The 57,671-nt window shown below is 43.3% G+C and carries 46 protein-coding genes and 1 pseudogene (1 of these 47 running past the window's edge); 13 read left to right on the top strand and 34 right to left on the bottom strand.

Annotation, left to right across the window (positions count from 1 at the left end; translation table 11 throughout):
* The 6 genes from RM544_RS13900 to purH form a co-directional block, all read right to left on the bottom strand.
* Positions 1-2,054: the 5' portion of an Ig-like domain-containing protein gene (locus RM544_RS13900; RefSeq protein ID WP_311362409.1), read on the bottom strand. Its footprint begins 6,076 nt before the window's first position; only the first 2,054 of its 8,130 coding nucleotides appear in the window; it begins with the start codon at positions 2,052-2,054; its stop codon lies beyond the left edge, outside the window.
* Between the two features lie 480 nt (positions 2,055-2,534).
* Positions 2,535-3,833: a two-component system sensor histidine kinase EnvZ gene (gene envZ / locus RM544_RS13895; RefSeq protein WP_311362408.1), complete on the bottom strand. Its 1,299-nt coding sequence runs from the start codon at positions 3,831-3,833 to the stop codon at positions 2,535-2,537.
* 5 nt (positions 3,834-3,838) lie between these two features.
* Entirely contained in the window at positions 3,839-4,564 is a 726-nt protein-coding gene (gene ompR, locus RM544_RS13890) for an osmolarity response regulator transcription factor OmpR (RefSeq protein WP_311362407.1), read from the bottom strand.
* A gap of 558 nt (positions 4,565-5,122) precedes the next feature.
* Positions 5,123-6,031, bottom strand: a complete 909-nt coding sequence (locus tag RM544_RS13885; RefSeq protein ID WP_311362406.1) for a phosphoribulokinase — start codon at positions 6,029-6,031, stop codon at positions 5,123-5,125.
* Positions 6,032-6,096: 65 nt separating this feature from the next.
* A complete protein-coding gene (purD, locus tag RM544_RS13880) occupies positions 6,097-7,389 on the bottom strand; it encodes a phosphoribosylamine--glycine ligase (RefSeq protein WP_311362405.1) in 1,293 nt (430 codons plus the stop codon).
* 88 nt (positions 7,390-7,477) lie between these two features.
* Entirely contained in the window at positions 7,478-9,082 is a 1,605-nt protein-coding gene (gene purH / locus RM544_RS13875; protein WP_311362404.1) for a bifunctional phosphoribosylaminoimidazolecarboxamide formyltransferase/IMP cyclohydrolase, read from the bottom strand.
* 328 nt (positions 9,083-9,410) lie between these two features.
* Between purH and RM544_RS13870 the strand changes: the two genes are divergently transcribed.
* Positions 9,411-10,052: a DUF2799 domain-containing protein gene (locus tag RM544_RS13870; protein ID WP_311362403.1), complete on the top strand. Its 642-nt coding sequence runs from the start codon at positions 9,411-9,413 to the stop codon at positions 10,050-10,052.
* Between the two features lie 110 nt (positions 10,053-10,162).
* Here RM544_RS13870 and fis read toward each other — a convergent pair whose 3' ends face one another.
* The 9 genes from fis to RM544_RS13825 all read right to left on the bottom strand — a co-directional run bounded on the left by fis (position 10,163) and on the right by RM544_RS13825 (position 18,001).
* Complete coding sequence (gene fis / locus RM544_RS13865; RefSeq protein WP_014110420.1) at positions 10,163-10,456, bottom strand: DNA-binding transcriptional regulator Fis; 294 nt, start codon at positions 10,454-10,456, stop codon at positions 10,163-10,165.
* A gap of 33 nt (positions 10,457-10,489) precedes the next feature.
* The gene (gene dusB / locus RM544_RS13860) at positions 10,490-11,485 is read right to left on the bottom strand and encodes a tRNA dihydrouridine synthase DusB (RefSeq protein WP_311362402.1); all 996 of its coding nucleotides are present in this window, start codon (positions 11,483-11,485) and stop codon (positions 10,490-10,492) included.
* A gap of 272 nt (positions 11,486-11,757) precedes the next feature.
* On the bottom strand, positions 11,758-12,639 hold the full coding sequence (gene prmA / locus RM544_RS13855; RefSeq protein WP_311362401.1) for a 50S ribosomal protein L11 methyltransferase: 882 nt from the start codon (positions 12,637-12,639) through the stop codon (positions 11,758-11,760).
* Between the two features lie 13 nt (positions 12,640-12,652).
* Positions 12,653-14,152 (bottom strand): S10 family peptidase, encoded by a 1,500-nt coding sequence (locus RM544_RS13850; RefSeq protein WP_311362400.1) that lies wholly within the window; start codon positions 14,150-14,152, stop codon positions 12,653-12,655.
* 137 nt (positions 14,153-14,289) lie between these two features.
* Positions 14,290-14,466: a DUF6435 family protein gene (locus tag RM544_RS13845; protein ID WP_311362399.1), complete on the bottom strand. Its 177-nt coding sequence runs from the start codon at positions 14,464-14,466 to the stop codon at positions 14,290-14,292.
* A 183-nt stretch (positions 14,467-14,649) separates the two neighbouring features.
* Positions 14,650-15,996: an acetyl-CoA carboxylase biotin carboxylase subunit gene (gene accC / locus RM544_RS13840; protein ID WP_311362398.1), complete on the bottom strand. Its 1,347-nt coding sequence runs from the start codon at positions 15,994-15,996 to the stop codon at positions 14,650-14,652.
* Between the two features lie 10 nt (positions 15,997-16,006).
* A complete protein-coding gene (accB, locus tag RM544_RS13835) occupies positions 16,007-16,462 on the bottom strand; it encodes an acetyl-CoA carboxylase biotin carboxyl carrier protein (protein ID WP_311362397.1) in 456 nt (151 codons plus the stop codon).
* 33 nt (positions 16,463-16,495) lie between these two features.
* Entirely contained in the window at positions 16,496-16,948 is a 453-nt protein-coding gene (aroQ, locus tag RM544_RS13830; protein ID WP_311362396.1) for a type II 3-dehydroquinate dehydratase, read from the bottom strand.
* Positions 16,949-17,158: 210 nt separating this feature from the next.
* Positions 17,159-18,001, bottom strand: coding sequence for a PAS domain-containing protein (locus tag RM544_RS13825; protein WP_311362395.1), 843 nt, complete (start codon positions 17,999-18,001; stop codon positions 17,159-17,161).
* Between the two features lie 361 nt (positions 18,002-18,362).
* Here RM544_RS13825 and RM544_RS13820 point away from each other — a divergent pair, with 361 nt between their 5' ends.
* Positions 18,363-19,949: a GGDEF domain-containing response regulator gene (locus tag RM544_RS13820; protein WP_311362394.1), complete on the top strand. Its 1,587-nt coding sequence runs from the start codon at positions 18,363-18,365 to the stop codon at positions 19,947-19,949.
* Here the strand turns inward: RM544_RS13820 and RM544_RS13815 are convergent.
* The 11 genes from RM544_RS13815 to RM544_RS13765 all read right to left on the bottom strand — a co-directional run bounded on the left by RM544_RS13815 (position 19,944) and on the right by RM544_RS13765 (position 34,116).
* Positions 19,944-20,996 (bottom strand): protein-glutamate methylesterase/protein-glutamine glutaminase, encoded by a 1,053-nt coding sequence (locus tag RM544_RS13815; protein WP_311362393.1) that lies wholly within the window; start codon positions 20,994-20,996, stop codon positions 19,944-19,946. The two genes, RM544_RS13820 and RM544_RS13815, sit on opposite strands and share 6 nt — an antisense overlap.
* Before the next feature lie 8 nt (positions 20,997-21,004).
* Entirely contained in the window at positions 21,005-21,616 is a 612-nt protein-coding gene (cheD, locus tag RM544_RS13810; protein ID WP_311362392.1) for a chemoreceptor glutamine deamidase CheD, read from the bottom strand.
* Between the two features lie 3 nt (positions 21,617-21,619).
* A complete protein-coding gene (locus RM544_RS13805; RefSeq protein ID WP_311362391.1) occupies positions 21,620-22,438 on the bottom strand; it encodes a CheR family methyltransferase in 819 nt (272 codons plus the stop codon).
* Positions 22,439-22,447: 9 nt separating this feature from the next.
* Positions 22,448-24,613, bottom strand: a complete 2,166-nt coding sequence (locus RM544_RS13800) for a methyl-accepting chemotaxis protein (protein ID WP_432264490.1) — start codon at positions 24,611-24,613, stop codon at positions 22,448-22,450.
* 997 nt (positions 24,614-25,610) lie between these two features.
* Entirely contained in the window at positions 25,611-26,087 is a 477-nt protein-coding gene (locus RM544_RS13795; RefSeq protein WP_311362642.1) for a chemotaxis protein CheW, read from the bottom strand.
* Positions 26,088-26,109: 22 nt separating this feature from the next.
* Positions 26,110-28,101, bottom strand: coding sequence for a chemotaxis protein CheA (locus tag RM544_RS13790; protein WP_311362390.1), 1,992 nt, complete (start codon positions 28,099-28,101; stop codon positions 26,110-26,112).
* 30 nt (positions 28,102-28,131) lie between these two features.
* Positions 28,132-28,497, bottom strand: coding sequence for a response regulator (locus RM544_RS13785; protein ID WP_311362389.1), 366 nt, complete (start codon positions 28,495-28,497; stop codon positions 28,132-28,134).
* A 3-nt stretch (positions 28,498-28,500) separates the two neighbouring features.
* Complete coding sequence (locus tag RM544_RS13780; RefSeq protein WP_311362388.1) at positions 28,501-30,165, bottom strand: fused response regulator/phosphatase; 1,665 nt, start codon at positions 30,163-30,165, stop codon at positions 28,501-28,503.
* A gap of 11 nt (positions 30,166-30,176) precedes the next feature.
* Positions 30,177-30,458, bottom strand: a complete 282-nt coding sequence (locus RM544_RS13775) for an STAS domain-containing protein (protein WP_311362387.1) — start codon at positions 30,456-30,458, stop codon at positions 30,177-30,179.
* Positions 30,459-30,470: 12 nt separating this feature from the next.
* Complete coding sequence (locus tag RM544_RS13770) at positions 30,471-31,658, bottom strand: methyl-accepting chemotaxis protein (protein ID WP_311362386.1); 1,188 nt, start codon at positions 31,656-31,658, stop codon at positions 30,471-30,473.
* 178 nt (positions 31,659-31,836) lie between these two features.
* Positions 31,837-34,116, bottom strand: coding sequence for a protein-disulfide reductase DsbD (locus RM544_RS13765; RefSeq protein WP_311362385.1), 2,280 nt, complete (start codon positions 34,114-34,116; stop codon positions 31,837-31,839).
* Positions 34,117-34,480: 364 nt separating this feature from the next.
* Here RM544_RS13765 and RM544_RS13760 point away from each other — a divergent pair, with 364 nt between their 5' ends.
* The 4 genes from RM544_RS13760 to RM544_RS13745 all read left to right on the top strand — a co-directional run bounded on the left by RM544_RS13760 (position 34,481) and on the right by RM544_RS13745 (position 37,970).
* Entirely contained in the window at positions 34,481-35,017 is a 537-nt protein-coding gene (locus tag RM544_RS13760) for an FxsA family protein (RefSeq protein WP_311362384.1), read from the top strand.
* Positions 35,018-35,182: 165 nt separating this feature from the next.
* A complete protein-coding gene (locus tag RM544_RS13755) occupies positions 35,183-35,473 on the top strand; it encodes a co-chaperone GroES (protein ID WP_311362641.1) in 291 nt (96 codons plus the stop codon).
* An 86-nt stretch (positions 35,474-35,559) separates the two neighbouring features.
* On the top strand, positions 35,560-37,206 hold the full coding sequence (gene groL, locus RM544_RS13750) for a chaperonin GroEL (protein WP_311362383.1): 1,647 nt from the start codon (positions 35,560-35,562) through the stop codon (positions 37,204-37,206).
* Positions 37,207-37,355: 149 nt separating this feature from the next.
* The gene (locus RM544_RS13745; RefSeq protein ID WP_311362382.1) at positions 37,356-37,970 is read left to right on the top strand and encodes a class I SAM-dependent methyltransferase; all 615 of its coding nucleotides are present in this window, start codon (positions 37,356-37,358) and stop codon (positions 37,968-37,970) included.
* A 75-nt stretch (positions 37,971-38,045) separates the two neighbouring features.
* On the opposite strand, the gene RM544_RS13740 is transcribed toward RM544_RS13745, so the two are convergent.
* Positions 38,046-38,639 (bottom strand): acyloxyacyl hydrolase, encoded by a 594-nt coding sequence (locus RM544_RS13740; protein WP_311362381.1) that lies wholly within the window; start codon positions 38,637-38,639, stop codon positions 38,046-38,048.
* 489 nt (positions 38,640-39,128) lie between these two features.
* Between RM544_RS13740 and RM544_RS13735 the strand changes: the two genes are divergently transcribed.
* Complete coding sequence (locus RM544_RS13735; protein WP_311362380.1) at positions 39,129-39,272, top strand: entericidin A/B family lipoprotein; 144 nt, start codon at positions 39,129-39,131, stop codon at positions 39,270-39,272.
* A gap of 96 nt (positions 39,273-39,368) precedes the next feature.
* On the opposite strand, the gene RM544_RS13730 is transcribed toward RM544_RS13735, so the two are convergent.
* On the bottom strand, positions 39,369-40,553 hold the full coding sequence (locus tag RM544_RS13730) for an endonuclease/exonuclease/phosphatase family protein (protein ID WP_311362379.1): 1,185 nt from the start codon (positions 40,551-40,553) through the stop codon (positions 39,369-39,371).
* 296 nt (positions 40,554-40,849) lie between these two features.
* On the opposite strand from RM544_RS13730, the pseudogene RM544_RS13725 reads away from it, so the two are divergent.
* The 5 genes and pseudogenes from RM544_RS13725 to RM544_RS13705 all read left to right on the top strand — a co-directional run.
* Positions 40,850-41,275, top strand: a pseudogene (locus RM544_RS13725) (2OG-Fe(II) oxygenase); the annotation flags it as partial.
* A gap of 118 nt (positions 41,276-41,393) precedes the next feature.
* Positions 41,394-41,798 (top strand): hypothetical protein, encoded by a 405-nt coding sequence (locus RM544_RS13720; protein WP_311362378.1) that lies wholly within the window; start codon positions 41,394-41,396, stop codon positions 41,796-41,798.
* Positions 41,799-41,811: 13 nt separating this feature from the next.
* Entirely contained in the window at positions 41,812-42,282 is a 471-nt protein-coding gene (locus RM544_RS13715; protein WP_311362377.1) for a hypothetical protein, read from the top strand.
* Positions 42,283-42,352: 70 nt separating this feature from the next.
* Complete coding sequence (locus RM544_RS13710; protein WP_311362376.1) at positions 42,353-44,500, top strand: TonB-dependent siderophore receptor; 2,148 nt, start codon at positions 42,353-42,355, stop codon at positions 44,498-44,500.
* 35 nt (positions 44,501-44,535) lie between these two features.
* Positions 44,536-45,660: a PepSY-associated TM helix domain-containing protein gene (locus RM544_RS13705; RefSeq protein ID WP_311362375.1), complete on the top strand. Its 1,125-nt coding sequence runs from the start codon at positions 44,536-44,538 to the stop codon at positions 45,658-45,660.
* A gap of 21 nt (positions 45,661-45,681) precedes the next feature.
* Here RM544_RS13705 and RM544_RS13700 read toward each other — a convergent pair whose 3' ends face one another.
* From RM544_RS13700 to RM544_RS13675, 6 genes are all read right to left on the bottom strand, one after another.
* On the bottom strand, positions 45,682-48,273 hold the full coding sequence (locus tag RM544_RS13700; protein ID WP_311362374.1) for a glycoside hydrolase family 3 protein: 2,592 nt from the start codon (positions 48,271-48,273) through the stop codon (positions 45,682-45,684).
* Between the two features lie 15 nt (positions 48,274-48,288).
* Positions 48,289-49,551, bottom strand: coding sequence for a sugar MFS transporter (locus tag RM544_RS13695; protein ID WP_311362373.1), 1,263 nt, complete (start codon positions 49,549-49,551; stop codon positions 48,289-48,291).
* A 105-nt stretch (positions 49,552-49,656) separates the two neighbouring features.
* Entirely contained in the window at positions 49,657-52,650 is a 2,994-nt protein-coding gene (locus RM544_RS13690) for a TonB-dependent receptor (protein WP_311362372.1), read from the bottom strand.
* Between the two features lie 13 nt (positions 52,651-52,663).
* Positions 52,664-55,546, bottom strand: coding sequence for a glycoside hydrolase family 16 protein (locus RM544_RS13685; RefSeq protein ID WP_311362371.1), 2,883 nt, complete (start codon positions 55,544-55,546; stop codon positions 52,664-52,666).
* Positions 55,547-56,155: 609 nt separating this feature from the next.
* Positions 56,156-56,857: an anti-sigma factor family protein gene (locus RM544_RS13680; protein WP_311362370.1), complete on the bottom strand. Its 702-nt coding sequence runs from the start codon at positions 56,855-56,857 to the stop codon at positions 56,156-56,158.
* The gene (locus tag RM544_RS13675; protein ID WP_311362369.1) at positions 56,857-57,345 is read right to left on the bottom strand and encodes an RNA polymerase sigma factor; all 489 of its coding nucleotides are present in this window, start codon (positions 57,343-57,345) and stop codon (positions 56,857-56,859) included. Before RM544_RS13675 ends, RM544_RS13680 begins: the two co-directional genes overlap by 1 nt.
* A gap of 107 nt (positions 57,346-57,452) precedes the next feature.
* Here RM544_RS13675 and RM544_RS13670 point away from each other — a divergent pair.
* On the top strand, positions 57,453-57,671 hold a 219-nt coding region (locus RM544_RS13670; RefSeq protein ID WP_311362368.1), incomplete at its 3' end, for a hypothetical protein.

The following is a 57,671-nucleotide window of genomic DNA, read 5'->3' as shown; positions in this document are numbered from 1 at the left end:
ACAGAGGCGGCAATATCAATAGTGACTGCACCATCAGCGGTTGGCGTGATCAAGGCGGTATAGGTATTAGCATCCACTTGCACAAAGTTAGTTGCCGTGGCATTGCCCAGTGCAATGTCACTTAAGGCGAAACCAGTCACATCTTCGCTAAACTGGAATGTCGTTGTAAATGCAGCATTTGTGTTTGCAGGTGCGTTTTGAATGACGACACTTGGGTCGGTACCATCAAAATTCACGGTCGCTTGAGCTGCCAATGTATTATTGTTGCCTGTTGCATCTTGGGCAACAGAGGCGGCGACATCGATGGTGACTGCACCGTCTGTGGCTGGCGTGATCAAGGCGGTATAGGTATTAGCATCCACTTGCACAAAGTTAGTTGCCGTGGCATTGCCCAGCGCGATATCACTTAGAGTGAAGCCGGTGACATCCTCGCTAAACTGGAATGTTGTTGTAAACGCAGCATTTGTGTTTGCAGATGCGTTTTGAATGACGACACTTGGCATTATTGTGTCAAAGTTCGATATAACTTGTATTGCGGCAGTATTGTTATTATTTGCGCCATCTACAGCAACGGAAGTGTTCACGTTTAACGCGACATTCCCGTTCGCAATCGGGCTGATTAGTGCAGTATATGTGTTGCCATCAATAGCTATAAAATTACTGATGTTTGCATTGAAAACATCGATGTCAGCCTGTGTAAATCCTGTCACATTCTCGCTAAACTCAAAGGTAGCTGTAAAAGCACTGTTGCTATTCGCAGGTACATTTTGAATCGCAACACTTGGTTGCAAATTATCAAAATTGCTTGCTACTTGTGTTGCTGCCGTATTGTTATTTCCTACTTGATCAATAGCTATACTTGCGGCAACGTCGATAGTTACCGAACCTTGGGTTGCTGGTGTGATAAGCGCGGTATAGGTGTTTGCATCCACCTGGACTAAGTTTGATGCTGCGCCGTTACCTACTGTAATATCATCTGTAGTAAACCCCGTTACGTCCTCACTGAACTGGAGCGTGACAGTATACGCTGAGTTAGTCGAGCTTGGCGCGTTCTGAATTACCAAACTGGGAGACATCGTATCGATATTCAGTTCTGCACTTGTTCCATCAGCAACTGATGTGTTGTCAGCCTGATCAGTTGAGGTTACGTTTACGTCATTTGCGCCATTCGTGTTTGGATTAAATGTTCCCGAAGTAGGTGTAATACTGGTGTCAATACTCCAGGTTCCGTCGGCTGCGGCTATCGTAGTAAATGTCGCGCCGCCGACAACTACTGTTACTGTACTGAGTGGTTCAGCATTACCGGTAATTGTGGGTGTGGGGTCATTTGTTGATATTGTATTGACAGAAGGTGCACTTGGCGCAGTCATATCTACTTGTGTCGTATCATCTGAATTAAATGAAGTATCAATATCTCCATCGAAGTTAAAGTTTCTGCCACCTCCAGTAACAGTATATGTTACGTCAATAGAGGTAACGGGTTTAAAATCGATTAATATTGAATTTCGCGTATCTGTGCCAAAGCTTCCAGTGGACGTGAAGGTTATATTAGTACCGTCATCATTATCAACGATAGTCGAGGCGCCGGTTCCACCGCCTGTGCCACCTTCTACCGTATACTGCGCAATGTCTGCTTTATCAAATATAGCGGTTTCACCACTATCGGAGTCAATGTCCTGAAAGACGCCAAATGGAACGATCGTTATTGCTGTCCCCAAACCTGTCGTCAAATTAAAAGTGTCTGCAACATAGAACTCATAGCTGACGGATGCTTGATGAGCGCCAGTAGTACTGCCATTATTTAAACGAACACGAGCGTTATCACCAGCAGTACTAACAGCAACAGCGCCACCAGCATCAACAGAATTAACACGTATGACCACATCTATGCTCTGCCCGTTCAAACTACCAACATCTTCCCAGAGGGTAAGACTACCATTTGCGGTCCTGTTCGCGTCTACGAACTCGAGCGCCGTTCCTGCATTCGCATAACCGGATAAAAGTAGTAAGTTTGCTAATAAGCCACATTGTGCGAATTTGTTAAGTTTGAACATGATGTAATCAACTGTATTGGAATAATTGCAAAAATGATTCCATGTCCTTTTCATCGTGCCTGTTTGTAATTAACTACAAAGTTATAAATTTTAATACCGTATAATGAATTTATCTATTTGCATCATTGACTTAAGAGGTAACAGCCTGTTTTAAAGAATGTTTTTCCTGCTTTTAATTCTAGACCTAAGTTTAAAGCGTAGCGGCTCGCATCTGAACAAAATTTGTACTAAAGAGATCTAAAAGCTAAACTTGGTTTGTAATTTTAGTCAAATTACACTGTCCATCCTAGTAATCCTAGAATGTTTGAAAATGTACCCAAAAAATCGTTTGAAGCAAGACTAATCCCTAAAACCCTAATATGGGGTAACCTCGAGCAAACAATATTTGGCAACTACAACTCGGCTTGTTGCTGAATCTAACCCAAAAGAGAAATGCATCGGAACGGAGTTGACAAGTATGGCTAGAGTTGTAATTCGTGTTCATAAGGAGCTATAGGGGAGGCTAAAACCAGCTTTTAAGCCGCCCGACGAATGGTTGCTGAACAGCATTCGCCCACCATGACTTTCAACAATACGTTTGCTGATTGCTAAACCCAGTCCTGAGCCTACCGTACCGCGAGCTTTATCACCTTGAGTAAAAGGGGCAAACAAGAAGGGGATTTCATGCTCAGGAATGCCCTTGCCGTAATCCTTAATGCTACATATCAGCGATTTTGTTTGATGATCAACTTGAGTGCTGATGCTGATATTTTCACTACCGTAGCGGAAGGCATTTTCTATCAAGTTTTCTAGCACCCGCTTAATACCCACGACACGAAGTTTCGCGTTGGGAAGTTGTTCCAGATTAAGCTCAATATAGTGATCAGGCTCCATTATACGGCCGTTAACAAGCTCTTGAATAAGTTTGTTCAAATCGACGTTTTCAGTCGCTTCTTGCTGGTCTTGGCGAGCGTAATCAATGAATTGGTCGATAATCGCGTTCATGTCTTCAATGTCGTGCTCAATACCATCTTTTACCCAATCTTGGTCGTCAGGCAACATTTCACTGGCTAAACGGATCCGAGTAAGTGGCGTGCGAAGGTCATGCGATATGCCCGCAGTCATTAAAGCGCGGTCGCTTTCAAGCTGATGGATCCCCTGCGACATTTTGTTAAAAGCATTTGTCACCGAGACCATTTCCGTACTACCTTCTAATGGCAGGGGCTCTGGGAATTGCCCTTTACCTACTTGGCGCGCGGCTTTTTGAAGCGCTTGCAGTGGTCTATTCAAACGTCGAACAAATAACCAACCACCTGCAACACTGAGAATACTAATGACAATTAAATAAATCGTGAGTGGTGATAAATCAGAGTCTTCTATGCCTTGCATCGGGATCGAAATCCAAATGCTTGGGTCTTGAGGTGGTCTGATCCAAATAAGATAGTTTTCACCACCCGTAATTCGCACATCGGTGTCGCCCCCCAAACGCTCAGAAATAGCCTTAGACATAAAATGGTAATACGTTGCATCACGCAAACCAGCATGCATTGCTGACTCCGTAGTGTGGAATCGTGTACCGGTTTTCGCCATATAGGCATTGTGCAATTCACTTTCTGGATTCTGAATGTTCTGTAGAAAAATCTGATCAATTTGCGTGGCGACCAAGGTGTTTATTTGTTGGTAGTTTGGTCGGATGAAGTAAGTCACCACTGAATAGTAAGTGACTATCTGATTAATCAGCAAAAGGCCTGCAATGAGCAGGACCGTTTGACCAAAAGTATTCTTAGGGAGAAAGCTCACTTTATTTAGTTATCTAGTTCGCCATCGGGTACGAACACATAGCCTAAGCCCCATACGGTTTGAATGTAACGTGGATTCGCTGGATCTTCTTCCAACATGCGTCGAAGTCGAGATACTTGAACATCAATACTTCGTTCAAGTGCACTGTAATCTCGACCACGCGCGAGGTTCATTAATTTGTCGCGCGATAAGGGTTCTCTTGCATGAGTCACGAGTGACTTAAGCACCGCAAACTCACCGCTAGTGAGCGTAAGCGGTTTGCCATCATCTGACATTTCACGAGTGGCTAAATTGAGTTTATAAGTACCGAAACTAACGATTTGTTCTGACTGAGAGGGCGCACCTGGCGCTTCGTTTGTTTTGCGTCGCAGAACTGCCTTGGCCCGCGCCAAAAGCTCTCTCGGATTGAATGGTTTAGGGAGATAATCATCCGCACCCATTTCTAATCCGATGATACGATCAACCTCGTCGCCTTTAGCGGTTAGCATAATGATAGGGATTTGATTTTCCTGCTGGCGTAGGCGCCGACATATGGACAAGCCGTCCTCATCAGGCAACATCAAATCTAGCACCATTAAGTGAAAGTTTTCACGTTCCAGCAACCTATCCATTTGCTCTGAATTTGCAGCTGTGCGTACTTGATAACCTTGCTCTACAAGATAGCGCTCGAGTAACGAGCGAAGTCGCATGTCGTCATCAACAACTAAGATTTTTGAGGTTTCCTGACCCATTTGCTTTCCTAAGCTACATTTTGACTAAGACTATCATAAGTGAAAGATGTACCGTCGAAAAGTAGTGAATAAAATAGGATTGTTACAAAGAGTGTCATTTTGGCTCCCACCTGCGTGGGAGTGACGGTTATGTTTGGGGTGTGATTCATCGTCACTACGTGGGGTGTGATCCACCGTCACTACTTGGGGTGTGATCCACCGTCACTACTTGGGGTGTGATCCACCGTCATTGCCGCGCAGGCGGTAATCTTTTTGGCTCCCACCTGCGTGGGAGTGACGGTTATATTTTGCGTGGGAGTGACGGTTATGTTTTGCGTGGGAGTGACGGTTATGTTTGGGGTGGGAGTGACGGTTATATTTTGGGTGGGAGTGACAGTTATATTTTAGGCAAAAAAAAACCGCCGATAAACGGCGGTACAGCTAACTCACGCAATCAACAAATTAGCTGTTTTTCTTCACTACGCGTACAAGATAGCATTCTGATATTTTTATACAATACAAAATGTCGCTCTGCGTTCAAAAAATAAGCTAAGTCATTGTCAAAACGAATGTTTAATTTTAGTCTTTTTTCTCAGCCAGCCAATCCATTTGATAACCCGCTCTGCGTTTTTTATCTAAAAGTTCTTCAATGAGTGGAGTGAGTATCAATTCCATGGCTAAACCCATTTTTCCGCCGGGTACAACGATGGTGTTAACGCGAGACATGAAAGCACCATCTATCATCTTCAATAGATAGGGATAATCGACATTTTTCATTTCGCGACGGAAGCGAACAACCACAAAACTTTCGTCTTGAGTGGGTATCTCTCTGGCACTGAATGGATTAGAGGTATCGACAGTTGGTACTCGTTGGAAATTTACGTGTGTACGTGAGAATTGTGGTGTGATGTAGTGAAAATAATCGTCAAGACTTCGAACAATACTGCTCATGACGGCATCACGAGAATGACCTCTGTCAGTAGTATCGCGAACAATCTTCTGAATCCACTCTAAGTTTACAATCGGCACCATACCAACCAAGAGATCGACATGTGAAGCAACGTCGACTTCATCAGTTTCGACGCCACCATGTAAGCCCTCGTAGAACAATAAATCGGTACTTTCTGGTAAGTCTTGCCATGGCGTAAACGTGCCGGGCATTTGGTTGAAAGGAACGGCTTCATCAAAAGTATGAAGATACTGACGAAACTGCCCTTTGCCTGAATCACCATATTCAACAAATAGTTTAGATAGCAGTTCAAAATCGTTTGCATGAGGACCAAAGTAGCTAATGTGGCGACCTTGTTCTTGCGCTTTGCGTATTTCTACCTCCATTTCAGGCCGGGTAAAACGGTGGAAGCTGTCGCCGCCTACAGAGGCCGCATTTATTTCTAAGTTCCGAAATATATGCCTAATTGCATTAGTCGTGGTCGTCGTGCCGGCGCCAGAAGAACCGGTGATTGCTATAATAGGGTGTTTTACAGACATAAGCTTCTAGGGTAATTGAATTACCCTAGTTATAAGCAACCCAGCGTGGTGGGTCAAGGTGTTTTTCAGTTTGCTTCTTGCTCGCGAGCAATCGCACGGTAGGCAATATCCGTTCTTATCATCACTCCCTGCCAATCAATTGCGTCTACTAAAGCATAGGCATTTTGTTGAGCTTCTGTCACCGTTTCGCCTAAGCCAGTAGCGCATAACACCCGTCCACCGTTGGTGAGGACTTTGTCGCCGTCTAAGACTGTGCCTGCATGAAATACTTTGCCCGGCAACTTGGCGGCTTCAGCCAAGCCAAAAATTTCATCGCCTTTCGCGTAACTACCGGGATAACCGCCGGCAGCCAACACAACGCCTACGGCAGCGCGAGTATCGAATTCAATATTTGCGGTATCAAGTTGCTGGTTTTGCGCTAACATACACAAACCAACAAGATCTGATTTCAGACGCATCATAATCGGCTGAGTTTCAGGATCACCAAAGCGACAGTTGTATTCGATAACTTTTGGTGTGCCTTGTTCATTAATCATTAATCCAGCGTATAAGAAGCCTGTATATGGATGCCCTTCGTCAGCCATACCTTGCACTGTGGGTTTAATCACTTCTTGCATAATACGCTCGTAGACTGCTGGGGTAACAACGGGAGCGGGAGAATATGCTCCCATGCCGCCAGTATTCGGACCTTGGTCCTTATCAAATGCACGTTTGTGATCTTGACTGGTAGCAAATGGCAGAATATTTTTACCATCGACCATGACGATAAAGCTAGCTTCTTCGCCTTCCAAAAACTCCTCAATAACCACTCTGCTACCTGCATCACCGAAGGCATTTCCGGCGAGCATATCTTTGATTGCATCTTCAGCTTCAGCTAGTGTCATGGCAACAATAACGCCTTTGCCCGCAGCCAAGCCGTCGGCTTTTACTACGATAGGTGCACCTTTCTCACGTACGTAAGCGATAGCGGGGTCTATTTCAGTAAAATTGGCGTAGTCTGCGGTTGGTATTTCGTGACGTGCTAAGAAGTCTTTTGTGAATGCTTTAGAACCTTCAAGTTGTGCGGCCCCTTTGCTTGGACCAAAGATAACAAGGTTGTTCGCTTGGAATAGGTCAACAATGCCATCTACCAGTGGTGCTTCAGGTCCAACAATGGTTAATCCGATTCGTTCAGATTTAGCAAACTCGAGCAGGGCTTGGGAATCTTCAGCTGCAATATCGACATTCTTCAATTTTGGCTCTAGGGCTGTTCCTGCGTTCCCAGGTGCAACAAATACCTCTGTCACCAATTTTGAATCTGCTGCTTTAAAGGCTAAAGCATGCTCTCTACCGCCACCACCAATTACCAATACTTTCATTTACGTTCTCTATTTTTTCGTTGTAATGTCAAACAGCTAAAGCATATGTGCCGCGCTGAATAACGACACACATGAACTCTAACACTTCTTAATGTTTGAAATGCCTCATTCCGGTGAATACCATCGCAATGCCATGCTCATTCGCCGCTGCAATCACTTCGTTATCGCGCATTGAACCACCAGGTTGAATAACTGCTTTAATACCAGCAGCAGCTGCGGCATCTATACCATCTCTAAATGGGAAGAAAGCATCTGAGGCCATGACGCAGCCCTCAACTTCTAAGCCTTCGTCAGCAGCTTTGATACCCGCCACTTTTGCTGAGTAAACGCGACTCATTTGTCCAGCGCCCACTCCTATTGTCATGCCATCGCGGCAATACACTATGGCGTTTGATTTCACATACTTTGCCACTTTCCATGTGAACAACAAGTCTTCTAATTGTTGTTCTGTTGGCTGTACCTCTGAGACCACGGTTAGGTCTTCTTTTTCAACCATACCAAAATCACGCTCTTGTACTAATAAGCCGCCATTGACGCGTTTAAAGTCGTAACCTTCGGTCAATTGACCCTGCCACTCGCCACATGCTAACAAACGCACATTTTGTTTGGCCGAAACAACTTCTTGAGCCTCTTTACTGACACTTGGCGCAATGATGACTTCGACAAATTGACGATCGATAATCGCTTGTGCTGTCGCGGCATCGAGTTCACGGTTGAACGCGATAATGCCTCCAAATGCAGAAGTGGGGTCAGTTTTGTAGGCCTTTTCATAGGCATTTAAAATGTTGTCGGCAATAGCAACACCACAAGGGTTGGCATGTTTGACAATAACACATGCGGCTTGCTCAAATTCCTTCACACACTCAAGCGCTGAGTCAGTATCGGCAATGTTATTGAATGAAAGTTCTTTGCCTTGCAACTGTTCTGCTGTAGCAACGGAGGCTTCTTGAATTGAGTTTTCAACATAAAAAGCGGCTTCTTGGTGACTGTTTTCACCATAGCGCAAATCTTGCTTCTTTGTCATTTGAACATTGAAAGTACGTGGGAATTCACTGTGAGTGTGTTCACAATCTTCGGCACAGTTTTGACTGACAGTTTCAATTTTGGCACCAAAATAATTGGCGATCATGCCATCGTACTCTGCGGTATGCTCAAAGGCTTTAATCGCTAAATCGAAGCGAGTCGCAAAGGTAACGCTACCGCCGTTGTCATGCATTTCTTGCATAACCTTTGAGTAATCGTCAGCGTTAACAATAATGGTAACGTCATTATGATTTTTGGCAGCTGCTCTCACCATTGTTGGCCCGCCAATATCAATGTTTTCAACGGCGTCTTCTAAACTACAATCTGGGTTTGCAACAGTCGCAGCAAATGGATATAGGTTAACGACAACGAGGTCGATGGGGGCAATAGCTTGTTCTGCCATGACCGCTTGGTCAAGATCGCGACGACCTAAAATACCACCGTGAATTTTAGGGTGTAGCGTTTTCACTCTACCATCCATGATTTCTGCTTGGCCCGTGTGTTCAGATACATCCTTGACGGCTATCCCATTTTCACGAAGCAGTTTTGCAGTGCCGCCAGTCGATAATAATTCTATGCCTTGATTGGATAGGGCGGTGGCAAATTCTACGATTCCAGTTTTGTCTGACACACTCAATAGTGCTCTTTGAATGGGTTTAGCTTTTTGCATTTCGTTCTCTACAGTTGTTCGTGTTGCTTGAGCTTTTTGAGCGAAAACGCTGCACTGTTGCAAACACGGGCTTTTAAATCGAAGGGACTTTGGATGGGCGCGGATAATAGCAACTTTTGGTCATTTTAGCACCTAAAAAGTGAACTTTATTCAGTGAAGGTTAAGCTAGGTTTGCATAAGTTAGCGCATGGAAGTAGGAAGTTGTAATCTCTAACTAGGCTATTTTGCGCTTTGCTGTTATAAAGGCTTACGATAAGGGACAAGAGGTATTTAGCTCGCCCAATTAACTGACGAACGATATGGATCGAACCACATGATAGGAATAGACATGAAACCCTCACACATATTCTCTCTACTTGCATTAACGGTGCTAATGCTATTGTTATCTGCTTGTGCAAACATGAGTCAAGCTGATTGTGAAACGGCTGACTGGGAAGCAATAGGTTATGAAGATGGTGTTTCTGGCTACCGCGATTCACAAATTGCTCAACATCGTCAGGAATGTTCAAAGCATGGTATTACGCCTGATTTACAAAAGTACTTGGCAGGTCACAATGAAGGTACTAAAAAATATTGTACTAAAACAAACGGTTTTTTCTTGGGCACCAAAGGAAATACCTACAATCGAAATTGCCCAGATTCGCTGGCAAGCGGATTTCTCGAAGGTATGGCTGATGGCAAAATTTTGTATACCTCCCAGCGAGCGATGAACAGTGCGGAAGATGCGCTAGATAGCTTGTATATGCGGATTGAAAACTTTGAAGAAGTTATCGCGGATAAAAATGATTTGATGATAGCTGATGGCTTGGTGCGCGCTGAACGCCTAGAGTTACGCCAACAAATTGATGAATTAGAATATCGAATGGTTGAACTGATTGACTTAATTCCTACCTACGAAGAAAATTTTGAAGCTGCCGTAAACACGTACGAAAATGTAAAATTGCGATTTGAAGGTTACTTCCGAAAATAAGCCCTCTGACCGTTTAGAGTAGCAATAAAAAAGGCGAACCTAGGTTCGCCTTTTCTTATTGGTTGTAATGGATCTTGATGAACCACTACTGCAACACTAAGTAATGAATCTTAGTTCATACCATATTGCTTAAGCTTCTTACGTAAAGTACCACGGTTGATACCCATTAAGTTAGCCGCACGAGTCTGGTTGCCACGAGTATATGTCATGACTTCTTCCAATAAAGGCGCTTCAATTTCAGCAAGAACCAAGTCGTATAAATTATCGATGTCTTGGTTATCTAGTTCCTTTAGATATTTGTTTACCGCTTGCTTCACAGATGCTCTTAATGGCTTCTGAGTTTGCGCTTGTGTTGGTGTAGTTACCGTAGTCGTAAAAGGTGACGTTAGATTTTGATCGAACATAATACTCTTATTGCTCTTATAAAAAGATTAAAACTAAGCTGCTGGCGACACTAAATTAGTATTGTCAGACAACGATGAAAAAAACGATTCTAAAGCTTCAATTTGGCTTTCGCCGCAGTCGATAGCGTTAAAAATTCGGCGGAATGTTCGGTCAACATCATACTTTTCCACATACCAAGCGACATGTTTTCGTGCAATACGAGCACCCATAGGGTCTCCGTAAAACGCCTGAACATTTCTGACATGTTGTGTCAGCACTGACAAGATCTCACTTAAACTTGGTTTAGATAAATATTCACCAGTAGCAAGATAGTGATTGATTTCACGAAATATCCAAGGGTTACCTTGGGCTCCGCGACCAATCATGACACCGTCCGCACCGGTTACCTTTAACACATTTACCGCGTCATCAACGGTGAGAATATCGCCGTTTGCGATGACCGGAATATCGATACAATTCTTGATACGACGAATTGTCTCGTATTCCGCTTTTCCTTTATACATACAGGCTCGCGTTCTTCCATGCACTGCCAGTGATTGAATGCCATTTGCTTGCGCAATCTGAGCAATCTGGACACCATTTCGATTATCAGTGTCCCACCCCGTACGAATTTTCAAAGTAACAGGTACATCTACTGCGTTGACCACCGCTTTCACAATGTCCTCAACCAATTTGGGTTGTTGCAGCAGTGCTGAACCCGCTAGCTTCTTATTGACTTTCTTTGCTGGACAACCCATGTTGATATCGATGATTTGCGCACCGTTATCGACATTGAACTGCGCAGCTTGAGCCATTAACTCTGGCTCGGAACCAGCAATTTGAACAGAGCGAATGCCCGATTCTCCTTCGTGGTTCATGCGTAATTGCGACTTCTGTGTATTCCAAACGCTTGGGTTACTAGACAGCATTTCAGAAACGACTAATCCAGCGCCCATTGATTTACACAATTGTCTCGTTGGTCGGTCAGTAACACCAGCCATCGGCGCAAGCATCAAATTGTTCTCTAACTCGTATTTCCCAATTCGCACTTACTACCTCAACACTGCTACTAAAACACTACTACCTCAGTAATACTGGTCCGACATGGCTCAAAACACCGACATATTACTTATTTTTCGAACAAATAGAAAGCCTAAATTTTAATCAGATTGCGCGATTAGTGAACGATTGAAAAAATATTCTGATTTGTGTCAATAGTTTACAAAGAAAATGCAAAATGAAAAAAAATAATGCTTGAAAACTGAATAAACACGCCATCTTAACTGTTTAAGAAGCCCCTATTTTAAACTAAGTTTTTACCTTATAAAGACTTTTTTGCAGTTAATCTGACCCACTCACCATCAATTTCAATAGGGTCAAAAACAAACTCAGAAGCATAGGCTTTTTCCACTTCTTCGGCTTGTTCTACTAAAATACCCGACATAATCAATTTACCGCCGGGTTTACAATATGCACTGATCACATTGTTTAGATCTTTTAAAGGACCAGCCAATATATTCGCCATCACAATATCAGCTTGCAGAGTTGGTTGGTCTGAGGGTAAATATACAGCCAATCGGTCTTCTACGCCATTGCGCTGAGCATTGTCCATGCTCGCCTGTAACGCTTGAGGATCAATATCAATACCGATGACCTTTTTCGCTTCAAGCTTCAATGCAGCGATAGCTAAAATACCTGAACCACAACCAAAGTCGACCACGGTGAGGCCATCTACTTGCGTACGATCCAACCATTTTAAGCATAAAGACGTTGTCGGGTGTGTACCTGTACCAAAAGCAAGCCCGGGGTCTAGCAAAATATTCACTGCATTGGGATCTGGTACGTCTCGCCAACTCGGACAAATCCAAAGTCTGTCGCCAAACTGCATGGGATGAAAATTTTCCATCCACTCGCGTTCCCAATCCTTGTCTTCCAACTGATCAATGACGTGTATAAAACCTTTACCTAAAGTCTTTGCATTTTCTAAACGTTTAATGACAGGCCCTAAGTCATCGTTGGCGTCAAACAGGCCAACTACCTGAGTATCTGGCCAAAGTAGTACCTCTCCCGGTTTTGGCTCGTACATGGGCGTGTCTTTAGCGTCCACAAAAGTCACGGCTTGCGCTCTGTTTGCGGACAACATATCGCCCACAGATTCAGCATATTCTGCCTTCACATTAATTTTTAATTGTTGCCACGCCATAGGTTTTAGTTACTCAGTTTTTGCCTTGTTCTACAAATTCTCGCATGTCATCCGCTAGCTGCTTCAGCGAAGGATGGTGAATATACATCATATGACCCGCTTGGTAATACTTCATTGTAACTTTTTCTTTCATTATTCCATGATGATTCATCGAATGCTCGGTCGCAAAGAAGGGCGTGGCGAGATCATAGTAACCATTTGCTACAAAGATTCGGAAATCTTTATTTTGATGCTGTGCAGTGGCTAAGTATGGCGTTACATTCAAGAAACCCTGTTGACGAGGGCTACCACCATATAGCCAATTCCAATTTCCAAATACTTCGCTGCTCAAAATGTTGTAGGGTTCTAAACGTTTTACTTTCAGGTCTTTGGCAAGATAGTTTTGCATTACTGCAGTATATGCGCCATCGATAGCGTAACCTGAGGGGTCAGCGTCAAAGCGAGCCTCCACGTTATTTCGCTCTGTGCCTAAATAGCGGCTATCTAAGCGGCCAACGACTTGTCCTCTATCACGTAAAAGCTCTTTCATGAAGTAAAATTCGTTAATCCTCAAATTAGTATTTTTGAGATAGGTGCGACTCAAGCCAGTATATTTATGTAGCTGTTCCAACACTAAGTTGTTTTCCGCTTCTGTGGCTAAGGCACCTTTGAAGAGGAATGTGGTGTATTGATTAAGGGCAAAATCTCTCACTTCATCCAAGAAGGCTTCCAACGAAGGCCAGCTATCTTTGTTAGGTAGTGCGTCGTGATACCAAGCAGTTGCTGCGTATGTTGGTAAGAAGGTCATGTAAGGAATGTCATTACCGTCGGTGAAGTCACCAGTTTGAAAGTCGACAATAGAAGAAATCAAAAACACGCCATTCAAGTCAATGGATCCCCAACCTTCTTGCAACTCTGCCACCATTGCTCCCGCGCGCGTTGTACCATAGCTCTCACCCGCTAAGTACTTTGGGCTATTCCAGCGTTCATGCTGTGTAATGAAGTATCGGACGAATTCCGACATTACAACGGCGTCTTCTTTGACTCCCCAGAAGTCTTTACCCTCATATTCTCCCAAGGCTTTTGAATAGCCAGTGCCTACCGGGTCAATAAACACCATATCAGCAACATCCAACAAGCTATGGGGATTACTTTTCATTGAAAAGGACGCGGCACTGACTGCTTGAGCATCGCTTGGCAAATTGACTAATTTGGGACCAAATACACCCATATGTAACCACACGCTTGAACTACCAGGACCGCCGTTGAATACAAAAATTAGAGGTCGATTTTCGCTATTTTTTGTATTGGTTTTGAAATAGGCTGTGCTAAATATAGAGGCTTTCGGCTTGCCTTCCTTGTCAACTAAAAGTGTATCGCCGGCATGCACATTGTAACTAACACTGTGGCCGTTAAACTTGCCTTTGTGTGAGGTGATACTCATCTGTGGGTCATTGCTGGTCGGGGTTTCCGCAAAAAGACTCGTGCTGGTAAAAGTGAACACAATAGCAATGATTATAGGTAAACGTTTCATATTGGCTTCCTAGCGGTTTGCTTGAATGTAGAACAAAAGTTAATGAATAAATATGATTACTGAGCAGACATAAGTCAAAGACTTTATTGATCGTCAGTTTTTTAGCCAGAGGGTTAGTGGAGTCGAGTTGTACTCTATTATTTTTCTTTGCCTTCTATTTCTTGGATTTCCGCCCAGATTTTTTCAGCTTCAGCGGTCAACATTGAATAGGTTTTGATGTCACCTTTGCGTTGGGCATGCATTGCCTGTTCAAGTTTCATGTCGTAGGTTTTACGCAGTTTTTTGCTCGGGTTAGATTTGAATAGGCCAAACATAAGTTATCCTAGAATTTGATAAAAACATACATACGCAAACTTTGCCTTTTAAGCGCACTTTTTTCTATGCACGTTTCTACAAACATTTCTACACACATTCCTACAAACAACAGCGTCGAGTCAAAAAACAAAAATGCCCCGAAAAGGGGCATTTTTGAGTGCTAATCAAAAGCGACTGACTGATTATTTACTCAAACCGAGTTTTTTCTCTAAGTAATGGATATTTGTTCCACCGTTAAAGAAATTTTCATCCGCCATTATCAGTTGCTGTAGAGGAACGTTCGTTTTTATCCCTTCAACCACTAACTCGCTCAGCGCATGTCTCATTCTAGCAATCGCTTCATCACGGCTTTCGCCATAAGTAATCAGTTTACCAATCATTGAATCATAATAGGGAGGCACGGTGTAGCCAGAATAAATATGAGATTCCCAGCGAACACCTAAACCGCCTGGTGCATGGAACATATTGATCTTCCCTGCACAGGGTATAAAGGTTTGAGGATCCTCAGCATTAATACGACACTCAATGGCATGACCACGGATTTGAATCTGCGACTGCTCAATTGATAAGGGCTGACCTGCAGCAATACGCAATTGCTCTTTGATTAAGTCTACACCTGTGATCATTTCTGACACTGGATGCTCAACTTGAATACGAGTATTCATTTCGATGAAATAGAACTCGCCATTTTCGTATAAAAACTCAAATGTGCCAGCACCACGGTAGTTAATTTCGATACATGCTCTACGACAACGTTCTCCAATTTTCTCGCGCATTTGCTGAGAAATTCCCGGAGCTGGCGCTTCCTCAACTACTTTCTGGTGACGACGTTGCATTGAGCAATCGCGTTCACCTAAATGAATTGCGTTACCTTGACCATCGGCTAGGACTTGAATTTCAACATGGCGAGGATTCTCTAAGAACTTTTCCATGTATACAACGTCGTTATTAAACGCTGCGCCAGCTTCTGCTTTGGTTGTGCGAACCGCTTCATCCAGCTCTGCTTCGCTGCGTACCACTCGCATACCGCGACCGCCACCACCGCCAGCTGCCTTTACGATCATCGGATAACCAATTCGCTTGGCAATTGCCTTATTCTTTTCTAAGTCGTCGCCTAATGGGCCGTCTGAGCCCGGTACACAAGGAACACCGGCTTTTCTCATGGCGGCGATAGCGGATACTTTATCGCCCATTAAGTTGATTGTTTCCGCTGTAGGGCCGATGAAAACGAAACCACTTTTCTCAACTGCTTCTGCAAATTCCGCGCTCTCAGCTAAGAACCCGTATCCAGGGTGAATCGCAATTGAATTCGTCACCTCTGCTGCTGCAATAATACGCGGAATATTGAGGTAGCTTTCATTTGCTGGTGCATTACCAATACAAATAGACTCGTCGGCCAATAATACGTGTTTTAAGTTTTTGTCTGCTGTTGAATGCACAGCGACTGTTTTTATGCCTAGCTCTTTGCATGCGCGTAAGATCCGCAGTGCAATTTCGCCTCGGTTGGCAATAAGTACTTTATCAAGCATGGTAGCCGCCTTATTCGATCACGAACATCGGTTGGTCAAACTCTACAGGTTCTTGGTTATCTACCAAGATTTCTTTGATGACACCGGCTTTGTCAGCTTCAATCTGATTCATCATTTTCATTGCTTCAACAATACATAGGGTATCGCCTACTTTGACGCTTTGACCAATTTCAACAAAAGCTTTCGCTTCTGGTGATGAAGAGCGGTAGAAAGTTCCTACCATTGGCGACTTAACGACATGCCCACTTGGCGCTGCAGCAACTTCAGCTACAGGAGCAGCGGCCGGTGCAGGTGCTGCTGCCGGTGCTGGAGCTGGCGCTTGCATCATCTGCGGTGCATATTGAATGTTGGCGCTGGATCCACCACGATGAATTCTTACCGACTCTTCACCTTCAGTGATTTCTAGTTCAGCGATGCCTGATTCTTCAACAAGCTCAATGAGTTTTTTAATTTTTCTAATGTCCATGATTTGTCTCTTTTTAATTTGTTGTGTATTAAATTAATTATTTTTTGTCGTGTATTTCGAAACTAAAGCGTCAACAGCAAAACGGTAGCCCAAATGGCCAAGCCCGACAATCACACCATCGGCGATATCCGAGATGTAGGAATGCTGACGAAAAGACTCTCTTGCATGCACGTTCGATAAATGCACTTCAATGATAGGTAAGTTAAGCGCTAATAAAGCATCTCTGATGGCGACACTGGTATGTGTGAAGGCCGCTGGGTTGATGATAATGCCGTGAATGGGCAAAGAATCGATGAGCACATTTTGAATCTTCTCGATCAACTCGTGTTCAGCATTCGATTGAAAGTGAGTTAATTCAACATCCACACTCTCAGCGTAGCGACGAAGGTCACTGATGACATTCTCTAGCGTCATGGAGCCATAAACTTCCGGCTCGCGTTTACCCAACAAGTTTAGGTTGGGTCCATTTAAAACTAATATATTCATTAAAATGCTTATAATTTCGGTGAACTAGCTCTCATTTTGCCATTAAACTGCATTTTTTGCTAAAAATGCTGAACGTCGGCCTAAAATAGCCGTCGGGTTCACACAATATTTACTTTATAGGGGGAATATACACAGATCGCCGCAAAGATTCAGCAAATTACTGGTCTAATCAGCGAAGTTATGAGGTCTAGGTCCGGTGAAATTATATTATTAATTGGGAGCTTGGGAGAAAAAAGCAACGACATGAGGGTCGGCTTGGTTTAGATCCGGTATTTCTGATAGGTAAATACCGACACTTTCGTTGCTACCATCAAGCAATTTAATTTGAGCTGGGAATTTTATCTCGCCTTGAACAATTGCACTCATTACCGCTTCTATAGGTAATATTGCATTGAGATCTTGCTGCTTAGCATTCGTTTTATCGACATCGATGATCTTAAGGCATAAATCATTGCACTCAATATGCATGCTTTTTAAATTAACGATAAAACCAGGTCTTGTGGAATGAAGGAATGCACTAACAATTGTATTGTAAGTTTCTTTGCGAAGTTCAGAGCGGTGAATATCTCTGAACAAACCAATGAAGTGTTTTGCTTTTCCGTGCTCGTCTCTTTTAGTAATGCGTCCCCGCATTGAGACCCAACGATAAGCGCCCCTAGATTTAGACATCCTCAGCGCTTTATATTTGAAATATTCACTTTCCTGATTTTCGTGTGCGGCCCAAGTGTCAAGAAAGCCTTGCTGGTAGTCTGGGTGCAGTTCGCGAATAGTTTCTTTTAGTGAACCTCGCTCCTGAATTTTCACTTCATCTTCAGTGATTGCCGTATATAAACGAAACAATTTTTCCCGCGCATTCCACTCCCATACAGCCTCGTTTCCCGCCCAGAGAGAAAGACGTAAACGTTCAGTTGATACATTCAGGCGCTCATTCAACTCGTAAACTTCCATCGCTTTTTGACGAAGTAAGTCTTCAGCGTTCTTTCTCGCACTTCTTTCTCGTTCGAGGGCACGCTCAAGTGATTGAATTTGGGAGTTGAGTATTTTTTCAGGCACGTATACGCTCATCGTATGTGCGAGGACTAGATTGAGGAGAACTGCAAAAATTAAACATGGTCACCTTTCGATACTGATATAACTGCCCATGCATCCTTGCATATTATTTTATCGACCCTTCGCGAATATACTAAAAGGACATTTGCGGATAAGACCGAGAACGAAACCGTTTTATTTCATTTAACATTAGTATAACGTATGCTTATCGGATTTATTGTCAACTTTAGTATAAAAGATAATCAATACTAGTGACCGACTCAATAATTAAAGTAGTATGTATAAGCTAACACAGTTATACAGCGTCTGTAGGAGATGAAAGATCACACTTCCCGCCCAGTTTGATGCCAAGTTCAAAACGAAAATGAAAATTCTGATTTCGTTGTGGGCAGAGGCAAGGAAACAAAAAAGCTTAGCTCTGTTAGAGCCCTTTCGCTATAACGTGAACGCGCTGGCGCAATCGGTAGCGACGTTTACTTTGTTTACGCTACAACAAATACTTTCTGACATTAATGGTGCTTGTGAAAGTGCCCTTATTAAAAAGATCGATATGAAAGAGCTCATTGTCATGGTAGACGCATTGATGAATGAGTTGATTGCAAATTCAAACCAAGATCCTAATCCACTCCTTATTGAAAATGATAAGCCTTTCGATATGTTGGAGTCAAAAGACAATACTAAAACAGCGGGTAAGCAAGCTCGTAAGCCTTACATTGTTATAGTGGATGATGAAAAATCGTCGGGTATGGCCGTCGCGGCCTTAATTGGAGAGTTTAATTTCCAAGTTGATTATTTTGATAGTATCAAAGCATTTAACAAGGCTGCTGAAACTAAACAACCCGATTTGGTTTTACTCGACATCATGATGCCTGAAACCTCGAGTGAGCAAGTATTCGATTATGCATCGAAATTAACTCAACGAGGTGTGAAGGTAGTTTCATATTCGTCTCTATTCAGCTTAGAAATGAGACTTGCTGCGGTTAGAGCAGGAGTGCTCGATTTTATTGTTAAGCCAATGTCGATATTGGGTATTATCGAAAAAATAAATCGCGTACTACATTTACAGAAAACGCGCGCCTACAGAGTCATCTTTGTTGATGACCAAGAATCAATGGGGGAGTTTTATCAAACTCTCTTAGAAGAAGCTGATTGCGAGGTTTACTACTCGTCGTCGGTTGAGGATATGTTTAACAAAGTCGACGACTTTTACCCTGACCTGTTCTTGCTAGATATGAACATGCCAGATGTGAATGGCTTAGAAGTCGCCAAAATTATTCGTCAGCAAAAACTCTTTGATTTCACCCCCATCGTCTTTTTAACCGCCGATGAACAGCTTGAAACCAAGCTGGCAGCGTTAAATTGTGGCGCCGATGATGTGATTTCAAAAAGTACGCCGCCAATGCTTGTGGTGAAGCAATTGATCACTCGCTTGGGTCGTGCACTTGCAGTCAAAGACTTTGTTTCAAAAGATGCGCTAACCGGTGTACTCAATCACGGCCAAATTATGGAAGCAGCATTAAATAGCTACCGTTTAAGCCGCCGTCAAGAATCAGATGCGTCGATTGCGATGTTAGATATCGACCACTTCAAACTGGTGAACGATACTTTTGGCCACTCTGCAGGAGACAAAGTCTTAAGTGGTTTGGGGCAACTCTTGGGCCGTTCATTACGAACGACTGACTACATTGGAAGATATGGTGGTGAGGAATTCTTACTCGTGTTTGTCGGTGCAACACCAAGCGACGCTCTGGTGAAGTTAAATCAGATCCGATTAGCGTTTTCCGAGATGGACTTTGAGGCCAAAGGGCGAAGGTTTAAATGTACATTTAGTGCAGGTATCGTTGATTTAGCGGGCAACAGTAGCTTGCCTCACGCTATCAATGAAGCTGATCAAGCGCTTTATGCCTCTAAAGAAGGTGGGAGAAACCAAGTAAAGATTTTCTCGTCATAAGCGTGTGCCGCCCCCTTTCTTTTCAACTGCTTTGCTTAGCGCTTTGCTCATTTTATCTAGTGGGAAAACGTGCTCAGTGCCACCAAGTTCAACCGCCGCTTTAGGCATACCATAAACGACGCAGCTCGCTTCGTCTTGCGCCATCGTTAATGCGCCAGCTTCACGCAAAGCGACTAAACCTTTCGCGCCATCTTTACCCATACCCGTAAGCACGGTAGCAACAGCGTTCTTTCCTACTGTTTTCGCAAGTGATGCGAACATAACATCAACCGAAGGTTTGTGGCCACAAACGAGTGGACCGTCATCTAGTTTAATTCTGTAATCGGCACCATGGCGGGCTAAGGTTAAATGTTTATCGCCAGGTGCAATATAGACATTACCTGGCAATATGCGTTCGCCGTCCTCTGCCTCTTTCACACTGATAGCGCATAGTGAGTTTAAACGCTGTGCGAAAGACTTCGTGAAAGTGGGGGGCATATGTTGGGTTACTATGGTGGCAGGAAACGCAGGAGACAATTGTTGTAGTACTTCCCTGATCGCTTCTGTACCACCTGTAGATGCGCCGATAGCCACCACTGTTTCAGTACCTTGATAGCTTATCGGAATGCTGACACTTGTTTTTGAAATGTTCGACCGAGTTCTTGGCGTAGATTTTGCCGCAATCCTAATTTTATCGACAATTTCTTGTTGATAATTATTTAGGCCTCGTGCTACGTCTATCTTTGGCTTTGCTATAAAATCAATTGCACCTAATTCTAACGATTTAATTGTCGCATCAGCCCCTTTTTCGGTTAAAGTCGAAATCATTAATACTGGCGTTGGACGAGCCTTCATCAGTCGATCTAAGAAAGTAAGACCGTCGACTTTAGGCATTTCAATGTCCAAAGTAATCACATCAGGTTTCAGGTCCATCACCATGTCTTTGGCCATAAAGGCATCAGGAGCAGCACCTACCAATTGCATGCCGGGCGCCTGATGAATAATTTCACCCAACAGGCTTCTAATGAGCGCTGAGTCGTCAACAACCAATACTTTTATATCCGTCATGTTATGTCCTAGAATAAATCAACATCACCACCTTTGGTGGTGGTTTGTTTAATTTTAACTTTGTATTCGCTTTCACGGTCGATAATAGTGGTGTTGTGCATCGATTTCAGTTTTCGCACTTTGACCTCACCCGTTTCGGGGAACAAATAGAGTTTGCGTGGGAATTCACCTAATAAGTCGGTGGCAGTAATACGAATTTTTTCTGCCTGCAAATACTCTTTTACAAATAATGAGTTCTTTTCACCTACACGATTGGCTGCAGAAAAGCCTCTAAGTACATTAGCACCACCAAAAATTTTAGCTTCTAGGCGATTTCTCTGTGCTCCTAGTTTGAGCATATGGTTGATCAAAATTTCCATCGCATACACGCCATATCGTGCGGACTCAGAAACAAAATTATCTTCATCAACATTGGCTGGTAGCAAAAAGTGATTCATTCCAGCAATACGAGTAATGGGATCGCGAATACAAGCGGATACGCAGCTGCCCAATACCGTCACAATCATTGTTTTCTCGCTAGTGGCGAAATATTCACCGGGCAGTATTTTTACCGCATCAGTATTGAAGTTCCGATCAAAATAACGGTTTGGAGCGATGTGTTCGTTATCAAAGATGTTCATGTTTTAGCCCCGCTTCGGCTTATAGATAGTTTTACCTAAGGGTGTAAGCAGTTGGCTAACATGTGCAAAATTTTCAGAGTGACCAGCAATATATAAGCTGTCTTGTGCCATATGTTTGATTATTTTCTGGAGAATCGTTAACTGCGTAGGTTTATCGAAGTAAATCATGACGTTTCGACAAAATACGATATCTATATTTTTAGGGATTGAATAACTATCGTCCATCAAGTTGAGCTTTTGAAAATGCACCATATTGCGAAGTTCAGATACAACACGCACTTTGCCGTCCTGGTTACCTCTTCCTCGATGAAAATATCGTTTCTTCATTTCGGTACTCAAGTCTCTAACCTGATCGATTCGATACACACCTTGTTTCGCAGTATGTAGAACTTTGCTATCGATGTCTGATGCAATAATTTCGACAGGACAGTTAAACCGGCCGAAAGCATTTACAGCACTCATCGCGATAGAGTATGGCTCTTCGCCAGTTGAGCTAGCTGCACACCAAATTTTGGTGGACTTGGGGTGTTTTTTCAAGTGTGCTTCTAATGCTTCGAAATGATGATTCTCACGAAAAAAAGAAGTCAGGTTAGTCGTTAATGCATTAACGAATTCCTCTTGTTCTTGATGATGATTATCAAGGTAGTTCAGGTACTGAAGAAATGAAGCTTGCCTTAAGGCTCTAATGCGACGTGCAAGACGGCTATAAACCATACTATCTTTGCTATCGGCTAAGTTAATGCCAGTAAGCTTCTTGAGTTTAGTGCGCACCGCCTCAAAATCGGCGGTACTAAAAGCAAACTCTTTTTTTTCAGCCGTCATAGCCATTGCTTAGAAGCTTTCCCACTCATCATCATCTGATTGTGTTGGAATCACTTTGCGACTTGCTTCTCTTGATTCAGAAGTACTCATCACAGATGGTAATTCTTCAAACTGGCGAGACAAAGGGTCCGCCGTCGACGGACTTTTCATCTCTCTTGGTGCTTCAGCTATACTACTGCGATGACCAATCGCGCTACTTGAACTACGATCCTCTTGATCTAGGCGGAATGTACCTACTCGCTCAGTTAATTCACCTGCCTGCGCCCGCATACTTTCTGCTGCTGCTGCAGATTCTTCAACAAGTGCGGCGTTCTGTTGCGTCATTTCATCCATTTGTGTGACCGCTTTGCTCACTTCGTCAATGCCACTCGCTTGTTCGGCGGAAGCTGCTGCGATTTCGCTCATGATGTCATTCACGCGTTGGATGGAAACCACAATTTCTTTCATGGTGTCACCAGATTGATTAACTAAACTGTTACCGGTTTCCACTTTCGAAACAGAGTCAGAAATTAAATCTTTGATGTCCTTTGCTGCGTTCGCTGAGCGTTGTGCTAGGGTTCTTACTTCAGAGGCTACTACTGCGAATCCGCGACCTTGTTCTCCGGCTCTAGCGGCTTCAACGGCCGCGTTTAAGGCAAGAATATTAGTTTGGAAAGCAATGCCATCAATCACACCAATGATGTCAGAGATTTTTCTAGATGATTCATTGATAGAGGCCATTGTTTGGACGACTTCTTGAATCAAATCACCCCCGCTACCCGCAACTTGTGCTGCCTGTGAAGCTAAACCATTTGCCTGGTTAGCATTTTCAGCATTCAGTCGCACGGTACTGGTAATTTCTTCCATACTTGACGCTGTTTCTTCTAGGCTAGAAGCTTGTTGTTCAGTTCGAGTCGACAGGTCTGAGTTGCCCTGTGCGATTTCAGACGAGGCATTATTGATAGTATCAGATGCTTCTCGAATTTTACTGATCACATCTGCAAGGTTAGCGCTGGTGGTGTTGCTATAATTTTTCAGGTCGTTGAATGTGCCTTCGTATTCAGACGTAATACGTTTGGTTAAGTCACCTTCTGAGATAGCTAACAAGACATTGCTCACTTCATTCAAACCAGCCTCAGTCGTTTTGACCAACTGATTTAGGCCTTTCGACATGTTTAAGAAGAAACCGTCTTTGTCTTCTTCGTTTATACGTTTGGTAAAGTCACCGCGCACACTGGCTTCAACCATCTCTGCTATTTCTACTTCAGAGTTGACTTCTTTCGTTCTGTCTAACCATTCGACTACTGTGCCAAGGCGTTCGTTGTCCTTCGATACAATTGGGTTGGCAGTGAGGCGGAAGTGGCGACGCCCAACAGTAATTTCTGACACAAATGCTTCAGTTATCTTCTCTAGAACTGCTTTCTGGTGAGATGGATCTTTATGGAAACGATCTATGCTGTTGCCGAGAATATCGTTAGTATCGAAGTGAGGCATGACTTTACGCAAGTCTGACTCAGCCTCTTTTAGCATTGCTAATTGAGAACGATTCATGTAGATAATATCGCGGTTTGCATCGGCGATCATGATATTCGTTGAAGATGAATCTAGTGCCTCGAGTACACGGGCTACGCGGCGCTCCTCTTCATAGATTTCTGTCATATCTACCCATTCAACCGAATTACCTAAATCATTGCCTTCTTCATCTCGAATGGGATTGATATCAAGCATAAATGACTTACCGCCAAGATCTAAGCGAGCCTTGTGTGTGCCCGTCAGTTGGTCAAGTACGGCATGTTGATGTTTAGGATTGTGGTGGAAGCTATCAATACGCGTACCGATTAAGGTGGCAGCATTGAACTGTGGAAGCGTTTTACGGATTTCCGCTTCACTGTCTTCCATTAGTTTTTTCACGGAGTCATTCATGTAGACAATTTCACGGTCTGCATTCGACATCATGAAACACATGGAGCTTTTGTCAAGCGCCTGCTTGACTTTACTCGCTTCTATTGCGATTAAGGCAGCTTCTTTTAATTGTTCATTTAAAGACGAAAGCTCGTGTTCTAAAATACCCATTTCATCTTTGCGATCAACGTTGAATGTTAAGTCGTAGTCACCGGTAGAAATTTTCTTGAAAGAATGTATTAACTTGCTAGCGGAGGAGTTAACTGAGCGAATAATGATAAATCCGATCAGCATACTGATGAGGAAAAGAATACCGATAGTGAGAAGCGTTGTTCTGCGCTCTGCTGCCGTATTTTCTACGCGCTCTTCAATGATGGTGCGTAGCAGACTAATACTAGTGTTGTGTAGCTTATATAACTGGTTGATTGTTGCTGTATATTCATCGAAGAATCGACCAGATGAGTAAGTCAAGGTGCCGCCGACCAAGACTTCACGTTCAGTTAACGCGACTAAACTGTCTACTTCACTTTTGATCGATGCGCTGGTTTGTCTAAGACTATTCAATCTGTCGTCTGCATCTGAAGCTGAAAGCATGTTGTAGTCAAAGTCTCTCGATGGCGAATCTATGGAATTGACAAAGCCTCTGATAACCCCAATTTCGGCATCTGTAATAGTGCCACTTGCCAATACGCCAGAAGCTGAGCCTCTGACTTTACCCAAAGCATTCGCTAGGCGTGGCAGATTTTCAAAATTCGCTATGATGACGTGGTAACTGGCGGCAGAAGGATCATAACTTAATAAGAAAAACTTCAGTATGTTTGAAATGACACCGTCACTATCAGATAACAGTGCTGAGTGCTCGGCAAAAGACTGACTTTTATTGTACTGTCTCGAATTCACTTTAGATTGCACTGTTTCCCAAGCACTTTCGAGATTGTCTAGTTCCCGAATAACCGTGCTGTCCGCCCCAGCTTCTTTCAGGTCATTTCGTATTTGCGTGATTTGTCTATCTATTTCATTTGCTTTGGTGTTTAGGTTGCTTGAGACCGACTCATCGCCACCAAATAATCGAGCAGACATTCCACGGTGCTCAGCTAAGAGTTTTTTCAACATGACAACTTCTGAAGCTGGTGTTATGCCCAATAGCTCTGTTTCATCCGAGGCTTGACCATCGAGTGAAAGTTGCGTGTAGTAATAAGTCGGTATTGCTAAGCCGACAAGCGCAAGCAGAGCAATAATTGACATTTTGATTGGCAGTTTGATGTTATCAAACACATTAAAGATTTTCATATCACTCATGCTCCGCTTTTTGGCCTGGATCAAATAGGCCAAGTTCATCACTTGAAATTAATTTTTGGATGTTAACCAGAATAATCATTTGTTCGCTGATTGTGGTCAATCCGTGCAAATATGCACTGTCGAAGGCAACGCCAAACTCAGGCGGAGGCCTTATATCGTCATCTTCCACTTTGATAACATCACTTACTTCATCGACTACAATGCCAACGACTCTATCGCCAATCATTAACATGATCACAATAGTAAATTCGTCATAGGTGGCTTCACCGACTTGGAACTTAATTCGTAAATCGATAATGGGTACTATGTCGCCACGAAGGTTTAACACACCTTTAATATAATCTGGTGCGTTAGCAATTTTGGTTACTGCTTCGTAACCGCGAATTTCTTTTACCGTCATAATGTCCAAGGCATAGTTTTCGTCACCTAATACAAAGGTAAGAAACTCCTGCTGAGAACCTGAAGACATTTGTAGGTCGTTGGCTTTTTGATTAGCTGACAACGGACACCTCCGATTGATGTGGAATAGTGACAACAGATGCAATGGACTCTATATCTAAGATGAGGGCAACACCGCCATCTCCCATAATGGTTGCGCCTGCGACACCTGCTACACGTTTATAATGTTGTTCTAAACTCTTAATAACGACTTGTTGTTGACCCTCTAGGGCATCTACTAATAAACCGAAGCGCTTACGCGCGGTTTCGACAAGTACAACAATTGCCGTAGTGGGATCTGGGTTTGCACCGTCAATTTGCATCAACTCATGCAGGGGCACCAAAGGCCAATATTCTTCGCGGACCCATAACAAGCGATCGTTCCCGATAGTCTTGATTTGCTCAGCTGTTGGTTGCATCGACTCGATGATATTCGTGAGTGGAATAACGAAGGTTTGGTCAGTGACAGACACACACATGCCATCAACAATAGCCAATGTGAGTGGTAAACGAATTCTGAATACGGATCCTTCACCTGCCGTTGATTCAATTTCTACAGCACCGCCAATTGATTCAATGTTCCGTCTGACAACATCCATACCGACGCCGCGTCCGGATACATCGGTGACAGCTTCAGCAGTAGAAAAACCGGGTTCAAATATCAGTTGCCATACTTTGCTATCAGGCATATCTGGGGAAACGTCTAAGCCGTTGGTGATCGCCTTGTCCAGAATACGTTCTCTATTGAGGCCCGCGCCATCATCAGTGATCGTGATAATAATGCTGCCACCGCGTTGTTCGGCATTTAACACAACAGTGCCTTTTCTAGGTTTGCCCGCAGCTTCCCTCACATCGGGCATTTCAACGCCATGGTCAACACTGTTTCTGATCAAATGGGTAAGGGGATCGACCAGTTTCTCGATCATGCCTTTATCGATTTCGGTAGCACCGCCTTCGATAATTAATTCTAAATCTTTTCCTAGCTTGTCAGCTAAGTCACGAACAACTCTTGGGAAGCGGTTAAATGCAAAAGACATGGGAAGCATGCGCATGGACATAACGGCTTCTTGAATTTCACGAATATTTCGCGATAACTCTCCAATCGCACCTTCGAGTTTTTCTTCCACTTCACCATGCACGTCGCGACCAACTATCTTGATCATTGATTGTGTAATGACTAACTCACCAACTAGGTTCACCAGCGAATCAATTTTCATGGTATCGACACGAATTGACGATGACTCTTTTGTTTCGGTTTTTTTACTTGGGCGTTTATCTGCGGCTCTTTTTGTCGTTGGTTTGCTGGCTGTCGCCTTATCTGGTTTATCATTTGAATCTGAAGCTTCGGGAGTATTCTTTGCGACAGTTGGCTGATTAGTGTCGGGCGTTTCAATGTTTGGTGTGTCTTCCGATTGAACTAAAGGTTCATCATCAAAAAAGCCAAAACCATCATCATCTGTGGTATCAGCTGGACCTTTCGCGGCGTTGGATGCATCTTCTTCCGCATAAATACCGTAGCCTTTTTCTTCGATTTGAGCGGTATTTTCTTCAGAGGGTAGAGGTTCAAAAAAGCCAAAATCATCATCATCATCTTGCACAGGAACATCGAAGAATCCAAAACCATCGTCCTCTTCCGTTGTGCTTTCAGGGGCATTTTCGCTCTTGAGCAGTGCTTCTAATTCAACTGTCCCTTTCTCAATTGCACCCCAATCAATGTCATCTTCATTTTGATAACACTCAAGGATATTTTTGAGCGTATCAACAGTGATAAGAAGCTGATCAACAATAGGCTTAGTAATGACGAGTTCGTTTTTTCTAGCAAGATCGAGAATGTTTTCCATCACGTGGGTTAAGCCGGTTAAGGCATCGAAACCAAAAACACCACTCCCACCCTTAATAGAATGAGCTGCACGGAATATACTATTGAGATCTTCAGGATCAGGCTCATCTAGTGACAGTTCCATCAATAGATGTTCCATCTCTTCTAAATGCTCTTGACTCTCTTCAAAGAAAACGCCAAAAAATTGGCTCATGTCTACAGACATTGAGGTCGCCTTTTTTTCTTAAGTGATTGCTTAAGGTAGAACTTTCGCCGCGACGCTCAATAATTTTTGAGGGTCAAACGGTTTTACCATCCATCCGGTGGCCCCAGCAGCGCGACCCTGCGCTTTCATACTATCGCTAGCCTCAGTAGTGAGAACGACAATAGGTGTTGTACGATAGGTTGCCATGCTTCTTAAAGACTTAATAAGCGTTAGGCCATCCATTCGCGGCATGTTCTGATCGGTTATGACGAAGTCGTATTGCATACGCTTGCATAAGTCGAGTGCAGCTTGCCCATCTTCGGCTGTTGTCACTTGGTATTTAGCTGACTTCAATGTCACCTGTACCATTTGACGGATTGATGGTGAATCATCTACTACCAAAATATGTTTACTCATTGGTTAATAGTCTCTCTTCAAGTTAACTTTAGTTTTATTACCGGGTGCAATAACTTCAACGTTTGTGCACAATTTATTGATTAATTCCAATCCTCTGCCGGACAGCGCATCTTCGTCGACATCTTTATCTTTGTTCATATCAAATCCGTTGCCAGAATCTGTGATATCGAATTCGATTTCGCCAGTATCCGGTGTGAAAGCAAGTTTCATGCTAAGTTTTTCTTTTTCGTCAATATTGGCTAATCTTTCTTCTTTCATCTCGATATATTCGGCAAACCCAGCAAAGTCATTTTTGAGTTTTGAATCGAGATCCAGAATGCCGTGATCTAAGCCATTACTGATAAGTTCTGCAAAAACAGTGAATGCTTTTTGTCGCAAGTCACCCACCATGTCGACATTGCGCATTAAACTGTCGAGACAACCTACGATGTCGGCGCTGGCGATCAATCCGCCTTCAATTTCGATGGAAGCGGTTATTTTTCCTGCAGTAGCGGCCACCATTTTTTTCTTATCGTCGTATAAGTGTTTATCCATTAACGCTTCGACTTGTAAGTCGCACATAGATAAATCGTCTACTAGCTCACCTAAGTCATTAAAGACCGTAAATTCATTTACTACCCGACTGACCAGGGGCTCTTTCGAATCATAACGAGTCAGAATGTCGATTAAACGGTCCATGCCGAAAAGGTCACCTAGCGGGTTAGGCTGTTCAATCAAACCGTCACTGAAGAAAAATAAGTTTCTGATAGCGCCTGTATGGATGGTGACTATTGCAGGATCAAAATCTTCAGGATCAAGAATACCCAATGCCATCGAAGTGGACGGATAAAACTCTAACTCTTTATTAGTTTTTAACGCCAAGACGTCAGGCATGCCGCCGTTGAATAATTGTAAATGTTGTCTATGAAAATTAATTTCAACACCAATCAGGGCAACAAACTTGTCATCAGGTAGCTCCACTGCAAGCTTTTTATTTGCCTCGTGTACAATATGTGCAAGTGACAAACCTTTTCGAATCATTGCACGAATCGTTGCCACAAGCGGCAATATGCTGATTGCCGCGGCCAGACCATGCCCCGTTGCATCAGCTAAGATAACGAAGCGGTTGCCGTTTGGTGCGGTATCACAAATAAAGACATCGCCATTAAATGAGCTAGAGGATTGAATATAAGTATCAATACACTCCGATTCACTGACGAGTGATGCTGCAACATGCTCATAAACATATCTTGCTAAACTTTCTTCTTGCTCTTGTTGGTTTAGTAATTTTTCGAGGCGAGCGGTTTTTTGAATGACCTCTTCTTCTTTGTCATAAAGGCCGCGACATCGATTAATTTTATGCCAGAGTAAATCGACACTTATTGGCTTGATCAAAAAGTCGTCAGCGCCTTTGTCAAACGCTTCAGACATGACAATTTGATTGTCTTCGGCGGTGATAATCATTACCGGAAGTTTGTACGGCAGCTCCTTAATAAACGGAACGAAATTGATACCGTCGCCATCTGGAAGGTGGTTGTCGAGCAAAATAAAATCGAAGGCGGAAATCAGAAGCTGATCTTTGCCTGCTTGCAAGTGATCAGCAACAATTGTTTTGCACCCTTTCTCTTCCAAAAACACCTGCAATATTTCAGCAAATAAGGGGTCGTCCTCGATAATGAGTATGCGCATGCGTGGGCTTCTTACGAAATTTCAAATAAACGGTCAAAATTGGCTATCTGTAAAATTTCTTTGGCGTTATCTTTGGCACCACGAATTCTCACAGATATATTTTGGCTTTTGGCTTTCTTTTGAAATAGCACCATCATACCCAAGGCTGAACTATCCAAATAACCTACACGACTGAAATCTAAAGCAATTCGCGTGACGCTTTTATCTTCAAGTATTTGTTGGTACTGCTCTGTGAACTCTTTGTGATAACCAAAATCAAAACGTTCAGGAATTTGCAATGCTTTTTCACTCATGTGTGCCTCTCATTAAAATAAGTCGATGTCGCCGGCGTCCATGCTGGTGGCTGAAACGGGGTTGTGATTGTTCATCTTCCGCGCTTTCATTTCTTCTAAATACTCGTGTATTTCTTCTGTCACTGTGTCGATATTATCCAATGATAAAGATTCTATGTGTTCGCGGATAAAGGCCAGTGAACGCCTAGTAAATTCTAAGTTTTGTCCATTAATATCGCCAAACTGAAGCCCTCTAATTGCAGTTCCTAAAGAGTCTTCAAGCTGTCTGGCTGTTTCCTCTAGGCCACTAGTGACTTCTGAATCAGATTCCGCTTTCCTGATAATACTGGTGAGTGCATCGTTAATTTCTTTCTTAGCGTCTATCACGTAGCTCACATCGTAAGAAGCCAGCTCGCCAACTTCTGATGTCAATGATTCAATTTGTTGGGTCATGTTTTTTAGCCGGGCTTGAATAGCGTCACTGAATTCTGAAGAGCGATTAGACAAAGAGCGAACTTCGTCGGCTACTACAGCGAATCCTCGGCCATGCTCACCGGCGCGAGCGGCTTCTATTGCTGCATTCAATGCTAATAGGTTGGTCTGGTCAGCAATACTATCGATATCTTTGAGTGCTTTCATGACTTGGGGAACGCTTTCGTATATTTGCGTCACCCTTTCTAAAAGTTCCATTGAGGAGGCCGACATCTCTACTGTGGATTGAATGAACTTGTCCAGTGTTACCGCAGTGTTGTCAGCAAATGAACGCATACGTTCGCTGTACATCTCGGTGCTTCCATCATCGGTAGCTAATTCGTCCACATCTGCCTGAATGAGTTTCTGAATGGTATTCGTCTGCACTTCAACCAAATCTTGTAAAGTAGTAAAACTGGTACTTAAGGTGGTTACAGCATCATCTTGAGTACTGTATATGTCACTTAAGTTCTTTTCACACTCAGACAATGTTGGCACAAACTCGTGCTTTAGCGACTCCAAATGACCAAAGGATTGATTCAGTTTGTTCGAAGCGCTTGCTTCTGCGTCATTTGTGTCATTCGCGGCATCTGAGCCCAAATTGGCTCCCTGCGAGAAAAGAAAGATCGCGATTAGCCCTACGCTATTGAGTAAAATACCTATATACGCAAGGTCAAAAGAAACAAAAAGAACTGAGGCTGCAACTATCGGCACGATCAGTGAGATAGTTTTTAAAGACAGGCTACTCATGGTTTTCCAACTATTATTTTCATACAAAATAAACCTAAAATCACATGGGATCAACGACAAATATAGGGCGGATTTCGCCAATAATTTGACACGTATGCCGCGAGTCATATGGCTCGCGGAAGTGGTGTTTATTTATTGTTCACTGGTCTTTAGGTTATCGTGCAGAAACAGAAAACATTTAGCCTTGATTCAGTGAATTTTCAACATGTTGTGCAAATGGTTCGGCTTTCATGAACCCGGTTACACGAGACCGAGGCAGTTCATACCCATTTTTGTCAAAGAAAAGTATGGTTGGTAATCCGGTAATATCAAAATACTCTTGAAATTCTAGTCCTTCAGGGGTGTTATCGGTTAGATCGATTTGCATCCATACGGTGTTTTCAAGGGCTTTAATAACCTCAGGCTCAGGAAAAGTGCGTGCTTCAAACTCTTTACAAGCGACGCACCAGTCTGCGTATAAGTCGACCATCACTGATTTGCCTTCGGCGCTGGCGGCAGCTACTTTTCCAAACAAATCTTCTAAGTTCTTAACCACCACAAACTCAGGGTGGCCTTTTTCGTTCAGCTTTGAGCCACCATCCGTGCCTGAGGCGGTGCTTGCGGAGACACTGTTGAAAGCAAGCGAATGCCAACCGAGTTTGGCTGTTGTACTTAAACCAAACACAATCGACGAAACGAGTCCAATCATGATGATTAGCGTTCTTATGCCTTTCAAGAAGGTAGTTTGTGTATCTTGGTTAACCACAAACCAATATGTAAATGCGGCCAAACCAAGGGCAACCCATAACAACATAGTCCAATCGGCAATAATGAAGCGTTCAACAAACAAGATTGCCACGCTTAGCATCATGAAGCCGAAGCTAACTTTGACTACATTCATCCACTGGCCCGCTTTTGGTAGTAGCTTACCGCCGCTCATACCAAATAATATAAGAGGAATACCCATACCTAAACTTAAGGCATAGAGGGCTGTGAAACCAAGAACGAGATCACCACTTTGGGCAATGACTAACAGTATGGCTGTGAGAGGGGCGGTAGTGCATGGCGAGGCAACTAGGCCTGATATAACACCCATGATAAACACACCGACAGGGTTGCCTGCTTTCTGACTATTGCTCACACCGTTAAGCTTTTCCTGCCACTTTGATGGCAACTGAATTTCATAACCACCAAACATCGCTATCGCTAGCGCCACAAACAGAATAATGAATACGATTAATACTACGGGTGACTGCAATGCTGCTTGAAATTGGACACCTGCTGATGCTACGACTAAGCCTAATAATGAGTACGTAATAGCCATGCCTTGCACGTAAACAAACGACAAGAAAAAGGCGCGAGATGTGGTGAGCTTATTTTTGCCAGCCCCAACAATAATACTGGATAAGATCGGATACATGGGAAATACGCAAGGTGTGAAGGCCAAGCCCAAACCAAGTAGTACAAATAAGCCCAGCGTAATGAGCAAGCTTTCATTCGATAAAAGGCGATCGGCAAGCTCAAACTGTTCTGATTGCGGTGCATTGCTATTGCTAGCTCCACTTGAAGCGTTGTTCGTTTCGCCACTGTCGTTTCCATAAGCATTTAAATAAATGACTTTGGTCGTCGGTGGGTAGCACAAGCCCGCAGTGGCACAACCTTGATAGCGAAGCTTGAAGACGGCGTCTTGTTCAGCACTATTAATTGAATACTCGACGGTCATGTCGTCAAAGAAAACTTCCGACACACCGAAAAATTCGTCTTCAATTTCCGTCGACTCTGGATAGATTGGTTCTGCGATATCCGCATTTTTGACCACAGTCTTAAATTGTTTTTTGTACAGGTAGTAGCCTTCAGCGATATCCCAATGAACAAGCAATTTGCCATCGACCTGCTCATATTCGAAACCAAAGGCCTCCTCAACTTTCAAAAAAGTAGCTTGCTCTTCAAATAAGGCCTGTAATGGATCTGCTTTCGTTTGTGCAACTTCGCTATTTCCGCTCGCTACTGCGGTAAGAAAAATCTCATTTGATTTAGGTGGATAGCATAATCCAGCCTCTGCGCAGCCTTGGTAGCGAATGTTAACGACGGCATCATTTTCAGCTAGGGTAATGGGATAAACCACTTCCATGTCTTGCTTAAACACCTCAGACAAGCCAAAGTATTCATCTTCAATTTCTACAGAAGGAGGAAAGACGGGTTGTCCAAGCACTGCACCTTCAGTATCGATATTGAATTGTTTTTTATATAAATAGTAGCCATCAGCAATGTCCCATTTCACGACCAACTCATTTCCGCGTTGCTCGAAGTCCATTTTAAAAGCCTGTTCGACTTTCAAAAACGTAGGGGTATCTTGGAATAATGATTGAGGCGAGGCATCAATTTGTGCGTTACACGCCTGTGGATACAGCATTACCGCTGTCATTGCGACAAGTATCCACGACCTTAGTGACATTTTAAATTGCTGAAAAAACTTCATATTTGGCTTAAACCTTTTATCCAATTGTGTGCAAGTATGTATTGTTATGGGTGTTGCATGCAACAAGACCCGCCGTAACCGCGTCTTCTTTCGCATACGTTTCACAAAAAAGGGGGTCAGAGTTAATTTCCACATTTCTCTTTCAAACTTAAGCAGCCCTTTACCAATAGAAACACGCTTTTCGGCGTCCTGCCCGCTCTCAAACGGCATCCTTGCCGTTTGAAGGTTTCTATTGGTAAAGAGCTGCTCAAACTAGGAGAAATGTGGAAATTAACTCTGACCCCTTTTTTTTGCGTCGAGTATCCCAACATCCTTAGATATACGTTAAAAATATTAACGCAGACTTAAATTGAGTGGAGAAAGCATGTTCGGACGATTATTTATATTATTTGCAGTGCTCCCCATTCTGGAAATTATGCTGCTTATCAATGTTAGCGACAATATTGGGGGATGGAATACCTTCGCTTTGGTACTGATCACGGCATTTTTGGGCGCCTACTTTGTGCGCCGAGAGGGCACCGCAACCTTGCAAGACGTGCAAGTCAAAATGGCTCAAGGGCAGATGCCGGGTAAAGAGTTAAGTGAAGGCTTGTTATTACTCGTCGCTGGTGTACTGCTCGTAACGCCAGGTTTTATTACCGATATTCTGGGGCTTCTTTTCACTCTCCCTTTTACTCGCGCACCCATTGCGGCTGCAATCGTGAAATCGTTTATGCAATCAGGAAAAGTTCAGGGACAATTCTCGTTTCATCAACAAGGCTTCCAATCGCAAGGCCGCTCTCCGTTTGAGCACGCGAATAAAGATGACGACGTTATTGATGGAGAGTATGAAGATAAAACCCAAGGTGAGCCGTCAACAAGCGATTCTCGGAACAATGAAGACAATCAAAAAATCGTCTGAATTAGGTTTTTTTTTTGAAAAGACCTTGAGTTCTTTAAGCTTAACCCCACTTAATTCGCAACTCACAGTTCGAGGGCTTGAAAATCAAGCACTAAAAACGCATTCGGGTGCGCCTGAATGTTTAACTTAACACTACCAATATTGGAATTTTCAGGAGATTTGAAAATGGCAATTCGTCCTTTACATGACCGCGTAATCATCAAACGCGAAGAACAAGAAAGCAAATCAGCTGGCGGGATCGTACTGACTGGCTCTGCTGCTGAAAAATCAACTCGCGGTAAAGTTATCGCTGTCGGCAATGGTCGCGTTTTAGAAAACGGCGACGTAAAAGCCTTAGACGTAAAAGTAGGCGACCTAGTAATTTTCAGTGAAGGCTACGGCGTGAAAACTGAAAAGCTAGAAGGTGAAGAAGTGCTTATCCTAAGTGAAAGCGACATCTTGGCAATTGTTGAGTAAGACTCAGTAAACAAAATACAGTGATTTAGGTCGGTTGTTTTTAGCAAACAACCAAACCATAGAAACAAATATAGAGGAAGATAATTATGTCAGCGAAAGAAGTACGTTTTGGTATTGATGCTCGCAACAAAATGCTTAACGGCGTAAATGTTTTAGCTAATGCAGTAAAAGTAACGTTAGGGCCAAAAGGTCGTAATGTTGTTTTGGATAAGTCATTTGGTTCTCCAACCATTACTAAAGATGGTGTTTCAGTTGCTAAAGAAATCGAATTAGAAGATAAATTCGAGAATATGGGCGCTCAAATGGTGAAAGAAGTTGCTTCTAAAGCCAATGATGAAGCCGGTGACGGAACAACTACTGCAACCGTTCTAGCACAAGCTATCGTAACTGAAGGCTTGAAATCAGTTGCTGCGGGTATGAACCCAATGGATCTTAAGCGCGGTATCGACAAAGCGGTTATTGCAGCGGTTGAAGAACTTAAAGCGCTATCCACTGAGTGTGCTGACTCTAAAGCGATAGCCCAAGTTGGTACTATCTCTGCTAACTCTGACGAAGTTGTCGGTCAAATCATTGCTGAAGCAATGGACAAAGTGGGTAAAGAGGGTGTTATTACTGTTGAAGAAGGTCAGGCTCTGCAAAATGAGTTGGACGTTGTTGAAGGTATGCAGTTCGACCGTGGTTACCTTTCTCCGTACTTCATCAATAACCAGGAAAGCGGTTTAGTTGAACTTGAAGCGCCATTCATCTTGTTAGTTGATAAAAAAATCAGCAGCATTCGTGAGTTGTTACCAACACTAGAAGCTGTCGCAAAAGCTAACAAACCTTTGCTTATCATCGCTGAAGACCTAGAAGGCGAAGCATTAGCCACTTTAGTTGTGAACAACATGCGCGGCATTGTGAAAGTAGCAGCGGTTAAAGCACCTGGTTTCGGTGACCGTCGTAAAGCAATGCTTCAAGATATCGCTACACTAACTGGCGGTACGGTCATTTCCGAAGAGATTGGTCTTGAGCTTGAAAAAGTTCAACTTGAAGATTTAGGCACAGCAAAACGCGTTGTTATCACTAAAGACAATACGACTATTGTAGATGGTGCTGGCGAGCAAGACGGTATCGAAGGTCGTTGTAATCAAATTCGTGCACAAATTGAAGAATCAACTTCTGACTACGACAAAGAAAAGCTACAAGAGCGTTTAGCTAAGCTTTCAGGTGGTGTTGCGGTAATTAAAGTTGGCGCAGCAACTGAAGTTGAAATGAAAGAGAAGAAAGCTCGTGTTGAAGATGCATTGCATGCAACACGCGCAGCCGTTGAAGAAGGTGTTGTCCCTGGTGGTGGTGTTGCATTGGTGCGAGCTGCAGCAAAACTAGCTGAACTGACTGGCGACAACGAAGACCAAACGCTAGGTATTAAACTAGCACTTCGTGCAATGGAAGCGCCTTTACGTCAAATCGCTTCTAACGCCGGTGCAGAAGCATCAGTTGTGACCAACGCTGTTAAGAACGGTTCAGGAAACTACGGATACAACGCTGGTAACGATACTTACGGCGATATGTTGGAGATGGGTATCCTAGATCCAACTAAAGTAACTCGTTCAGCACTTCAATTTGCAGCCTCTATCGCTAGCTTAATGATTACAACTGAAGCGATGGTTGCTGAGCTACCTAAAGAAGATGCACCTGCAATGCCTGATATGGGCGGCATGGGCGGAATGGGTGGTATGGGCGGCATGATGTAATCAATTTGATTGCATTCAGCTTGTAGCAAACGCTTTCGCAATGTTGCAATATGTAAATGATAAAAGCCCGCAGAACGCAAAATTCTGCGGGCTTTTTTGTGAATTAATCTATGCTTTATGAATGAACTGGGAAAACAACAAGAGGCACTATGAAACAAATGTGGAATGAGCGCTATGCCGCTGAAGAGTATGCATACGGTGAAGCGCCAAACGCGTTTCTTAAGCAGTTTTTAGACACTTATCAGCCTCGCGGCAATATCCTACTGCCTGCCGAAGGTGAAGGAAGAAACGCTGTTTATGCAGCTAAAATCGGCTTGAGTGTGTTTGCATTTGATATCAGCGAAGAGGGTAAGAAAAAGGCGCTAGCGCTTGCTCAACGCGAAAAAGTAAGTATAGATTATCAAGTATTAGATATGAGTGATATTGCATTGAAAGATAGCGAGTACGATGCAGTCGCGCTTGTTTTTGCACATTTTCCTTCTAGTCATCTTCACGAATACCATCGCAAAATTGCGAAAACAGTAAAGCCCGGCGGCTTCATTTGTTTAGAAGCTTTTGCGTTAGGTCATGAGGAGTTCCAGCGTTCAAACCCAAAGGCTGGTGGTCCAAAAGATACCGATATGCTTTTTACAACAGAGTTAATAAAGCGTGATTTCCCCGAATTCACCCAATTATTGTTAGAAGAGTGCGAAGTGAAGCTGCTTGAAGGTAAGTTTCACGATGGTAAAAGCAAGGTCTTAAGATTCATAGGTAAAAAGATGTAACGAAGACCGATATGACTTTGAGACGCATTACAGACTGCTATGTCTGTAATGCCGGTGAGGATATAAAGTGCATAGCTAGAACGAATGCAGATAGGCCAAGGTGATAAAATCTAGCCCAGGGTTTTTTGTATTGAATCCACCATTAGAATAATGAATGTAGCGTAACGCAACTTGCGCTGTTTCCTCTTCGTTTATACTCATGACCAACCCAATTCTATCCTCGAATTGATAATAACTTCCGATATTAACCCCACCAAACTTTTCTTCATGAACATATGCTACGCCAATACCAAATTCGACTGCCAGTGGGTAGCGCTCTGAGAAGCTAGGAATACTTTTCAGGAATACTGGTGATAAAGATAGGCCATAGGTCGCTTCGTTCTTTGCGCTGCCATGTATATCAAAAAGATTAAGACTCGCTTCCCACTCAAGGTTTGTTTCTCCAATTAAGGGGAGATCAAAAGTATGCTTAATGTCTGGACGATATGCGATGCGCATTCCATGCATGTCCGAAGTCCCCGTCATATACTCTATTGACGCTTTTTGGGTATTTGTATTTTGCTGCTCTGCAATTGCAAGTGATGAACTGAATGCGATGATTAAAGCTGAAACTGAAAGTACGGTGTTTCGAAGATGTTGACCGATGAATGTTTTACCCTTGGTTTGCATGTAGATCCCTAATATTTATGTATACGTTTTGTGCCTGCCATCAAATGCTCTGTCCAAAGTTCGAACACATCAACCTTGATGATCAGACGACTCGTTTATTACTACTTATTTAATTGATGACTCAAGTACTTGATCACTCATGTACTTGATATCTGATGTATCAGCAATACTTAAGCCAATAATTGGAATAATCCGTGGACCATAAGCTATTTCTAAAAGTTCAATATAATCAATTGCTTATGGTTTTTTGGGCGTGATGGAATGAGCGCAATAATCAAACACTGCATTTTACTCGGTAAAAATGAGACGAACTTACCTGTTACCGTGTATAAATTACAAATTACTTTGCCCTCCTGAAGTAAAAAGCAATATAAAACAGAAGGTTAAATCTTGGTATCTTTCTGGCATTACGCTTACTAAAGTTTGAAGCGCAGTGGAAAGTCACTGCACAAACCCAGTTTATTAATCGCAAAATAAAAGGACCATAAAATGAATAAGACAATGAAAACATTAGGCATCGTCAGTAGCGTATTATTGCTTCTACTATCTGCAGGCTGCGCAACTATAGAAGGTGCAGGTAAAGACATTGAAGCTGCAGGTGAAGCAGTTCAAGACGCCGCTGACAACGAGTAGTTTGCAATAGTTCTATTGGGTCTCGTGGGAACGTGAAAACTTTGGTTCTCAGTTCTTGCGAGCTTGATTTTTCGGCATTTACCTACGCTCCACTCCCTAGTCTAGCATTAGATCTATCCAAACAAGACGGTGATCAGAAGAGCTTTTCCTGTCCTCGACTAAGCGAAAGAGTGGATCCTCGCGCTTAGGCCAAAATACGCCGCTATCGTAAACGTTCAGACCAGTAGACGGTAAAACATAATCAACTCGGCTTCTCCACGCTGCGGTGTGTGATGCAGAGTAAGGGTTGTCCGGAGAGTGTTGCTCTCCACCCTCACTTGTCGGTGCTTTCGAGTCATTAACTAGGGGGTGGTTTAATAAATCAATAATGCCGCGCTTTATACTACTGCCTTCATTCGGTGATGAATTCAGATCGCCAGCCACAATAAAATGGTCACCTGTAAGGCCTCCCTGTTTACCTTGGTCGTCGGTAATGTAAGACGCTTTTGTGGACCCAGTGATGTAGTCTACCCAAAATCGGATCTCGTCGTGATTGCGTTTTCCATTTCTATCTTCAAATCCATCAAAAGAAGGCGGCGTAGGGTGACTTGCCAATAGGTGAATTGTCTTGTCACCTATTTGGATCGGTACGTCCCAATGAGATTTAGACGATAAACGTAAGATATCTCTCGCTTCTTCACTATAGTAGTGGCTACCATCCTCATTAATGACATCATTCAAAAGGTTGCCTGGCATATCCTTCCACAAAAAGTACTGAAAAGTTCGAACGTCTTGTGTCTTAATTGGATACTTGCTGAGAATGGCCATACCATAATGACCAGGGTATAAGCCAAAGCCAAAAGCGTCCTGACGAACACCGCTAGCAACACCGTCTCGGTCTAAATCAAGGCCAGAATCGACACCAGTGTTGACCGGTGCGGAATAAGCGTAGGGGTAGTCAATACTGTCAAGGCCTGCATGTGCTTGGTTAAGGTAGTTCTCGATAAACCATGCTATATCTTGTGGCGCATTTGCGCTGTAGTCGAACTCGTTGAGAAGTATGATATCTGGACGGATGCCCTGAATAATTTCAGCAATATTTTTGATTTGGGAATGCTGACCACTTTGCAGGTGCTTAGAGAGCTCGTTACCTTGCGGCTCTTGCCCTCTTTCTACGTAATTGCTTGCTTCCATACTCACATTGAAAACAGCAAGCCTTATCTTTTTCCTATCATTCGATTTAGCGGGTGAAGCGAAACAAAAGCTCATAGTAATGGCACAAAGTAGTAATGAATATTTCATTAGGGATAACCTTAATCCGTGATGCTAAAAAATATACGAGAAATACCTACGCTGCAACCAAAGTTTTAGTCTAAGGCAATGATTTACCTGACGCGTTTTACTTGTGAACATCAATCGCTTTCTAAATACGTGTAACGATTTATATTGCGCTCTAAGTCTAACTAGCGTATACCGCGCTGATCCTTTTTATTATTAACGAATGCATAAATGCAAGCCCTACAGAGCCTTACCCTAGGCCACAGTGAATCTCCGTTTGATGCACTATTTGAGAGAATAGCCCAAGATCTTATAAAGCATGGATTCACGGGGATAGTCCTGCTGGCGCGCTTTGGTTGCAATGGACTCAAGCACTACAAGTTTATCTGAACAGGCGCTTGTTTTTAGGCTTGTTCTCTTTCGAGAGTCACTTTGCCCATTATGCACCCGGGCACTTTTATAAGCGTCACCTTGACGCTTTCAAGGGCGAGGCAAATCGAGTGCTTTCATTGGTTACATATTTAAACCCAGAATGGTCAAAATCTGATGGGGGTGAGCTGGTGATTTACGAAAACACTGGCGACACGGTTGGCCGAAGCGTTTCTCCTGAATTTGGCACTCTCGCTGTTTTTTTAAGTGAGGAGTTTGAGCACGAGGTGAAAGCGGCCACGCGTGACCGATACTCTATAGCTGGCTGGTTCCGTTTGAATAGCAGCACGACTGATAAAGTGGATCCGCCTCGCTAGCTTAGATCTTGTCTTCGCAGGATGACTCAACACATCCTAATAATCACTTGAACATTACTCTAAAATAGCATAACGTAAATGATAATCATTATCATTTAAGTGTTGGGGAGGATTCGCTTTGGAACAACTTACTTTTTCATCTTTAGAGTTAGCGGTTAAGGCTGAACAACAAATGCCAGAAGCTAATACTATCAATATATATGTTTATCTTGGCCTTGAGCGAGCAAAGTCTTTCGGTAGTGTTGAGCAAACCAAGCGTGCACACTTACGAGTGGTCAATACACTGCTTGAAACGATGTGTGACGACTGCCTATCACTTCGATGGCGAACTGCTTGTTACAAGTGGATAAAAAAACTGATGCCTCTTTTGTTCGAATTGTTGCATAAAGACGATTATTGGCAACGTGTTGCTGATGTAAAACTGTTGCACACTTACTTTTTGAAAGACAAGAAAGAGCTTCATCCGCTTACCACTCAAAATACGATGACACGTGATGAGCAATCACCAAAGCGTGAAGGATAGGAGTCGACTGCATATGCATTTAGCCAATCTTATTCGCCGCGACCATCGACAATGGATAGAAAGCAACCCATATGAAGCATTTGAGAAGGTAAAAACGATGCTCGCTTATGGTAAACAATTGCTCAAATATCAACACTATCATCAGGCTTTGCCTTATCTAAGTTCTGCTTATGAAACCACACAAGTCATATTCAATTTAGTGCCTAGGTCGCCGCAACTCATCACAACTATGACCTCTAATGCCATTATGTTAGCCGATGCATACAAAGAAACCTCACATTACCAAGCAAGTATGTGGGTGCTTGAATGCACTCAAGATCGTTTACAAGCTGATATTTTGAAACAGCATGAGCTATGTACAAAAGTTGTCTTTTTCAAACATTGCGCAGACATCGTTAAACAAGCGATAGAGGAGCTGAAAGCCATCACCTTGAATAGCTCCTTTTATGGTAATGTAAATAAGAGTGATTATCATTTGCATTAAGGTGTTGCGTTTTGTATGATCTCGGCAAGTTAAAAACAGCCTTGTCTTACTCAAAATGGAATACAACTTCATGCTACAACATAAAAAAGCTCACCCACTTTCGCTCACTATTATTCTTGCCCTCGGTATTCAAACGGTGGTGAGCGCTGAAGAAAGTGAGGAGACCAACGCTTCATCTGTCGAAAAAATAACGGTCACTGGAAGCTACTTAGAAGGCTATAATGCACACAGCGCAAGTGGCGCCTCGCGCATGGAATTGGCCATAAAAGATATTCCTCAATCGGTATCAGTGATCACCAGCGCACAGCTTCAAGATTTTCAACTTACCGATGTCAACCTTGCTTTAGACACCGCGACAGGTGTCAATGTGGAAAGAATTGAAACTGACCGCACTTATTACACTGCCCGAGGTTTTGACATTACCAACTTCCAAATTGACGGCATTGGATTACCCTTGACCTCAGGTAACAATCACGCTGGCGATGACACGGCAGTGTATGATCGAATTGAAGTTATTCGCGGCGCAAACGGTTTGATGACAGGTGTTGGCAACCCTTCGGCAACGGTTAATTATATTCGTAAACGTCCTGGCCAAGACAATGAGTTACAAGTTAGAGGTACGCTGGGTAGCTATGATTTATACCGACTGGAAGCTGACGGTACCTATCAGATCAGTGATAGCGTGTCTGCTCGTGGTGTTTTAGTTCAGCAGGACCAAAACTCATATTTGGATCGTTATGGCCGGGAAAGTCAACTCGCATATGTCTTTGTGAACGCTGACTTAAGCGAAAACACTCAAATATCATTCAGTCATAGCTACAACAACAGTGATGCGACCGGTAATTTGTGGGGAGCCTTACCTCTATATTATACCGACGGTAGCGCGACAGATTATGATCGAGGTACCAGCACTTCTGCGAATTGGTCGAATTGGCAAGTGGTAACGAATAACTCGGTGTTTGAATTGAATCATGCACTATCCAGTGATTGGGGATTAAGAGCAACTTATTCTCGCAAAACGACTGATGAAGATAGTGAATTGTTCTATGTGTTCGGCACGCCAGACCGCGAAACTGAGTTGGGCTTAACAGGTTACGCTAGTGAATATATTCTTGATGATGAGCATGATCTGTTTGACCTGTACCTAGATGGTGAATTTGCTCTTTTTGGTCGAGATCACCAATTGGTGCTTGGTGTCAATTATTCTAGCCTAAGTTATACCGACCGCTCCTTGTATGACTTCACAACAGGCAATGGTTTTCCAGCAATCCCCAATTTAAACACGTGGGATGGCAATGCGGTTTTTCCTACTTTGATAGATGGTGAAAATGGAAGTAAGGTTGACCAAAGTCAGAAGGCAGTGTACTTCACAACGCGCTTGAATCTGTTTGAAGGTTTTCACGTGATGCTAGGTGGCCGACACAATGATTGGGAAGCAGAGGGCGAGTCTTACGGCGTCGACAGAGATGTAAGTGATTCTGACTTTATTCCTTACGCAGGGGTCGTTTATGACATTACCGATGACCTGAATGTTTACGCTAGCTACACTGAAACATTCCAAGCTCAAAATGAACTCGATATCAACAACCAGCAACTTGATCCTGTGGTGGGTGAAAGTCAGGAAGTTGGTTTTAAAATGAGTTTATTCGACGACGGTGCAATTGCAAACTTGACCTATTTTGATGTTCAGCAAACGAACCTAGCCATTGTCGACCCTAGCACCGTTAACTTACCGCCAGAATTAGTGCGTTATGTTGGAAGTGAAGGCATCGGTAGTCACGGTTTTGAATTTGATATTGCAGGTGAAGTATTAACGGGTTTGAACCTTAGTTTAGGTATTACTGACTTTTCAGTTAGCGGTGAGCAAACCGTCGCTGATTATACGCCCAGTACGATGGTAAAAGCAGCGGCTTTGTATGAACCGAGTGAACTTAATGGATTGTCTCTTGGTTTGAATGTTCGCTGGCAAAGCAGCATTTCTCGATTACAAGGCACGGTAGCAGACGGTCTCACTAATGCTGGTGCTGATATAGTGACTGAGCAAGATGCCTATGCCATTGCCGACTTACTTGTAAAATATCAAGTAAATGATGCTGTCTCGCTAAACTTTAACGTCTTCAACATCAGTGATGAAAAGTATCTTACCAGTTTGTATTGGGCTCAAGCATATTATGGTGCCCCACGTTCTTTTAGCGCTAGTGTTTCGTGGTTGTTTTAAACCAAGCTGGGTCTTAAAACGACAGGAGATACGATATGCGTAAAACACTCTTTAAGTGGCATTCTTATCTTGCTTTAATTGCGATGATCCCGGTGTTAGTGATTTCTATCACCGGTAGCATCCTTGTTTTTAAAGTCGAGATAGACAGTTTACTTCGGCCACATCATATGGTGGTGAATCCGACAATAACTGACACTAGCCAAACAACACAACGTTTGGCCTTAGATGATTTGATGTCTAGGATCCAAGCGACATACCCAGATTATATTCTGTCAGGTTGGGAGTTATTCGGTACCGATGACAATGCTGTGATAGAAGAACATGGGCGTTCAGATACCGCCTATGCCATCAAAAAGAACACCGAAACTTGGTTCAAAATCTACATAAATCAATATACGGGTGAAATCCTTTCCGAACCGAAGCATATGGAGCACTACATAACGGATTGGCTATTGGAACTGCATTACGCTTTTTTGCTACATTTTAGCGGAACGGTGATTGGCGCAATATTTGGACTGATACTGTTATTTTTAGGTATCAGCGGTATCATTTTGTACCGTAAATTTTGGCGCAAATTGTTTACCCTCAGATGGGGCTCGGCTAAGCGAATTTTGTTCAGTGATGTGCATAAAATGGTGGGGATATTCTCCAGCCCAGTGCTTATCATCATTGCTTTTACAGGGGTGTATTGGAATATATCTATTGTATTGCATGAAGTGCTAGAACACGGTTTTGAAGAGGCTCATCCAGCCATCACAGAGCCCTATCACGCCGAGACGATTTCATTTGAATCGCTGCGAGAGAATGCATCAATGCAGATAGATAGTTTTCGCGCGACCTACCTCGCTATTCCCAATGAGCCTAAAATGGACATAACTTTTTTTGGTGAGGTTGATACTCCCAATCCCTTGATTAGCCAATACGCCAGCATGGTAACTTATCATCACAAAACAGGTGACTTGGTAATGGCTTCGGATATTCGTGATACCGGTTTCTTGCGCAAGTTTGACGATAGTACACGTAAACTGCATTTTGGATATTTTGCGGGTATTTGGTCAAAAATAGTGTGGTGCATTATAGGAATAAGCCCCGTTATCTTGATGATAACAGGGCTTATTATGTACCTCATTCGGCGACAACCTAAACGTAAAGCTAGGTAGTTGCCTGCTGGAAATTGAGAGCTAAGCCGATGGGCAGATCATATCTGCCGTGTCGGCCTTCTCAAATTTAAAGGCAATGTCACTGATACTAAGACTTAGCTTTTCTTTGCTTGTTAGTTGGAAAGGGGCCACCATATTTTCAAATTTAACACCTTGTTCAGTAAAGCAACGAGCATCAATGCTGATCTCTGACCAAGTTTCTGGTGCGAGGTTTTTCAGCAAATCAGAAATATCTACCTGGCCATTACAACTGCCAACTGGGTCGCCTTCACTTTCACAGTTCATCCCCAAGAGTACTTCATCTGGAATAGCTGATTCTGTTTTGAACATAACCGACAGCACTGCATTGTTTTTGCCTTGAGCATACATATCTTCACGGAAAAAGCTCTTACTTGCTATTTGAACACCCGCACCTGTCTCACTTGTGTCAAATGACAGTCTAAAGGCATCTTCTTGTACCAAGCGGTCAACAGTTCGGTATTTCAGGCCATCTAGGCTTGCCGTACTAGCGGTAACTGGCAATCTACTCGAACCGGACATTAACCACAGCTCCCATGGTTGCTGAAGCGTGCCAGTGAAGATAGCACGGCCACTACTGTCTTTTGCGCTCACTTCGTAGTCTTCGTTTAAGTTTGAAGATAGCGTATTTTCGTCGCCATAGGATAAGCCGAAGCCATAAGGTAGCAATGGGGTATAATCTTCGTCATTTAAATTTACTGTCGCCTGAGTAGGTGTTGCAGGCCAAGAAAACGAGAGTCTACCGCTCATATCATGTTGGATTTCACCCTGCTGATCTGTGAACAACACGTCTGCAACAGCATCGCCTTCAGAACCAGGTAGCCAAGCAGCAACAAAAGCATCACTCGCGTTCAATTCAGCATTCACCCACATAGGACGACCACTAATAAATACTGATACAACAGGGATGTTTTCGGCTTTCAGTTTTTTCAGTAAGGCTAAATCTGACTTGCTCCCACGCTGATAATCAAGGTGTTCTCTATCACCATGACCTTCTGCGTACGGCTCTTCACCATAGACCACAATAGCCACATCAGGTTTAACGGTATATTCACCCGCTTCGTTTAATGTCGCTGTTCCGCCTGCGGCATTGACTTGTTCCTGAATACCATCAAATATTGAACTACCACCTGGGAAGTCTTCATTTGTATTGTTGGTACCCTGCCATGTAATTGTCCAACCACCAGATTGCTTACCAATATTATGCGCAGCATCACCAGCAACAAGTACATTCATATTAGGACTAAGAGGTAATACTTGATTCGTGTTTTTTAACAGAACCAAAGATTCCCTAACAGCTTGTTTGGCGACTGCGCGGTGACTTTCCTGACCAATGAGTTCAGTTTTACCAGAGAACTGACGCTTGGCTGGACTCGGCTTTTCAAACAAACCTGCTCTTACTTTTACTCGCAAAATACGAGTCACCGCATCGTCGATACGTGACATTGGGATAACGCCATCTTTGACTTGTTGAATGAGGTTTTCATACAAAGGTTTCCAAGCATCTGTTGGTACCATATAAATATCCAAACCTGCGTTCGCTGCTTGCGGGCAGCTAGTATTGTCACAGCCTTTAACTTGTCCGTGGCCATTCCAATCACCTACCACAAATCCATCAAACCCCATTTTATCTTTCAGCACGTCGGTAATAAGGTATTTATCACCATGTAACTTTTTACCATGCCAAGAGTTAAATGAGGCCATTACCGACTGAGCCCCGGCACTTAATCCACCAACATATCCTTGACCGTGAATTTCGAACAAGTCTCTCTCAGAGTCAACATTATTACCTTGGTCGTCACCGCCAACAGTACCGCCATCGCCAATAAAATGCTTAACGGTGCTGATGACTCTGCTATCCCCTAGGAAGTCGTCATCAGGCGCACCTTGTAGGCCTCTGACGATCGCTCTTGAATAATCGTGTACGATTCTGGGGTTTTCTGAATAGCTCTCATAGGTTCGGCCCCAGCGGTCATCTTGCACCGTGGCAACGGTAGGTGCGAATACCCAATCGATACCCGTTACCATGACTTCTGTCGCCGTTACCCGTGCAATTTCTTCAATCAGAGCAGGGTTGTTTGCGGCACCTAAACCAATATTGTGTGGGAACAAGGTCGCACCGATCACATTATTGTGACCATGCACGGCGTCGGTTCCCCACATAGTCGGAATGCTTGAGCCATCTAAACTTGCATCGACCGAAGCCTGATACATGCTTTCTGCCAATGCAATCCAATCTTGTGGCGTTGAATGTTTATTATTGTTAGGGAAAGCACCGCCACCATTCAAATAAGAACCAAAGCCATATCGACGCATATCTTCAACGGTAATGTCTCGAATCTCTGGTTGTATCATTTGCGCAATTTTTTGCTCGAGTGTCATGTCCGCCAATAACGCTTTCACGCGGGCTTCGTCCTCAGCCGAACGCTTTACTTCGATATCCAAGGTTGGCCAAACATCGATATTTTCTGCTTGGCTTGGCGCTGTATCTCTACCGGCGGTCATGACCGATTGATTACATCCTGATGCAAAAACAATCGCGGCTGTCACACCTAGGCAAAGTAATGATTTAGTTTGTCTTATGTAATTTTTCATAAAATGTCTCAATAATTAATCTCTATGAGGTGTTGAGCCTTTCAAGCCGTAGTACGCGATAAATAGATAACATAGCATTGGCACGATAAAGGAGATTTGAAGCCCCATGGTGTCGGCGAAAAAGCCTTGTAGCAAAGGAACTAACGCGCCCCCTACAATCGCTAAACACAAATAACCAGAGGCCTGTGCTGTGCTTTGACCTAAGCCATTTAAGGCTAAGCTAAATATGGTTGGGAACATGATGGAGTTGAAAAGGCCAACCGATAACAATGACCACATTGCCAACTTACCATCGAAAATAATGGCACCTAATACTAGCAATATCACCATGCCGGCATTGAACGCGAGTACTTTACCCGCTGCAATTTTCTGCATGACTAATGCACCAATGAAGCGGCCTACCATCGCGCCACCCCAGTAAAATGCGATAACTTTAGAAGCTTGCGCTTCATTTAAACCGGCAATAGAACTTTGACTTAAGAAGCTCACTAAGAAGCTACCAATAGCAACCTCTGCGCCTACATAAAGGAAAATACCGATTACACCAAAGCGCAAATGTCTATGTTTCCAAGCATCGGCAACATGTGTACTGTTTTCTTCTCTGCGACCTAGATCTGGCAGTTTCAAAAACATAAAAATGGCGGCAAGCAACAACAGTGCACCCGCTAGAATGAGATAGGGTAATTGGACTAAGTCAGAACCTGCAGCAGCAACTGCTTCAGCCTCAGGGTTGTGCGTTGCGCCAAACAATAAGAAAGCACCAAAGAAAGGGGCAACGGTGGTTCCCAATGCATTAAATGCTTGCGTCATAGTGAGTCGAGACGACGCCGTTTCTGGTTTGCCTAACACGGTGACATAGGGGTTTGCAGCAACCTGCAAAATAGTAATACCAGAGGCCAGTACAAATAAGGCAAATAGGAAAATGGCATAGACATGCAATTCTGCGGCTGGATAAAACAATAGACAGCCGACAGCTGCAATGATTAACCCGGTCACAATCCCTTTTTTGTAACCAATTTTACTGACTAAGAAGCCAGCAGGTACAGATACAACAAAGTAGGCACCAAAAAAGCAAAACTGTACAAGCATTGCTTGAGTATAGGAAAGGTCAAATGCACCTTTTAAATAAGGGATCAAAATATCGTTTAGGCAGGTAATAAAACCCCACATAAAAAATAATGAAGTCAGCGCAAATAGAGGGAAGGCATACGAGTTTGCATTGCCAGTGCTGTTTACAGGTGGTTCAGCTTGTTCGTAGTTAGGCATATTAGACGCCATAAGTTACGCTCCATAAAATGTAAATGGCTTGGTCATTTAGTGGTTAAGTAGACGGATGTGAGGGCGTTTACACTGAGTAAACGCCCTAATTTTAAGCTAAGGGTGTTACATACTTACCCGAACACCAACGGAGTAACGCGGACCGTACTGACCAGCAAATAAGAATTGCTCTTCAAAACGACCGTAGTGTTGCTCAGTTTCGTTGTTCAAGTTGATGCCTTCTACAAACACCGTGAAGTTTTCATCGATATCGTAGTTCACACTCATATCCCACTGCCCATATTCTTTTGCAAATTGAGGTGGAACATCGGATGTACCTTGACCTTGGCCTTGACCAATAAGATAGCTATCACGCCATGCATAGGTTAATCGAACAGAAAGTTTTTCGTCTTCATAAAATGCTTGGAAGTTAGCTGAGTCAGACAAACCCGATAGGGCTTTTTGTGCAGCAAGTACATATGGGTTGTAATCAACATCACCGTCAACAAACGTCGCGTTTGCAGCTACACCAAAACCAGTGTCTTGGAACAAGTGTTGCACCGCGAGTTCAATACCGTTTGTTTTACGTTCCTCAACGTTCTCAGGAGAACTCAAACGCCAAGTTATCAATGAATCAGTTGCTGGATCTGGCTCGATTTGACCATCGGCATTGCCATAACCTAATGCTAACATTTCATCAAAGATAGCCGTATCTGTTGCTTGGTCGCCGCGATTAGTGATGTTTGCAACCGCTTCGTTCCAACGTGGGCCTAAGTAAACGTCATATAGACCATCAATTTCCACGTCAACCGTAGAAGTTTCAATCCAATCGTCTACTTGTTTCCAGAACAAACCGACAGAAGCATAGCTGCCTTCGTCATAGTAGTATTCTAATGAGATATCAAAGTTAGTTGATTGGTAAGGCTTCAAGTTAGTGTTACCACGAGAACCTGTTCGTGAACCGATCTTCGGGCTACCAGAAAGTGATAAACCACCTAACAAATTGCCTAATGGTGCACGAGTCACACTCTTACCGAAAGAAACACGTGAAACCAAATCATCCGTTAAATCAACGCGAATATCGACCATTGGTAATAGCAGGTCGTAACCGCCTTCATTTGACACTTCCTGAATACCAGAGAAAGAGGTAATCCACTCTGAAGATGCCACCCAGTTTACTTGCTCTGCAATGTTGCTTTGTGAAGGACTGATAACATCTGTTTCTTCATAGCGAATACCAGCATTGATTTGTACAAACACGTCTTTGACGTCAAATTCCCAAAGTGAATTGATGTAGAAAGCCGTGGTCGTTTCTTCAACGCTAGACGTGGTATTAGTCGTGTAGTAAGGATCTACTACATACTCATTGCTACCCACTACATCAGCAGTAAGGTAAGCAGCTTGACGTGCCACAGCTTCGTCGAAATCGTAAGTCCAATAGTAGTCAGTGCTTAAAGCTGAACCGCCACCGGCGAACTGATCTAAGAAACTACCCGTGCCATTCAAGGTAAACATGTTGTCAGGGAAGATCTGCGGGAAGCTAGGGTTGAAACCCGGGCCACCACGTAAGCCTGACCAACCGCTTGTACCAATTAGGGTTTGTTGAGTGTTGCTCACACCCGCACTTAATTTCACTAATGACTCTGCAAAATCAAATTCTGGAAGATATTCCACATCAAGTTGTACTTGTTGAATATCTGATTCACCCGGCGAATGAATGAATTGACTAAAGTTCGAGTCGATTTCGTTAGCCGTTAACTGATTAGTACCGTTATTCCAACCGATAACAAACTGTGGAATATCGCCTTCTAAGTACGAGTACTCTTTATAGTCCAATGCTGCAGAACCAAGAATAACTTGCCCAGCGCTGCGCAGACCTGGGTCGATACCATTATCGATAGTTGAGTTCGAGTCATGGTAATCAAGCGTTATTTTGAGATCGTCTCTTGCTTGGAAATCAACATTGAAACCAAAAGATTCCATATCGAACTCAGTTGTACTTCTTGACGCAGTAAATGAACCATCGTCACCAGAAATGTTGGCAAATAACGCGGTACCATTTTCATCAAGTTGATAGCTATTAACGTTACCACCGAAGTTGTTCCAGATGCCCCAACCAATGCTATTACTACCGGCAACGACATTACTCATAGTGTAATCAGCGGTTAAAGTAAGATTATCCGTTGCTGCAAATTGGATAGTTGCCTGCGCATTGGTTCTTTCGCGTTGTACGTTTTCAATTCCGTAGTTCAAGTCTTTCGGGAAGAAATGTGCGGAAGTTGCTTCTAGTACGCCATCTGCATTTGGTGCGAAAAAGTTTTGTATCGGCGCGCCACTCTCATCAACTGCGCGAGCGTCAGTGAATTGAGATGCATCTAAGTCAGGTAGTGCAACGTTAGCCTGCCAGCCCTGAATGTTTGCTTGTTGCTTCTGGAAGTCACGACGTTGGAACGATCCAGTTAAAGCGACACCCAATCGATCATCTAAAAATGTTTTACTCACTAAGGCAGCTATTTCAGGTGTGACATCTTCGCCTTCAACATTTGATGTATCGTAATTTGCTTTCGCAGTAAGTGATATTTGCTGACCTGGCTGCGCAAGGGGACGCGCAGTCACGATGTTAACTGTTGCACCCAAACCACCTGTTGGAATATCAGCACGAGCAGTCTTGTAGACCTCAAGCGCACTGACACCTTCAGAAGCAAAATTCTCAAAGTTGAATGAACGTGAGAAGCCGGTTGAAGGCATTTGACGACCATTCAAGGTGACCAAGTTAAAGTCTGGACCGAATCCACGAACTGTAATCTGACTACCTTCACCGTTTGCTCTGCTTACCGACACACCGGTAATGCGCTGCAACGATTCTGCCAAGTTGGTATCGGGGAACTTCCCCATTTCTTCGGCAACTATAGCGTCAACAACACCTTGGTTACTGCGTTTGATATCGCTTGATTTCACCAATGAACCACGAATTCCTTTAACGGTGATTACTTCAACGTTCGGATCGAGGTTCGCATCGGCGTCATCTTCTTGAGCCATCGTTGGCATTGCAACTGAAAGCCCTAGCAGCAACGACATAGTCGTTGCTAGTTTTGTTTTTTGGAAAGTCATGTTTTTCATATTCTTTACTCTCTTATTGTGGGCGATCAGCTGTTACAACAACGTCTTTGATAATCACAGGTGAATCATTCTCATTGAGGTACAACAAGAAAGAGCTAAATGTGTTCTCTGCTGGTTGTGGTGGAATTTCAACCACGTATCGAGTCATTGTTGTGCTGGTAACCGTCACCGGGCCCACACCGAAGTTTGGATCGACATCTGGGAAGGGGTTTTTCTCGAATAGGAATCTGACATTCGTATCCGCACCACCACCAGGTAAAGCTGCAGTAAATTCTACGCGTCCACCAGCTTCAAAATTGAGTGGGTAAGCACTTGTGTTTGTATTCGCAAAACCAGCCCAGACCTCTGCATTGCTAGGGAAATTAAATTCACCTGTATCTGCATCGATGGTGGCGTTACCAAAACCTTCCCAAGTAGCTACATCCTCGTTCTGACTAACAACAATATTCTTGATTATGACTGGTGAGTCACGCTCAACCAAGTACAGCAGGAATGAGCTGTAAGTATTCTCTGCGTCTTGAGGTGGAATATATACCGTGTACGTTTTCTCAGTTAAGCCTGACACCACGACATTGTCGGTGCTAAACGCTGGGTCAACATCTGGGAACGCGGCTTTTTCGAAGCGGAAGTTCACAGTTACATCAGATTCACCAGAAGGAATAGAACCAGTAAAAGTGACTTTGCCGCCGCGCTCAAAGTTGAGGGGGTACAAATCAGTGTTTGTGTTCGCAAAACCACCCCAAACTTCAGCGTTTGATGGGAATGTGTAAGTGCTAGTGGCAGCATCAAATGTGACGTTGCCAAAGCCTTCCATGCTTGCATGGTTGTTTGCTTCTACTTTCACATCTTGGATGTTCACTGAATTACCGGCTTCATTGATGTACAACAAGAATGAGCTGTAGGTATTTTCTGCATCTTGTGGAGGTATATTTACCGTGTACGTTCTTGCTTGATTACCAACGATGTCTACGTTTGCCGTTGCAAAGTTTGGATCTACATCTGGGAATGGTGCATTTTCGAATACAAAGCGGATGCTAGTATCATTCGCTCCATCAGGAATTGACGCAGTGAACGTTAAGGTACCACCGTTAACAAAATTGAGTGGGTATAGGTCAGTATTAGTGTTAGCAAAACCACCCCAAACTTCTGAACCTAGTGGGAAGCTATAAGTCACGCCGTCGATGCTTGCGCCGCCGAAGCCTTCAGTAAATTCTGCAAACATCGGGCCTGATGCTTCTTCACCGCTTTCAATCGCAACATTATCCATACGGAATACAGCGCCATCGCCCGTTTGCCATGCTGGGAACACCATAATGACATCTAGCAATGTTAAATCTACGCCCGCATCAGCAATTTCTTGCAAAGGCACTATGTATGTCGCCCATTCACCAACCACTGGCTCAGGACCGAAGTTCGCTAAAGGTACTTCCCAAGCGCCACCGTTGCCCTCGTCAGCTTCGATTTTAAATAGCCATACTGAGTCTGGGTCTAGAGGAGCGGAAGTCACTTTCACGTCAACGGTAACATAGCCGCTTTCAATCATGCCTAGTGCATTATGAGGAGTAGGGCTCGAACCCGATGTTGGATCTTGTGGCAGAAATGCCGCCCGAGTAATAAAACCAAATACCGTACCATTATTACCATTTTGTACTTCAAACTCGTATACATTGCCGCGATCTTCATCGTCAGCAACTAAACCTGGAGTAGAACCACCACAGCAATCCCATGCAACCCAGTTTTGGTCAATAACATCATCAAAGATTGTGATTGGGTTTGCTTCACCCGCCGCTAGACTTGGAGCAGGAGCTTGGCCTTCAACCAAAAATCCACCATCAGCAACGTCAGTTTCATATCCTGGGCTAATCGTTTCACAGCCGCGTCCTGTATCTGCGTCAGCAGTACATTCGTAAACGCGCACAAAATCGATTTCATATGTTTGACCAGCACCTGCAAACGCACTGGTATCAATGCCTGTTTCATTAACTGATGCTGGCCAGTTACCACCAACCGCGGAGTTAAGAATGAGGAAGAAATCTTGATCGAAAGGAGCAGGTGAATAGTTAGTTTCTAGCTCACCGGTTGCAATGTTGTATAGCTCTGCGTACCAACCGCGGTGATTCAAACCAACAACTTCGCCAGTAGAGCTAATGTTGAGCTCTGACTGTCTTTGTGTTGCAAATAAAATGTCATTGAAGTACCAACGAATTTCGCCTTCTTGCCATTCGATTGCATAAGTATTGAAATCAGAAGCCGGGCTTACTTCAGGAGAGTAAGCTGCACCTGAAAAATCACTTGATGGACCACCACCGTAGTGAAGCGTACCGTAAACATTGGTTTCTGGCGTGCCATCTTCACGCATCGCGCCAAGGTTAACGGCTTCCATAATATCGATTTCGCCAGACTTCGGCCATTCACCGTAAACTGAATCGGTTGGCATCATCCAAAATGCAGGCCATGAACCTTGACCCATCGGCAATTTAGCGCGCATAACGATGCGGCCGTATTTGAAGTCTGCTTTATTTTGAGTGGTCAAACGAGCAGAAGTGAAGTCATCATCTTCACCACTCGCACCTTCGGTGAGCTTAGCGACAATTTTTAATGTGCCATCAGACACAAACGCATTTTCTTCTGAGTCGGTGTAACACTGAAATTCTTGGTTACCACCACCATCACAATTGACTTCATAGTTCCAATTGCTGGTATTAATAGATGTGCCGTCAAACTCATCATTCCAAACCAAGCGCCAATCGCTATTGGTATAATCTTCGCCTACAGGTTGTACATCTGGAATACTTGGATTTACAGCTTCTAAATTTGTTTCGGTTTCTACGTCACCGCCACAAGCTGATAAAACCAGAACCGAGACAGTACCTGCCAATATGGTGATTCTATTCATTTTTATACTCATCGTGTTAAACCCCAGTTGGAGAATGTCCTTTCAAATACATCAATTACAAGCGCTTAGACCTTGCATCGCCCTAAGGCATAAGCGCTTTCATTAACGGTTGTATTGCCGCAAACGTCAGTGAGTGTTGATCGAGTTGTCGTTTAAAATTAACACATTCATAACATTTGCGACGTGATAGTGCTTTATGTAACAAATAGATACAATTCAAATGCGTCATAGTGAAAATTATTTGCGTTTAGCGTGTGAAGAAGTCCGATCTCGGGATGAAAGGGTATATTTTTACGATAAGTGGTTTTTGGTGTGGATTGACTTGTTAATCGCCTGTAAAAAACAGGCATTACACTACAACCGTACAATTGCGCTACAACCGCATCATTGCAATACAACCGCGTCATTGCGCTACAACCGCGTCATTGCGCTACAACCGTGTTATTGCGCTACAACCGTGTTATTGCGCTACAACCGTGTTATTGCGCTACAACCGTGTTATTGCACTACAACCGTGTTATTGCACTACAACTGTGTCATTGCACTACAACCGTGTCATCTCCACGAAGGTGGAGATCCCCTCTTTAGCTGTTAAAAGCTTATCTCGCTTTACTTATCTATGGTCCTTAACTTGTCTTGTTCAGCAGCTTTACTCATGGGGATACCAGACATATTACTGTCCAACCACTCTTCTATATTTGCTGAGTCTCCGCCAGACGCGGGTTGATAGTTATTGCTGTTTGTTGAATTGATAGAACTGCTGACCAGTGTTTGCCATTCCCCTTGTTCCTTACAACTTATATTTTGTTGGGAGTTTGTTGGCTGCATTAATTTGTATTCTCTACAAAAACGACCTTGAGTGTCACTAAAGCTCATCACAAGCTCTACACTGCGTGACTCATCTAATTTTACAGTTTGACCTGAAACCTTACTATCAAGTACATCAGCTAAAGTGATCGCTTGCTTGTTCATTGTTAACAGAACTGGTAAAGCTAGCGCAACAAGCAAAAATGAAGCGGCGATTGATAGCCATTTCGCGCGCCGCCAACTTTGCAACTCCACCACGTTTTGCCTTTCTGGAACTACTTCATCATCTGTTTCGGTTAACATATTCAGTATATTGTTAGGCACCGGCGCATCATCAATCTCTGAAAAAGCTCCCCTGACTAATTGATCTTGAACGCTGTAACTCTCAAACATAGCTTGAAAAGCTGTGTCGATTAACAAACGGTCTTCCACCTGTTTGCGCTCTATTTCGTTCAATTCATTGTCTAAATAAGCTGAGATTATCTCGGTATCAGACTTTTTCATCACTGTTCCTTATTAAACTTTGCCGCTAATTTTTCTCTTGCCCTAGAGGCACGACTCATAACGGTCCCAATGGGTATGTCTAGTACATCAGATGTTTCGGCATATGAAAGTCCGGAAATGATTACTAGCGTAATGATTTCTCTATATACATCTGGCAGCTCCATAATTGCGGCTTTTAATTGTACCTGTTGAGTTTCTTTGCTTTCTTCATAAGCATCATTTGTCGAGGCGATTTCACTTACTTCAATTGTGTCATCAACAGTACGCACTTTTCTTGAACGTAATTCATCAATCCAAGCATTTTTACACACACGAAACATCCAAGATAATGGATTAACGTTATTAGGGATTTGCCTTGTTAAAAGCTTCTCAACCACAATTTGAGTTAAATCGTCCGCATCACTTATATTGGTAGTTAATGAATAAGCAAAGCGACGCAAATCCTTTAGGTTTTCCAAAATCATCGACTTCAATGCTTTTGTTTCCATCTGTAATATCACCTTTTCTGCTTTACTAACGTTTGGCTTTGTGTTTTATTCCCTAAACTGTATTAAGTTTGTGAATTAATTTAAGTGCGCCAACGTAGAGTCCTAATATGCGGTTATTAAAATCTTACCACCACTTAGCATTGACCATAAGTGCTTTATTAGTGCACGGAAACTCTGTCGCGTTTGGTAGTGACAATAACGATACTTTAATAGCAGCGACAGCTGAAAAAGTCTCCATTAGCGACAACTACTTACAACCTCAATATATAAATTTCCCTTTCGATACAAACAAGCCTGCATATTCTCTCAACGCGTCAGTTGTCTCA

The organism is Brumicola blandensis (assembly GCF_031846165.1).
In the GTDB taxonomy this organism is placed as follows: domain Bacteria; phylum Pseudomonadota; class Gammaproteobacteria; order Enterobacterales; family Alteromonadaceae; genus Glaciecola; species Glaciecola blandensis.
Note: the sequence above shows the minus strand (reverse complement) of the source record. Positions and strands in the feature narration are given on the sequence as shown.

Coding starts and splice junctions, on each gene's coding strand:
- accC (WP_311362398.1), bottom strand. CDS start 15,996: ATGCTTGATAAAGTACTTATTGCCAACCGAGGCGAAATTGCACTGCGG.
- RM544_RS13675 (WP_311362369.1), bottom strand. CDS start 57,345: ATGGAAACAAAAGCATTGAAGTCGATGATTTTGGAAAACCTAAAGGAT.
- purH (WP_311362404.1), bottom strand. CDS start 9,082: ATGCAAAAAGCTAAACCCATTCAAAGAGCACTATTGAGTGTGTCAGAC.
- RM544_RS13885 (WP_311362406.1), bottom strand. CDS start 6,031: ATGTCTGTAAAACACCCTATTATAGCAATCACCGGTTCTTCTGGCGCC.
- purD (WP_311362405.1), bottom strand. CDS start 7,389: ATGAAAGTATTGGTAATTGGTGGTGGCGGTAGAGAGCATGCTTTAGCC.
- RM544_RS13790 (WP_311362390.1), bottom strand. CDS start 28,101: ATGTCTGTAGACATGAGCCAATTTTTTGGCGTTTTCTTTGAAGAGAGT.
- RM544_RS13700 (WP_311362374.1), bottom strand. CDS start 48,273: ATGAAAAATTACATAAGACAAACTAAATCATTACTTTGCCTAGGTGTG.
- RM544_RS13685 (WP_311362371.1), bottom strand. CDS start 55,546: ATGAATAGAATCACCATATTGGCAGGTACTGTCTCGGTTCTGGTTTTA.
- RM544_RS13800 (WP_432264490.1), bottom strand. CDS start 24,613: ATGCTGATCGGATTTATCATTATTCGCTCAGTTAACTCCTCCGCTAGC.
- aroQ (WP_311362396.1), bottom strand. CDS start 16,948: ATGAATATATTAGTTTTAAATGGACCCAACCTAAACTTGTTGGGTAAA.
- RM544_RS13705 (WP_311362375.1), top strand. CDS start 44,536: ATGCGTAAAACACTCTTTAAGTGGCATTCTTATCTTGCTTTAATTGCG.
- RM544_RS13730 (WP_311362379.1), bottom strand. CDS start 40,553: ATGAAATATTCATTACTACTTTGTGCCATTACTATGAGCTTTTGTTTC.
- RM544_RS13740 (WP_311362381.1), bottom strand. CDS start 38,639: ATGCAAACCAAGGGTAAAACATTCATCGGTCAACATCTTCGAAACACC.
- RM544_RS13735 (WP_311362380.1), top strand. CDS start 39,129: ATGAATAAGACAATGAAAACATTAGGCATCGTCAGTAGCGTATTATTG.
- RM544_RS13795 (WP_311362642.1), bottom strand. CDS start 26,087: ATGTCTTCAGGTTCTCAGCAGGAGTTTCTTACCTTTGTATTAGGTGAC.
- RM544_RS13780 (WP_311362388.1), bottom strand. CDS start 30,165: ATGCGCATACTCATTATCGAGGACGACCCCTTATTTGCTGAAATATTG.
- fis (WP_014110420.1), bottom strand. CDS start 10,456: ATGTTCGATCAAAATCTAACGTCACCTTTTACGACTACGGTAACTACA.
- RM544_RS13845 (WP_311362399.1), bottom strand. CDS start 14,466: ATGTTTGGCCTATTCAAATCTAACCCGAGCAAAAAACTGCGTAAAACC.
- RM544_RS13745 (WP_311362382.1), top strand. CDS start 37,356: ATGAAACAAATGTGGAATGAGCGCTATGCCGCTGAAGAGTATGCATAC.
- RM544_RS13715 (WP_311362377.1), top strand. CDS start 41,812: ATGCATTTAGCCAATCTTATTCGCCGCGACCATCGACAATGGATAGAA.
- RM544_RS13820 (WP_311362394.1), top strand. CDS start 18,363: ATGAAAATTCTGATTTCGTTGTGGGCAGAGGCAAGGAAACAAAAAAGC.
- accB (WP_311362397.1), bottom strand. CDS start 16,462: ATGGACATTAGAAAAATTAAAAAACTCATTGAGCTTGTTGAAGAATCA.
- ompR (WP_311362407.1), bottom strand. CDS start 4,564: ATGGGTCAGGAAACCTCAAAAATCTTAGTTGTTGATGACGACATGCGA.
- RM544_RS13870 (WP_311362403.1), top strand. CDS start 9,411: ATGAAACCCTCACACATATTCTCTCTACTTGCATTAACGGTGCTAATG.
- RM544_RS13690 (WP_311362372.1), bottom strand. CDS start 52,650: ATGAAAAACATGACTTTCCAAAAAACAAAACTAGCAACGACTATGTCG.
- RM544_RS13815 (WP_311362393.1), bottom strand. CDS start 20,996: ATGACGGATATAAAAGTATTGGTTGTTGACGACTCAGCGCTCATTAGA.
- RM544_RS13695 (WP_311362373.1), bottom strand. CDS start 49,551: ATGGCGTCTAATATGCCTAACTACGAACAAGCTGAACCACCTGTAAAC.
- RM544_RS13710 (WP_311362376.1), top strand. CDS start 42,353: ATGCTACAACATAAAAAAGCTCACCCACTTTCGCTCACTATTATTCTT.
- RM544_RS13760 (WP_311362384.1), top strand. CDS start 34,481: ATGTTCGGACGATTATTTATATTATTTGCAGTGCTCCCCATTCTGGAA.
- RM544_RS13805 (WP_311362391.1), bottom strand. CDS start 22,438: ATGACGGCTGAAAAAAAAGAGTTTGCTTTTAGTACCGCCGATTTTGAG.
- RM544_RS13765 (WP_311362385.1), bottom strand. CDS start 34,116: ATGAAGTTTTTTCAGCAATTTAAAATGTCACTAAGGTCGTGGATACTT.
- RM544_RS13680 (WP_311362370.1), bottom strand. CDS start 56,857: ATGAAAAAGTCTGATACCGAGATAATCTCAGCTTATTTAGACAATGAA.
- prmA (WP_311362401.1), bottom strand. CDS start 12,639: ATGGCGTGGCAACAATTAAAAATTAATGTGAAGGCAGAATATGCTGAA.
- groL (WP_311362383.1), top strand. CDS start 35,560: ATGTCAGCGAAAGAAGTACGTTTTGGTATTGATGCTCGCAACAAAATG.
- RM544_RS13775 (WP_311362387.1), bottom strand. CDS start 30,458: ATGAGTGAAAAAGCATTGCAAATTCCTGAACGTTTTGATTTTGGTTAT.
- RM544_RS13850 (WP_311362400.1), bottom strand. CDS start 14,152: ATGAAACGTTTACCTATAATCATTGCTATTGTGTTCACTTTTACCAGC.
- RM544_RS13785 (WP_311362389.1), bottom strand. CDS start 28,497: ATGAGTAAACATATTTTGGTAGTAGATGATTCACCATCAATCCGTCAA.
- RM544_RS13770 (WP_311362386.1), bottom strand. CDS start 31,658: ATGAGTAGCCTGTCTTTAAAAACTATCTCACTGATCGTGCCGATAGTT.
- cheD (WP_311362392.1), bottom strand. CDS start 21,616: ATGAACATCTTTGATAACGAACACATCGCTCCAAACCGTTATTTTGAT.
- RM544_RS13755 (WP_311362641.1), top strand. CDS start 35,183: ATGGCAATTCGTCCTTTACATGACCGCGTAATCATCAAACGCGAAGAA.